Consider the following 56,514-nt stretch of genomic DNA (forward strand, 5'->3'; position numbering starts at 1 on the left):
CCGGTGGTAGAGGTCGGGCAGGTCCAGCACATGGCCGGTCTCGTGGGCGAGGACGTTGCGGTCCGGCGGGTGGTGTTCGAAGACGGTGACGACGCCCGGTTACGGGAAGGGGCGGGGTGGGGGAAAGTCCGCCCGTCAGAGCAACCCGGCCCTCCGCAAGGCATCCGCCATCGCACTGTCGGCAGCCGGCGCCGCCGGACGGCTGCCCGCTTCGCGGCGAGGCCGCGGGGTACCGCCCCGGCGCGGGGAGCGCTCGCGCGGCGCCCCCGCGTTGCCGCCCCGGGCCTCCCGGTCCGCGGCCGTCGCCTCGTCGTCCAGCCTGAGCGTCAGCGAAATCCGCTTGCGCGGAATGTCGACGTCCATCACCTTCACCCGCACGATGTCCCCCGGCTTCACCACGTCCCGCGGGTCCTTGACGAAGGTCTTCGACATCGCCGAGACATGGACCAGCCCGTCCTGGTGCACGCCGATGTCCACGAACGCGCCGAACGCGGCGACGTTGGTGACGACGCCCTCCAGGACCATGCCGGGCGCCAGGTCGCCGATCTTCTCGACACCGTCCTTGAACGTCGCCGTCTTGAACGCCGGCCGCGGGTCGCGGCCGGGCTTCTCCAACTCGCGCAGGATGTCGGTGACCGTCGGCAGGCCGAAGGAGTCGTTGACGAAGTCTTCCGGCCGCAGCGAGCGCAGCGTCGCCGTGTCGCCGATGAGGGAGCCCACCGCGCCGCCCGTGGCCTTCGCCATGGCGCGGACCAGCGGGTACGCCTCGGGGTGCACGCTGGAGGCGTCGAGCGGGTCGTCGCCGCCGCGGATGCGCAGGAAGCCGGCGCACTGCTCGTACGCCTTCGGGCCGAGCCGGGCCACGTCCTTGAGGGCCTTGCGGGAGCGGAAGGGGCCGTGGGTGTCGCGGTGGGCGACGATGTTCTCGGCGAGGCCGGAGCTGATGCCGGAGACGCGGGAGAGCAGGGGGGTGGAGGCGGTGTTGACGTCGACGCCCACGCCGTTGACGCAGTCCTCCACGACCGCGTCCAGCGAGCGGGACAGCTTCACCTCGGACAGGTCGTGCTGGTACTGGCCGACGCCGATCGACTTCGGGTCGATCTTGACGAGCTCGGCGAGCGGGTCCTGCAGGCGGCGGGCGATGGACACCGCGCCGCGCAGCGACACGTCGAGGCCCGGCAGCTCCTGCGAGGCGAAGGCGGAGGCGGAGTAGACCGAGGCGCCGGCCTCGGAGACCATCACCTTGGTGAGCTTCAGCTCGGGGTGACGGGAGATCAGGTCGCCGGCCAGCTTGTCCGTCTCGCGGGAGGCCGTGCCGTTGCCGATGGCGACGAGCTCCACGGCGTGCTCGCGGGCGAGCCGGGCCAGGGTGGCCAGGGAGGCGTCCCACTTGTTCTGCGGAACGTGCGGGTAGATGGTCTCCGTGGCGGCCACCTTGCCCGTGGCGTCCACGACGGCGACCTTCACGCCCGTACGGAAGCCGGGGTCGAGCCCCATCGTGGCGCGCGTGCCGGCCGGTGCGGCGAGCAGCAGATCGCGCAGGTTCGCGGCGAAGACCCGCACCGCCTCGTCCTCGGCGGCCTGGCGCAGCCGCAGCCGCAGGTCGATGCCGAGGTGGACCAGGACGCGGGTGCGCCAGGCCCAGCGGACGGTGTCGGCCAGCCACTTGTCGGCGGGGCGGCCCCGGTCGACGATGCCGAAGCGGCGCGCGATCGCCTGCTCGTACGCGCTCGGGCCCGCGGCAGTCTCATCTGGCTCGTCCGGCGCCTCCGGCTCCAGGGTGAGGTCGAGGACCTCCTCCTTCTCGCCGCGCAGCATCGCCAGCACCCGGTGCGAGGGCAGCTCGGTGAAGGGCTCGGCGAAGTCGAAGTAGTCGGCGAACTTCGCGCCCGCCTCCTCCTTGCCCTCGCGCACCTTCGCGGCCAGGCGCCCGCGCGTCCACATGCGCTCGCGCAGCTCGCCGATGAGGTCCGCGTCCTCGCCGATCCGCTCGGTGAGGATGGCCCGGGCCCCCTCCAGCGCGGCGGCCGCGTCCGCGACGCCCTTGTCCGCGTCGACGAAGGCGGCGGCGGCCACCGCCGGCTCGACGCCGGGGTCGGCGAGCAGCGCCTCGGCCAGCGGCTCGAGCCCGGCCTCACGGGCGATCTGCGCCTTGGTACGGCGCTTGGGCTTGAAGGGCAGGTAGATGTCCTCCAGCCGGGCCTTGGAGTCGGCGGCGCGGATCCGCGCCTCCAGCGCCTCGTCCAGCTTGCCCTGCGCGCGTACGGACTCCAGCACGGCCGTCCGCCGGTCCTCCAGCTCCCGCAGATACCGCAGCCGCTCCTCCAGGGTGCGCAGCTGCGCGTCGTCGAGCGCCCCGGTCGCCTCCTTGCGGTAGCGCGCGACGAACGGCACGGTCGAGCCGCCGTCGAGCAATTCGACGGCCGCCCGCACCTGCCGTTCCCGTACGCCGAGCTCCTCGGCGATCCTGCCTTCGATCGACGTCGACGTCGTCACGATCACGCTCTGCCTTCTTCCGGGATCTCTCCTCGAGCCGCGATCTGCATTGTGGCAGGTACCGCCGACAGGGACCGCGTCCTACCCCCGCAGGTCGGCCGGGAACCCGCCCGCCTCCACGATGGCCGTGGTGAACGCCGTCAGCAGCTCGGTCAGGCGCTCGACGCCCGCCGCGCCCAGGTGCTCGTAGGGCGCCGCGTCCAGGACGTCCGTCTCGTCCTCGAGGTTCTCGCGCAGCGTGATGCCGGCCTCCGTCAACCGGCCGTCCGCGCCGAGCAGTCCGCGCCGCGCCAGCCGCTCCCGGCCCGCGGTCAGCTCCTCCTCGCTCCAGCCGCGCGTGGTGAGCAGCCACTTCAGGGACATGCCGCGCCCGGTCACCGAGTGGCTGACCAGCGCCTCGACGGGGTCCAGCCCGGTCCGGGCGAGGGCGATCAGGTGCCCGTCACCGCGGTACTCGCGCAGCAGCGTCGTCGCGTGCCACAGGGCGAGGTGCGGGGCCTCCGGCACGGGCAGGTCGGCGTGGGCGGCGAAGAGCGGGCGCGTGTGCCGCTCGCAGGCCCGCGTCGCGCGCAGCGCCAGATCCGCGGCCTCGGTCATCTCCGCCGAGGCCAGCCTCTCCTCGCCCAGCAGGCGCCGCAGCGTGGCGTCGGCGGCCCGCAGCCGTGCGTCGAGGACCTGCTGCGGCGAGGCGAGGTCCCACACCCGCGGGACGTGCTGCGCCACCATCTCGTGCTTGAAGCTGTGGAACGTCGCGGTGACGGTGCCCGCGCCGACCCGGCCGAACGCGGCGGACCGCGCGGCGAGGTAGGCGGCGCTGCGCTCCTCGATGCCGAGCCCGGCCAGCTCGCGGGCGGAGTCGGGGGAGAAGTAGACGACCGAGTGGAAGGGGTTGGCGACGTTGTGGCAGCGGCGCCCGGCGCGCGCGGGAAGAGAGCTCATGTCCCGCACGTTACCGACTGGTTGGTATGGCGCGGAAGGGCGGGGTCGCCATGGCAGGAAAGGTGGGGAGCTCGTCATTGCGGCCACTCGCCCGGGCGCCGCAGCATGAGGGGCATGACCTCCCGCCGCACCGTGCTGATCATCCTCTACGAAGGGGTGCAGAGCCTCGACGTCACCGGCCCGCTCGAGGTGTTCCACGGCGCCGGCGTCCTGGCCGGCGACCCGGGCACCTACCGGGTGCGTACCGCCACCGTCGACGGAGCGCCCGTGCGCACCGGCAGCGGACTGCGCCTCGCCCCGGACACCGCGCTGGGCGAGTGCGGCGCCGCGGACATCGTGCTCGTCCCCGGCGGCGACTGCATGACCGGCGCCGACCCGCGGCTGCTGGACTGGCTGCGCCGCAACGGCCCACGCGCCGGACGGCTGGTCTCGGTCTGCACGGGCGCGTTCCTGCTCGCCGCCGCCGGGCTGCTCGACGGCCGCCGCGCCACCACGCACTGGGCGTTCTGCGAGGACTTCGCGCGGCGGTACCCCGCCGTACGGCTGGATCCCGAGCCCGTCTTCGTACGCGACGGCGCCGTCGCCACCTCGGCCGGCGTCACCGCCGGCATCGACCTCGCGCTCGCCCTCGTCGAGGAGGACCACGGCCGGCGGACCGCGCTCGCCATCGCCCGCCACCTCGTCGTCTTCCTGCGCCGCCCCGGCAACCAACGGCAGTTCAGCACCCAGCTCGCCGCCCAGACCGCCGACCGGCCGACGCTGCGCGACCTCCAGCACTGGATCGCCGAACACCCCGGCGCCGACCTGGGCGTCGAGGCCCTCGCCGCCCGCGCCGGCCTCTCGCCCCGGCACTTCGCCCGGGCCTTCCGGGCCGAGGTGGGCACGACGCCCGGCCGCTACGTCGAGGGCGTGCGGCTGGAGGCCGCCCGCCGGCTGCTGGAGGAGACCGGGCAGGGCGTCGAGGAGGTCTCCCGCGCCTGCGGCTACGGCACGCCCGAGGCCATGCGCCGCGCCTTCGTCCGCGCCTTGGGCACGGCACCCGCCGAATACCGGCGCCGGTTCAGGTCCCCGGCGCCCTCCCTGGCCACCACCTGAGACCCGTTCACCGCAAGAGAAAACCGCAAGAGAGAACCGCAAGAGAAGAGGAACACCGCATGCGGATCGCCATCCTGCTCTATCCCGGCTTCACCACCCTCGACGCCATCGGCCCGTACGAGACGCTGCGCCACCTGCCCGGTGCCGAGACGTCCTTCGTCGCCGAGCGGCCCGGCCCCGTGGCCAACGACAGCGGCAAGCCTGCCCTCGTGGCCGCCGCCTCACTCGCGGACGTTCCGCACCCGGACATCATCGTGGTGCCGGGCGGCCCGCAGGAGAACCTGCCCCTCGCGCACGGCCCCGTCCTGGACTGGCTGAAGGAGGCGGACCGGACGTCCACGTGGACGACGTCGGTGTGCACCGGCTCGCTGATCCTGGGCGCCGCCGGGCTGCTGACGGGCCGCCGGGCCACCTCCCACTGGCTGTACCTGAAGGACCTCGCCGCCTACGGCGTGGACCCGACGGGGGAGCGGGTCGTCACCGACGGCAAGTACGTCACGGCCGCCGGGGTCTCCTCGGGCATCGACATGGGGCTCACGCTCGTGGGCCGGATGGAGGGCGACCGTGCGGCCCAGTCCGTTCAGCTGATGATCGAGTACGACCCGCAGCCGCCGTACGACGCGGGCTCCCCCGACAAGGCGCCCGCCGACCTCGTGGCCGAGTGGCGGAAGATCCGGGACAGGGAGGAGGGTGTCACACCGTCCAGGTGAACCGCGGCCCCCTGCGCTCGAGGAAGGCGGCGACCCCCTCCGCGAGGTCGCCGCTGCCGCGCGCCTGCTCCGCCCAGTGCGCCAGGCGGTCCTCCCGCGCCGGCCCGGCCGCGAACTCCTTCGCCGCCACCTGGGTCAGCTGGGAGCGCGAGGCGAGGGTCGCGGCGAACTCCGCGACCCGCTTCTCCAGGGCCCCGGCCGGCCACACCTCGTCCACCAGACCCGTGCGCAGCGCCCGTTCGGCGTCGATCAGCTCGGCGGAGAACAGCAGGTACTTGGCCGTCGCCGGGCCGACCAGGTCCACCAGGCGCCGGGTGGAGGAGGCCGCGTAGACGATGCCCAGCCGGGCCGGGGTGATCCCGAAGGAGGCGTCCTGCGCGGCGAACCGCAGGTCGCAGGCGGCGGCGAGCTGGCAGCCGCCGCCCACGCAGTGGCCGCGCACGGCGGCGATCGTCGGCTTGGGGAAGGCCGCCAGCGCCTCCTCGGCCGCGACCGCGAGGGAGCGGGCCTCCTCGCCGCCGTCGGCGCCCAGACCGGAGATGTCCGCGCCCGCGCAGAAGGTCGCGCCCTCGCCGGTGAGCACCAGCACCCGTACGGCCGGATCGGCCGCGCACCGCTCCAGGAGTGCGGGCAGCGCCTGCCACATGGGGGTGGTCATGGCGTTGCGCTTGGCGGGGTTGGCGATGCGGACGGTGGCGGTGGCGTCGGTGACGTCCAGATGCAGTGCGGGCTCCATGCGCCGGATGCTAGCCGGGGCGACCCTGCTTATGATCACCACAGGGGGGCGCTGTGAGGAGGCGCTGATGTCCCCAGGCCGTCGACGGCAGGACCACCCGGGCCGCAGGCTCAAACGCGGCTTCGGGGTGCTGGCCCTGCTGGGCGGGGTGCTGGTGCTCGCCGGCCTGGTCGGGCTGGCCTACACCGCCTTCGCGACGCTGACCACGATGATCCTCTTCGGCTGGCTGCTGCTGATCGGCGGCGCGGTGGGCCTGCTGCACGCCGTCCAGTCGCGCGGCAGCAACTTCTTCTGGCTGGGCGTGGTGGTCGCCGCGCTGAACATCGCCGCGGGCGTGGTGGTGATCAAGCTGCCCGGGGCCGCGGCCGAGGCGCTGACGATGTTCGCGGCGCTGCTCTTCCTGACCGGCGGCCTCTTCCGGCTGGTGGGCAGCCTGGTGGTGCGCGGGCCGCAGTTCGGCTGGACGCTGGTGCAGGGCGCCTTCGGGCTGCTGCTGGGCATTCTGGTGCTCGGCGACTGGCCGCGCAGCAGCCTCTACGTCATCGGCACCTTCATCTCCCTCGCGCTGCTCTTCGACGGGCTCGGGCTGATCGCGTTCGGCGTCGGCGGGCGGCGTGTCGTGAATCTGGTCTCGGAAGATGACAGTCCGCACCGCTCATTGAAGGATGAACGGGGCAGCCAGGAATAGTCGCCGAAGCGGCCACGGCACACGTACGCGATCAAAACCCGTCGATAGAGGCCGACTTCTGTTCAGCCGACCGGTGCGGACCCCGGGATTCCCAACACTCGACCTGTGCGGACGGGCCACGGCGAGGGGTTGGTATCGGACATGGAGATCCTCGGGGGCGTACCGCCCGAGCCGGGCCAGGCGCCCCCGCCCCGGAAGCCGGCCGAGTACGACGGGACCTGGCGCTACACCACGCCCGCGCTCGACTGCTCGGTGCCCCGGGCCAGACACGCGGTCCGCGATCTGATCCGGCGCCGTGGGGTCCCGCTGCGCGAGGACCTGCTGCACGGGCTGCTGCTCATCGTCTCCGAGCTGGTCACCAACGCCGTCCGGCACGCGGCGCTGCTCTCCCCGGAGGTGGCCGTGGAGGTCTCCATCGGCCCCGAGTGGGTGCGCGTGGCCGTCGAGGACAACCACCCCTACCGCCCCAAGGCGCTGGAGACGTACGCCGAGGACGAGCCGCGCACCGGGGGCCGGGGCCTGCTGCTGGTCCAGGCGACCGTCGACGAGGTGGGCGGCCGGTGCGACGTCGAGCACACCGCGAGCGGCGGCAAGGTGGTCTGGGCCGCCCTGCCGCTGCACCCGCGCGCCGCCGCTACCAGCCCGCTGCGGCCCCGGTGACCTCCCGGATCGCCGGACGCGCGGCGTCCAGCACCGTCGAGAACCACGCGGAGAACGTGCCCTCGCGGCGCAGCTCGTCGAGCTCGGCCGGGGTGACGAACGCGGTCTGCGCGATCTCCCGCGGGTCCGGGTCGGGCTCCGCCCGTACGGTCCCGACGAAGAGGTGGTTGTACTCCTGCTCGACCAGGCCCGAGGCAGGGTCGGGATGGTTGTAGCGCACGGTCCCGGCCTCGCGCATCAGCGCGGGCGCCAGGCCCAGCTCCTCGCCGGTGCGGCGGGCGGCCGCCACGAAGGGCGGCTCGTCCGGGTAGGGGTGGCCGCAGCAGGTGTTCGACCAGACGCCGGGGGAGTGGTACTTCCCCAGGGCCCGGCGCTGCAACAGCAGCCGGCCCTCGTCGTCGAAGAGGAAGACCGAGAAGGCGCGATGCAGCCGGCCGGGCGCCACATGGGCGGAGACTTTCTCGGCGGTGCCGATGGTCCTGCCGTCCTCGTCGACCAGCTCCAGCATGATCGGTTCAGCGGCGTCGGCGGAAGCGGGAACCGCGGCGGAGTCGGCGGAGCGGTCCGTGGCTGATGTGATCGGCATTGACCATCCTCATTGTCTGTCTTCGACCCTCAAGTCTGCCGTACGAGATGCCCAGGGCGGCGACGGATGAGTCCTGGCCGGCCCGCCCCGGCCGGGGCGGGCCGACCGGGGCGGGTCAGTGGCAGAGCCTGGCCTCGTGCTCGGCGTGCCCGCTGGGCTCCAGCTGGAAGGTGCAGTGCTCGACGGCGAAGTGCTCACCCAGACAGCCCTGCAGGTCGTGGAGTATCTTCCCGTGCCCGGCGGAGTCCAGCGTCGCCGGGTCCACCACCACGTGCGCGGACAGCACCGGCATCCCCGATGTGATCGTCCACACATGCAGGTCGTGCAGGTCCTCCACGCCCGGCAGGGCCATGATGTGCGCCCGCACGTCGTCCATGTCGACGTCCTTCGGCGCCGCCTCCAGCAGCACGTCCAGCGCCTCCCGCAGGAGCTTCAGCGTGCGCGGCACGATCATCAGCCCGATGAGCAGGGAGGCGATGGGGTCGGCCTGCGTCCAGCCCGTCAGCATGATCACCAGGGCCGAGACGACCACGGCCAGCGAGCCCAGCGCGTCCGAGAGGACCTCCAGGAACGCCCCGCGCACATTGAGGCTCTCCTTCTGGCCGCGCATCAGCAGGGCCAGCGAGATCAGGTTGGCGACCACACCCACCAGACCGAACGCCACCGTCATCCCGCCCGGCACGTCGGTGGGGTTGCGCAGCCGCTCGACGGCCTCGAAGAGGATGAAGCCGCCGACCCCCAGCAGGAGCAGACAGTTCAGCAGCGCCGCCAGGATCTCGGCGCGGGCGTAGCCGAAGGTGCGCCGCCCGCCCGGCGGCCGGTTGGCGAAGTGGATCGCCACCAGCGCCATCGAGACCCCCACCGCGTCCGTGGCCATGTGCCCGGCGTCGGCGAGCAGTGCCAGCGAACCGGTCAGCGCACTGCCGACGATCTCGGCCACCAGCACCGTGAGGGTGATGCCCAGCGCGATGCGCAGCCGCCCCTTGTAGGCGGCGGCCGCGGTGCCGCTCGTGCCGGGCGGGGGTCCCCCGTGCGAGTGGCCGTGGTCGTGCCCCGCTCCCATGAATGCCGCCTCCGAAGATCTCCGGGAACGGCCGGCGGGCGCCGGCCGAGCCCCAGTGAACTACGGGTGGGGGGTATGGGGCAACGCGGCACTGAACACCGTTGTCATTGCCCTGACCTGCGGTGATGTCAAAACTGCCCGACCTGCGACGATCAGCCGCGGCGGGCCTCGGGGTGGTGCAGGCACCACCCTTCCCAGGCCGAAGTGACCATGCTCAGCAGGTCGTGCCGGGCGCTCCAGCCCAGCTCCTTGGCGATCAGCTCCCCGGACGCCACGACACGCGCCGGATCACCCGGACGGCGTGGCCCGGTCTCGGCCGTCAGTTCGGGCCTGCCGGTGACCTCGCGGATCAGATCGGCCATCTCCCGCACCGACACCCCGCGGCCGGTGCCCACGTTCAGCGTCAGATCGCCCGTGCCCGGCCGCTCGGCGAGGCGGCGGGCGGCGGCCAGGTGGGCCGTGGCCAGGTCCTCGATGTGGATGTAGTCCCGGACGCAGGTGCCGTCCGGGGTGGCGTAGTCGGTGCCGAAGATCCGGGGGCGCTCCCCGCGGGTGATGCGGTCGAACATCATCGGAATGATGTTGAAGATGCCGGTGTCGGCCAGCTCCGGCCGGGCCGCGCCCGCGACGTTGAAGTAGCGCAGACACGCCGTGGAGATGCCGTGCGCGGCGCCCGTGGCCCGTACGAGCCACTCGCCGGCGAGCTTCGTCTCGCCGTACGGGTTGATCGGAAGGCAGGGCGTGTCCTCGGTGACGAGGTCGACGTCGGGCATGCCGTAGACGGCCGCGGAGGAGGAGAAGACGAAGCTGCGGATCCCGGCGGCGACGACCGCCTCCAGCAGCACCGTCAGCCCGTGCACGTTCTCGCGGTAGTAGAGCAGCGGCTTCTCCACCGACTCCCCGACCTGCTTCTTCGCCGCCAGATGCACCACACCCGTCACGTCCAGCTCCGCGAACGCGCGGTCCAGCACCTCGCGGTCCAGCACCGAGCCCCGCACCAGCGGCACGTCCCCGGGCAGCCGGCCGGCCACGCCCGAGGACAGGTCGTCCAGCACGGCCACCCGTTCCCCGGCCTCCGTCATCGCCCGCGCCACGTGCGCCCCGATGTACCCCGCTCCGCCTGTGATCAGCCACGTCATGACGGCACCCTATTCCAGCCAGACGACGGGAAACGTTTCGTCCGTCCGCGGGAACCGTCCGGATTTCCCGGACGTCCTGTCAGTGACGGGACGTCCGGGTGCACGTGCGGTGAACGGGGCCTTCCGGTGATCCGATAGCCTCTGCCGACGTGCCGCACGCCGCCCCGCGGCCGGGGCCTGGCGCGCCACGCACGCCGCCCGGTCACTTCGCGGACCCCGAGGCGGCCACGCCAGCTTCCAAGGAGTGAGTTCGTCTGTCGACCGCCATCCTCACCGGCACGCCGCCCGCCGGCTCCTCCCTCGAGGACGACCTGCGGTCCCTGGGCTTCGACGTCCGCACGGCCCCTGACGCCGCCGGCGCCGCCACGGTGCTGGCCGCCGTCCCGGCCACCGAGCGGGTCGCCCTCGTCGACCACCGTTTCGTGGGCCACGTCCACGCCCTGCGGCTCGCCCTGACCGACCCCCGCTTCCCCGCCGCCGCCGTCACCGGCGCGCTCACCGCGCAGCCCGCGGCCCGCGCGGCGCTCGCGCGCGCGCTCGCCGAAGAGCCCGCGCCCACCGCCGGGCTGCCCGACGCCCTCGCCGCCCGGCTGACCGCCGGGGGCCTGGCCGTGCACCGCCCGGAGCTGGGGGTCCTGGTCGCGGCCGTACCGGCGGACGAGGACATCCGCGCCAAGGCCCGGGCGCAGACCGCCGCGGTCGACGACGAGGCCGTGCGGCTGCGCGGCGCCGTGAAGTCCCGCGACGGCTTCTTCACCACCTTCTGCATCAGCCCCTACTCCCGCTACCTCGCCCGCTGGTGCGCCCGCCGCGGCCTCACCCCCAATCAGGTGACCACCGCCTCGCTGCTGACCGCGCTGATCGCGGCCGGCTGCGCCGCCACCGGCACGCGGCCCGGGTACATCGCCGCGGGCGTCCTGCTGATCGCCTCGTTCGTGCTCGACTGCACCGACGGCCAGCTCGCCCGCTACTCCCTGCAGTACTCCACGCTCGGCGCCTGGCTCGACGCGACGTTCGACCGCGCCAAGGAATACGCCTACTACGCGGGCCTCGCGCTCGGCGCGGCCAGGGGCGGGGACGACGTCTGGGCCCTCGCGCTCGGCGCGATGATCCTGCAGACCTGCCGGCACGTGGTCGACTTCTCCTTCAACGAGGCCAACCACGACGCCACCGCCAACACCAGCCCCACCGCCGCCCTCTCCGACCGGCTCGACAGCGTCGGCTGGACGGTCTGGGTGCGGCGCATGATCGTGCTGCCCATCGGTGAGCGCTGGGCGCTGATCGCGGTCCTCACCGCGCTCACCACCCCCCGCGTCGTCTTCGTCGTGCTGCTGATCGGCTGCGCCTTCGCCGCCTGCTACACCACCGCCGGCCGGGTGCTGCGCTCGCTGACCCGGAAGGCGAAGAGGACCGACCGGGCGGCCCGGGCGCTGGCGGACCTCACCGACTCGCTGTGGCTCACCGTGGGACCGGCGCGCTCCAGGACCGGCACGGCGTACAGCGCGCCCCTGTGGGCGGCGGTCGCCGCCGCCCTGCTGCTCATCGGCCCGCTGCTCTTCGGCCAGGCCGGCACCTGGCCCGCCCTCGCGCAGGCCGTGGCCTACGCCGGCGTCGCGGCCGTCGCCGTCCACCACAGCCTCAAGGGGCCCCTCGACTGGCTGGTGCCGCCGGTCTTCCGCGCCGCCGAGTACGGCATGATCCTGGGCCTGGCGGCGCTCTCCGGCGCCCCCGGCGCCCTGCCCGCGGCTTTCGGCCTGGTGGCCGCGGTCGCCTACCATCACTACGACACGGTGTACCGCATCCGTGGCGGCACCGGTGCCCCGCCGCACTGGCTGGTGCGGGCGATCGGCGGGCACGAGGGGCGGGTCGTGGCGGTCACGGCCGCCGCCGCCCTCTGGCACGGCCGGGGCTTCACCATCGCGCTGACGGCCCTCGCGGCCGCCATCACGCTCCTGGTGCTCAGCGAGAGCATCCGGTTCTGGGTGTCCGCCGGGGCGCCCGCAGTACACGACGAAACAGGAGAACCCGCATGATCGGCCTCGTGCTGGCAGCCGGCGCCGGACGGCGTCTGCGTCCCTACACCGACACCCTGCCCAAGGCCCTCGTGCCGGTCGGCCCCCAGGGTGCGGAGGAGTCGCTCACCGTTCTCGACCTGACCCTCGGCAACTTCGCCGAGGTCGGCCTGACCGAGGTCGCCATCGTCGTCGGCTACCGCAAGGAGGCCGTGTACGAGCGCAAGGAGGCGCTGGAAGCCAAGTACGGCCTCAAGCTCACCCTGATCGACAACGACAAGGCCGAGGAGTGGAACAACGCCTACTCCCTGTGGTGCGCGCGTGAGGTCCTCGGCCGCGGCGTGATCCTCGCCAACGGCGACACCGTCCACCCCGTCTCCGTCGAGAAGACGCTGCTCGCCGCCCGCGGCGACGGCCAGAAGATCATCCTCGCCCTCGACACGGTGAAGAACCTCGCCGACGAGGAGATGAAGGTCGTCGTGGACGGCGACAAGGGCGTCCAGAAGATCACCAAGCTGATGGAGCCGTCCGACGCCACCGGCGAGTACATCGGCGTCACGCTCATCGAGGCCGACGCCGCCGCCGAGCTGGCCGACGCCCTGAAGACCACCTTCGAGCGCGACCCCGACCTGTACTACGAGGACGGCTACCAGGAGCTCGTGCACCGCGGCTTCAAGATCGACACGGCCCCCATCGGCGACGTGAAGTGGGTCGAGATCGACAACCACGACGACCTCGCCAAGGGCCGGGAGATCGCGTGCCAGTACTGACGAGGCTCATCCCCTCGCCGGTCGTCGTCGACATCCGCGCCGGTGCGCTGAACGATCTGGCCTGCGTCCTCGCCGACCAGCGGATCTCCAGCTCCGGCAAGCTCGCCATCGCCATCAGCGGCGGCTCCGGGGCGGCGCTGCGCGAGCGGCTCGCCCCGGCGCTGCCCGGCGCCTCCTGGTACGAGGTCGGCGGCGGCACCCTCGACGACGCCATCACCCTCGGCGACCGCATGAAGAAGGGGCACTACGACGCGGTCGTGGGCCTCGGCGGCGGCAAGATCATCGACTGTGCGAAGTACGCCGCCGCACGCATCGGCCTGCCCCTGGTCGCCGTGGCCACCAACCTCTCGCACGACGGTCTGTGCTCGCCGGTCGCCACGCTCGACAACGACGCGGGCCGCGGCTCGTACGGCGTGCCGAACCCCATCGCCGTCGTCATCGACCTCGACGTCATCCGCGAGGCCCCCGTCCGCTACGTCCGCTCCGGCATCGGCGACGCGGTCTCCAACATCTCCGCGGTCGCGGACTGGGAGCTCGCCCACCGCGAACGCGGCGAGAAGATCGACGGCCTCGCCGCCGCGATGGCCCGCCAGGCCGGCGAGGCCGTGCTGCGCCACCCCGGCGGCGTCGGCGACGACGGCTTCCTGCAGGTGCTGGCCGAGGGGCTGGTCCTCACCGGCATCTCGATGTCCGTCGCCGGTGACAGCCGCCCCGCCTCCGGCGCCTGCCACGAGATCAACCACGCTTTCGACATCCTCCACCCCAAGCGCGCCGCCAGCCATGGCGAGCAGTGCGGCCTCGGGGCCGCCTTCGCGATGCACCTGCGCGGTGCCCGCGAGGAGTCCGCGCTGATGGTCGAGGTGCTGCGGCGGCACGGCCTGCCCGTGCTGCCCGGCGAGATCGGCTTCACCGACGACGAGTTCGTGCGGGTGGTGGAGTACGCGCCGCAGACCCGCCCGGGGCGGTACACGATCCTGGAGCACCTCGACCTCTCCACCCACCAGATCAGGGACGCCTACGCCGACTATGCACAAACCGTCAGTCGCTGAACTCCGCCCGGTCGTCCACCCCGAGGGTGTCAAGGACCGGCGCAGCGGTGAGCACTGGGCCGGCCGCCTGTACATGCGAGAGATCTCGCTGCGCTGCGACCGGTACCTGGTGAACACCCGGATCACGCCCAACCAGCTCACCTACCTGATGACTGTCGCGGGCGTCCTCGCGGCCCCGGCCCTGCTGGTGCCGGGGATCACGGGCGCCGTGCTCGGCGTCGTCATGGTCCAGCTCTACCTGCTGCTGGACTGTGTCGACGGCGAGATCGCCCGCTGGAAGAAGCAGTACTCGATGTCCGGGGTGTACCTGGACCGGGTCGGCGCCTACCTGTGCGACGCCGCGGTCCTGGTCGGCCTCGGCCTGCGCGCCGCCGACCTGTGGGGCAGCGGCCGGATCGACTGGCTGTGGGCCTTCCTCGGCACCCTCGCCGCGCTCGGCGCCGTCCTGATCAAGGCCGAGACCGACCTCGTCGGCGTCGCCCGCCATCAGGCGGGCCTGCCGCCGGTCAAGGAGGCGGCGTCCGAGCCGCGCTCCTCCGGCATGGCGCTGGCCCGCAAGGCCGCCGCGGCGCTGAAGTTCCACCGGCTGATCCTCGGCATCGAGGCGTCCCTGCTGATCCTCGTCCTCGCGATCGTGGACGCGAGCAGGGGCGACCTGTTCTTCACCCGCCTGGGCACGGCCGTCCTGGCGGGCATCGCACTGCTGCAGACCCTGCTGCACCTGGTGTCCATCCTGGCGTCGAGCAGGCTCAAATGAGGAGCGAGAACACCATGAAGGTCGGCGCGGTCGTCCTGACCATGGGCAACCGTCCCGAGGAGCTGCGCGCCCTGCTGGAGTCGGTCGCCAAGCAGACCGGCGAGGCGATCGAGGTCGCCGTCGTCGGCAACGGCTCCCCGCTGCCCGAGCTGAGCGTCCCCGGGCTGACCGTGCGGACCGTCGAGCTGCCCGAGAACGTGGGCATCCCGGCGGGCCGCAACGTCGGCATCGAGGCGTTCGGCCCGGCCGGCCGGGACGTCGACATCCTGCTCTTCCTCGACGACGACGGCCTGCTGCCGAACCAGGACACGGCACAGCTGTGCCGCCAGGCCTTCGCCGCCGACCCCGAGCTGGGCATCATCAGCTTCCGCATCGCCGACCCCGACACCGGCGAGACCCAGCGCCGCCACGTGCCGCGGCTGCGGGCCGCCGACCCGATGCGCTCCTCGCGCGTGACCACCTTCCTCGGTGGCGCGAACGCGGTCCGCACCCGGGTCTTCGCCGACGTCGGCGGGCTGCCGGACGAGTTCTTCTACGCGCACGAGGAGACCGACCTCGCCTGGCGGGCCCTCGACGCGGGCTGGATGATCGACTACCGGTCGGACATGGTGCTGCACCACCCGACCACGGCCCCCAGCCGGCACGCCGTCTACCACCGCATGGTCGCCCGCAACCGGGTCTGGCTGGCGCGCCGGAACCTTCCGGCACCCCTGGTCCCCGTCTACGTCGGGGTGTGGTTGCTGCTGACCCTGGCCCGGCGCCCGTCGCTGCCCGCGCTGCGGGCGTGGTTCGGCGGATTCCGGGAGGGCTGGACGACGCCTTGCGGTCCACGGCGCCCCATGAAGTGGCGTACCGTGTGGCGCCTGACCCGACTGGGTCGCCCGCCCGTGATCTGACAAGCTCTTGTCTGAGAGCACCGGGCGCGAACCGGGGCCCGGCCCCGGCAGCGCACCTTGAGGACGAAAGTGTCAATTGTGAGCGAGACAACGCACGACAGTGCGGTCGCCATGAGTGCCCCGCCGTCACCCGACGACGGTCTGCCCGCCGCCGAGCTGGCCAGGAAGTACGGGCTCGCGGTGAGCGGCGCCCGGCCGAGCCTGCCGGAGTACGTCCGGCAGCTGTGGGACCGGCGGCACTTCATCATCGCCTTCTCCCGGGCGAAGATGACGGCCCAGTACAGCCAGGCCAAGCTGGGCCAGGTCTGGCAGGTGGCCACCCCCCTGCTGAACGCCTCGGTGTACTTCCTGATCTTCGGCCTGCTGATGCAGCAGGGCAAGGACATGGGGATCCGCACCTACATCCCCTTCCTGGTGACGGGGATCTTCGTCTTCACCTTCACGCAGAGCTCGGCGATGGCGGGTGTGCGCTCGATCGCGGGCAACCTGGGGCTGGTGCGCGCCCTGCACTTCCCGCGGGCGGCGCTGCCGATCTCCTTCGCGCTCCAGCAGCTCCAGCAGCTGCTGCTGTCGATGTGCGTGCTGTTCCTCTTCCTGCTCGGCTTCGGGCACATGCCCGCGCTGTCGTGGGTGCTGATCGTCCCCGTGCTGGTGCTGCAGTTCCTCTTCAACACCGGCCTGGCGATGATCCTGGCCAGGCTGGGCAGCAAGACCCCCGACCTGGCGCAGCTGCTGCCGTTCATCACCCGCACGTGGATGTACGCGTCCGGTGTGATGTACAGCCTGAGCGCCGCGCTGCACAAGACGAACGCGCCCGGCTGGGTCGTCGACGTCCTGGCCGCCAACCCCGCCGCCGTCTACATCGACCTGATGCGCTGGGCGCTGATCGACGACCGCAGCCACATCCACCTGCCGCCGCACGTCTGGGCGCTGGCGGTGGGCTGGGCGCTGATCGTGGGCGCGGGCGGCTTCGTGTACTTCTGGAAGGCTGAGGAGAAGTACGGCCGTGGCTGAGCAGAACACCGGTACCGAGACCTCCCGTCCCGTGCCCACCGTGATCGCGGACGACGTCCACATCGTCTACCGCGTCTACGGCGGCAGCACCGGCCGCGGCAGCGCGACCGCCGCCCTGAACCGGATCATCAAGCGCACGCCGGGCGCCGGCGTGCGCGAGGTGCACGCGGTGAAGGGGGTGAGCTTCACCGCCTACCGGGGCCAGGCCATCGGCCTGATCGGCTCCAACGGCTCCGGCAAGTCCACCCTGCTCAAGGCGGTGGCCGGACTGCTGCCCACCGAGCGCGGCAGGATCTACACCGACGGCCAGCCCTCGCTGCTGGGCGTCAACGCGGCCATGATGAACGACCTCACGGGCGAGAAGAACGTGATGCTCGGCGGTCTGGCCATGGGCATGTCGCGGGACCAGATCAGGGAGCGCTACCAGAGCATCGTCGACTTCTCCGGGATCAACGAGAAGGGCGACTTCATCACGCTGCCCATGCGGACCTACTCCTCCGGCATGGCGGCCCGGCTGCGCTTCTCCATCGCGGCGGCCAAGGACCACGACGTCCTGATGATCGACGAGGCCCTGGCCACCGGCGACCGCTCCTTCCAGAAGCGCTCCGAGGAGCGCATCCGCGAGCTGCGCAAGGAGGCCGGCACGGTCTTCCTGGTCAGCCACAACAACAGGTCCATCCGGGACACCTGTGACCGGGTGCTGTGGCTGGAGCGCGGCGAGCTGCTGATGGACGGCCCGACGGACGAGGTGGTCCGGGCGTACGAGAAGGAGACGGCCCGGTAACTTCAGCTCCGCGCCCGTGCTTCCCGGGGGCACCCGGGGGAGCACCGGTCGCACCAGGCCCCCGCCGACGTGTGCCGGCGGGGGCCTTGACCGTTCCGTGACGATCAACTCGCTTATTGTCAGGGCCGATTCGGGCGTCGCGTGGCATTGTATGGATCAAGCACGTACCCCGGCGGGCGTCGGACACTTGTACGGCGTACGCTGTAGCGTGCTCTTTTGCTGCTGTTTGTGGTGGGGCATGGCGATACCCGCGCACCCCACTGCCGAGGGTGCACAGGGGGAGGCTCGAAGGGGAGCCCAGGGGGACGGCCCTACCCTGCGGCGTGTCCGAAATAGGATGTTCTGGGTCGGCAGTGTAGAACGGGAGATGTGACGGCAATGGCTGCATTGGCCGTATTGGCCAGGGGCTCTCTCCAGATCAGAGACGCGTACGCCGTCCCCGGTCCGGGCAGCCCTCGATGACGGCGGGGACGGACGCGCACGCGCGCGCCGTGCTCGACAAGGCCGCGCACGAAAACTTTCCCGTGGCGCCCTTCTTCGTGCCCCGGGCCTGGCGTGCCGATCTCATGGCGATCTACGGCTACGCCCGTCTCGTCGACGACATCGGCGACGGCGACCTCGCCCCCGGCGGCCGCGACGCCGAGCTGCTGGGCCTGGACCGTGAGCAGAGCGATGACCGTCTCGCCATGCTCGACGCCTTCGAGGCCGACCTGCGGCGGGTCTTCGACGCCACCGGCACGGGCCCCCGTCACCCGCTGCTGATCCGGCTGCGTCCGACCGTCCGCCGGTGCGGTCTGACCCCCGAGCCCTTCCTCGCCCTGATCGAGGCGAACCGCCAGGACCAGCGGGTGAGCCGCTACGCCACCTACGACGAGCTGCTCGCCTACTGCGAGCTGTCCGCCAACCCCGTCGGCCGCCTCGTCCTCGGCATCACCGGAACGGCCAGCCCCGAGCGCATCCGCCGCTCGGACGCGGTGTGCACCGCACTGCAGATCATCGAACACCTACAGGACGTCGCCGAGGATCTTGGACGCGACCGCGTCTACCTCCCCGCCGAGGACATGAAACGCTTCCGTGTGACGGAGTCCGACCTCGCTCTTCCGACCGGTAGCGCATCGGTGCGCGCGCTGGTCGCGTACGAGGCGCAACGCGCCGGACACCTGCTGAATGAAGGCACCCCCCTGGTGGGTAGCGTCCACGGCAGGCTGAAGCTGTTGCTCGCGGGGTTCGTGGGCGGTGGGAGGGCCGCCCTCGGAGCGGTCGCCGCCGCCGGACACGACGTTCTCCCTGGACCGCCCAAGCCCACCAAGCTCAGCGTGCTGCGCGCGGTGGGGGCGACACTGCGAAGAGAGGGGTGAGCGGGACCGTGAACGGAACGCCACACGCGTCCGCACCGGTACTCGCCGCGTACAGCTACTGCGAGGCCGTCACCGGACAGCAGGCCGGCAACTTCAGCTATGGCATCAGGCTGCTGCCCGCGGCCAAGCGACGGGCCATGTCGGCCCTGTACGCCTTCTCGCGGCGCGTCGACGACATCGGTGACGGCCCCCTGGACGCCGAGTCCAAGCGGCTGAGGCTCGAGGAGGCCCGTACGACGCTGGACCGGATCCGGGACGGCGCCGTCGACGAGGACGACACCGACCCGGTGGCCGTCGCGCTCGCGCACGCCGTGCGCCGCTTTCCCATTCCCATCGGCGGCCTCGACGAACTGATCGACGGCGTTCAGATGGATGTGCGGGGCGAGACCTACGAGACGTGGGACGACCTCGCCGCGTACTGCCGCTGCGTGGCCGGTGCCATCGGACGGCTCTCCCTCGGCGTGTTCGGCACCGTGCCCGGCGCCCGGGACGCCGCGCGCGCTCCTGAGTACGCCGACACGCTCGGCCTCGCCCTGCAGCTCACCAACATCCTGCGGGACGTACGCGAGGACGCGGCCAACGGCCGCACCTACCTGCCCTCCGACGACCTCGCCAAGTTCGGCTGCTCCGCCGGCTTCCACTCCGTGCGGCCCCCCGCCGGCGCCGACTTCACCGGGCTGGTCCACTACGAGGTACGCCGCGCCCGCGCCCTCTTCGCCGAGGGCATGCGGCTGCTGCCCATGCTCGACCGGCGCAGCGGCGCCTGCGTCGCCGCCATGTCCGGCATCTACCGCCGGCTGCTGGACCGCATCGCCGAGGAACCGCAGGCCGTGCTCCGCGGCAGGGTCTCCCTGCCCGGGCGCGAGAAGGCCTTCGTCGCCGTCCGCGGACTGTCCGGGTACGACGCCCGCAGCGTCCACCGGCAGACCGCCAGGGGGCGCGCTTGATGACCCCCGCGCACGCAGGCACCGCCTGCCGCCACGGCGGCAAGCGGCGCGCAACCCTCCGCCCATCCATCGCGTCCCTGACAGCAGCCGAGGGGGTGGGCGCATGACATCACGGACGACAACCCGGCCCGACCGGCTCCCCGCACAGGCAGGCCGCTCCGACGGAGCGGCCGCGGTGGTGATCGGGGGCGGCCTCGCCGGCATCACGGCGGCGCTTCAGCTCGCCGCCGCCGGAGTGCGGGTCACCCTCGTCGAGGGCCGGCCCCGCCTGGGCGGGCTCGCCTTCTCCTTCCGCCGGGGCGAGCTGGCCATCGACAACGGCCAGCACGTCTACCTGCGCTGCTGCACCGCCTACCAGTGGTTCCTCGACCGGGTCGGGGCCCGGCACCTGGCCCCCCTGCAGGACCGGCTCGACGTGCCCGTCCTCGACGTCGGCCACCCCTCGGGGCGGCCCCGCCTCGGCCGGCTGCGCCGCACCGCGCTGCCCGTTCCGCTCCACCTCGCCGCGAGCCTGGCCACGTACCCGCACCTCTCGCTCGCCGAGCGCGCGAGCGTCGGGCGGGCCGCGCTGGCCCTGCGCGGCCTGGACCCGATGGACCCCGCGCTGGACGGCGTCGACTTCGCCACCTGGCTGCGCCGCCGGGGCCAGTCCGACCGTACGGTCGAAGCGCTGTGGGACCTGGTGGGCGTGGCCACCCTCAACGCCACCGCCGACCGGTCCTCGCTGGGCCTGGCCGCCATGGTCTTCAAGACCGGCCTGCTCTCCGAGCCCGGCGCCGCCGACATCGGCTGGGCGCACGTACCGCTGGGCGAGCTGCACGACACCCGGGCCCGCGCCGCCCTCGACGCCGCCGGGGTGCGGACCGCCCTGCGCACGCGCGCCACGGCGATCACCCGGGGTGCCGACGGCGGCTGGCACGTGGACACCGAGGCCGGCCCCGGCACCGCCGAGCGGCTCGACGCCGACACCGTGGTGCTCGCCGTGCCCCAGCGCGAGACCCACGCGCTGCTGCCCGACGGCGCCCTGGACGACCCGGACCGGCTGCTGGGCATCGACACCGCACCCATCCTCAACCTGCACGTCGTATACGACCGCAAAGTCATGCGGCAGCCGTTCTTCACGGCCCTGGGCAGCCCGGTGCAGTGGGTCTTCGACCGCACCGACTCCTCCGGGCTGGCCGCCCTCGACGGCGCGGGCCAGTACCTGGCCGTGTCCCAGTCGGCCGCGCAGGACGACATCGACCGGCCGGTCGCCGAGCTGCGCGAGCGCTACCTCCCCGAGCTGGAGCGGCTGCTGCCCGCCGCCCGGGGCGCGGCGGTGCGCGACTTCTTCGTCACCCGGGAGCGGACGGCGACGTTCGCCCCCACCCCCGGCGTGGGCCGGCTGCGGCCGCACGCCCCCACGAACGCGCCCGGCCTCTACCTGGCCGGTGCGTGGACCGCCACCGGCTGGCCCGCGACCATGGAGAGCGCGGTGCGCAGCGGACTGAATGCCGCCGGCGCGGCACTCTCCGAGCTCGGCCGACCGTATCGGGACCCCCTGCGGGAGGCGGCGGTATGACCCAGCGAGCCATCAAGGCGCGCGTTCCCGCAACAGGGGCGCGCGTGAGCACGACCACCAGAGGAGAGACCGTGACATCGGCGATCCCAGCTGTCGACACCGCAGGCGTCAGTGCCCTGCTGGAGCGCGGACGGACGCTTGCCACGCCGGTGCTGCGTGCCGCCGTCAACCGGCTCGCGGCACCCATGGACACCGTCGCCGCCTACCACTTCGGCTGGATCGACGCCGAAGGGCGGCCGGCGCACGGCGACGGGGGCAAGGCCGTACGGCCCGCCCTCGCCCTGCTCTCGGCCGAGGCCGCCGGCGCCGCGCCCGAGGTGGGCATCCCCGGCGCCGTCGCCGTCGAGCTCGTGCACAACTTCTCGCTGCTGCACGACGACCTGATGGACGGCGACGAGCAGCGCCGCCACCGCGACACCGTCTGGAAGGCGCACGGCCCCGCGCAGGCCATCCTCGTCGGCGACGCGCTCTTCGCACTCGCGAACGAGGTGCTGCTGGAGCTGGGCACCGTCGAGGCGGGCCGGGCGACCCGGCGGCTGACGACGGCCACCCGCAAGCTCATCGACGGCCAGGCACAGGACATCTCCTACGAGCACCGCGAGCGCGTCACCGTGGCCGAGTGCCTGGAGATGGAGGGCAACAAGACCGGCGCCCTGCTGGCCTGCGCGGTCTCCATCGGCGCGGTCCTCGGCGGCGCCGACGACCGTACGGCCGACACCCTGGAGGCCTACGGCTACCACCTCGGCCTCGCCTTCCAGGCCGTCGACGACCTGCTCGGCATCTGGGGCGACCCCGAGACCACCGGCAAGCAGACCTGGAGCGACCTGCGCCAGCGCAAGAAGTCCCTCCCGGTGGTCGCCGCCCTCGCCGCCGGCGGCCCCGCCTCCGAGCGGCTCGCCGGCCTGCTGGCCGCCGACGCCAAGCTCACCGACGCCCAGGCCGCCGACTTCGACGAGGAGGAGTTCGCGGCCCGCGCGGCGCTCATCGAGGAGGCGGGCGGCCGGGAGTGGACCTCCCAGGAGGCCCGCCGCCAGCACGCCACCGCCATCGAGGCCCTGAACGGGGTCGACATGCCCGCAGAGGTCCGGGCGCAGCTGATCGCGCTCGCGGACTTCGTCGTCGTACGGAAGAGTTGATCGCCATCGACCCGATCTAGCACCTCGCGGTCGCCGGCCGGTGTCAATTGTGCGGCACCGGCCGACGGAACCCCCCAAGTACGGCAGTCACAAGCAGTACGGCAGAGAAGAAACTCACTGCAATAGGGGAAGCCATGACAGCGACGACCGACGGCACCGGGGCCTTGCCGCCCCGCGCAGCCGAGGCCGGCCAGAGCACAACCGTTTTGCCTGCGAACGCGGCGGCCACCGGGTCGCCGAAGACGTACGAAGCCGCGCGGCGGGCCGCCACCCGCTCCGCGGAGCACCTGCTGTCCCGCCAGGACCCCCAGGGCTGGTGGAAGGGCGACCTGGAGACCAACGTCACCATGGACGCCGAGGACCTGCTGCTCCGCCGCTTCCTGGGCATCCAGGACGAGCGCACCACCGCGGCCGCCGCCCGCTGGATCCGCTCCCAGCAGCGCCCCGACGGCACCTGGGCCACCTTCCACGGTGGCCCCGCCGAACTCTCCGCCACCATCGAGGCCTATGTCGCCCTGCGGCTCGCCGGGGACGCCCCCGACGCCACCCACATGGCCGCCGCCTCCGCCTGGATCCGCGAGCAGGGCGGCATCGCCGCCGCCCGCGTCTTCACCCGCATCTGGCTGGCGCTCTTCGGCTGGTGGCGCTGGGAGGACCTGCCCGAACTCCCCCCGGAACTCATCTACCTGCCGAAGAGGTTCCCGCTCAACATCTACGCCTTCGGCTGCTGGGCCCGGCAGACCATCGTGCCGCTGACCATCGTCTCCGCGCTGCGCCCCGTACGCCCGGCGCCCTTCGCCCTCGACGAGCTGCACACCGACCCGCGCCGGCCCGCCCCGCCGCGCCCGCTCGCCCCGCTCACCGGCTGGGACGGCCTCTTCCAGCGCCTGGACAAGGCGCTGCACGCCTACCACCGCTTCCCGATCCGCCCCCTGCGCCGGGCCGCCCTGGCCTCCGCGGCGCGCTGGATCATCGAGCGGCAGGAGAACGACGGCTGCTGGGGAGGGATCCAGCCGCCCGCCGTCTACTCCGTCATCGCCCTCCACCTCCTCGGCTACGACCTGGAGCACCCGGTGCTGCGCGCCGGACTTCAGTCGCTGGACCGTTTCGCCGTGTGGCGCGAGGACGGCCCGGACGGTGCCCCGGTCCGGATGATCGAGGCATGCCAGTCCCCGGTGTGGGACACCTGCCTGGCCACCGTCGCGCTCGCCGACGCGGGCGTGAGCCCCGACCACCCGGCGCTCGTCAAGGCCGCCGACTGGATGCTGGACGAGCAGATCCTGCGCCCCGGCGACTGGACGGTACGACGTCCCGAACTGCCCCCGGGCGGGTGGGCGTTCGAGTTCCACAACGACAACTACCCCGACATCGACGACACCGCCGAGGTCGTCCTCGCGCTCAAGCGCGTCAGGCACCCCGACCCCCGGCGGGTCGAGGAGGCCGTCCGCCGGGCCGCGCGCTGGACCGCGGGGATGCAGTCGAGGAACGGCGCGTGGGGCGCCTTCGACGCCGACAACACCAGCCCGTTCCCCAACCGGCTGCCGTTCTGCGACTTCGGCGAGGTCATCGACCCGCCGTCCGCCGACGTCACCGCGCACGTCGTCGAGATGCTGGCGGCCCTCGGCAAGCAGCACCACCCGCGCACCCGGCGCGGCATCGAGTGGCTGCTGGCCGAACAGGAGGAGAACGGCGCCTGGTTCGGCCGCTGGGGGGTCAACTACGTCTACGGCACCGGTTCGGTGGTCCCGGCCCTGGTGGCCGCCGGACTGCCCCCCGCCCACCCGGCGATCCGCCGGGCCGTGGCCTGGCTGCGTGAGGTGCAGAACGGCGACGGCGGCTGGGGCGAGGACCTGCGCTCGTACCGGGACCCCGAGTGGATCGGGCGCGGCGCCTCCACCGCGTCACAGACCGCCTGGGCGCTGCTGGCCCTGCTGGCGGCGGGGGAGCGGGACAGCGAGGCCGTCGAGCGGGGCGTGCACTGGCTGGCGGAGACCCAGCGCGAGGACGGCTCCTGGGACGAGCCGCACTTCACCGGCACCGGCTTCCCCTGGGACTTCTCCATCAACTACCACCTCTACCGCCAGGTCTTCCCGCTCACCGCCCTCGGCCGGTACGTGCACGGCGCCCCCTTCGCCCCCGAACGGCTGGAGGTGTGATGACACGCGGCACGGGCACCGCCGCCCCCGCACCGCTGCTGGTCGCCTGCGCGCTCGGCATCGAGCGCCTGGCGCTGCGCGGCGGCCGGGGCGGCGCCGGGCCCGTGACCGTACTGCGCACCGGCATGGGGCCCCAGGCGGCGGAACGGGCGGTGGCCCGGGCCCTGGCCGACGGCACGGTCCGGGCCGACGCGGCCGTCGTCGCCACCGGCTTCTGCGCCGGCCTGGCCCCCGGAATGCACCCCGGCGACCTGGTCGTCGCCGACGAGACACGCGACGCGGCGGGGCGCACCGAGTGCACCGGCGTGGAACTGCTGGCCAAGGAGCTGGCGCACGTCGCGCCCCGGCGCGTCATCCACATCGGTCCGCTGGTGGGATCCGACCATCTCGTGCGCGGCGCGGAACGCGCGGCCCTGCACGCCGCCGGCGCACTGGCCGTGGACATGGAATCGGCGGCGACGCTCCGAAGCGCCGCACAGGCCGGCACACGCCCGGTTGCGGCCGTAAGAGTGGTCGTGGACGCTCCAGAACATGAACTCGTGAGAATCGGGACCTTGCGGGGTGGAATATCGGCGTTCCGCGTGCTCCGCACCGTCCTTCCGGCTTTTTTCGAATGGCACCGTTCTTTGCTGCTCCCCAGGAGGTGAGCTAGATGGCCATGCCGCTCCGTCAGACCATCCGGGTCGGGACCTACCTTTTTGAACAGAAGCTCCGGAAGCGGGAGAAGTTCCCGCTGATCGTCGAACTCGAACCGCTCTTCGCCTGCAACCTCAAGTGCGAGGGCTGCGGCAAGATCCAGCATCCGGCAGGCGTGCTCAAGCAGCGTATGCCCGTTGCCCAGGCGGTCGGCGCGGTGCTGGAGTCCGGTGCGCCGATGGTCTCGATCGCGGGCGGCGAGCCGCTCATGCACCCCCAGATCCATGAGATTGTACGCCAATTGGTGGCCCGGAAGAAGTATGTCTTCCTGTGCACCAATGCCCTGCTCATGCGAAAGAAGATGGAGAAGTTCACGCCTTCCCCGTATTTCGCGTTCGCGGTGCACATCGACGGGCTGCGGGAGCGGCACGACGAGTCCGTTGCGAAGGAAGGGGTATTCGACGAAGCGGTGGAGGCCATCAAGGAGGCCAAACGGCGCGGATTCCGCGTCACCACCAACTCGACGTTCTTCAACACCGACACCCCGCAGACCGTCATCGAGGTGCTCAATTTCCTCAATGACGACCTGCGGGTGGACGAGATGATGATCTCGCCCGCCTACGCCTACGAGAAGGCACCCGACCAGGAGCACTTCCTGGGCGTCGAGCAGACCCGGGAGCTGTTCAAGAAGGCGTTCTCCGGCGGCAACAGGCGCCGCTGGCGGCTCAACCACAGCCCGCTCTTCCTCGACTTCCTCGAGGGCAAGGCGGACTTCCCCTGCACCGCCTGGGCCATCCCCAACTACTCCCTCTTCGGCTGGCAGCGCCCCTGCTACCTGATGAGCGACGGCTACGTCCCCACGTACCGGGAGCTCATCGAGGAGACCGACTGGGAGAAGTACGGGCGCGGCAAGGACCCGCGGTGCGCCAACTGCATGGCCCACTGCGGCTACGAACCCACGGCCGTCCTGGCCACCATGGGCTCCCTGAAGGAGTCGCTGCGCGCGGCCCGCGAGACCGTCTCCGGCAACCGGGGCTGACGGTCGTGGCCGCCACGGAGCCGGTGTCCCTCGGGCTCCCCGCCGTACCCGCCCGGGCCCTGGCGGTGCGTCGCCCCGCGCGGCGCATCCAGGTCGGGTCGGTGCCGGTCGGCGGGGACGCGCCGGTGTCGGTGCAGTCGATGACGACGACGGTCACGGCCGACGTCGGCGCGACGCTGCAGCAGATCGCTGAGCTGACGGCGGCCGGCTGCCAGATCGTCCGGGTGGCGTGCCCGTCGCAGGACGACGCGGCCGCGCTGCCGGTCATCGCCAGGAAGTCCCAGATCCCGGTCGTCGCGGACATCCACTTCCAGCCGAAGTACGTCTTCGCCGCCATCGACGCCGGCTGTGCCGCCGTCCGGGTCAACCCGGGCAACATCCGGCAGTTCGACGACAAGGTCAAGGAGATCGCCAAGGCGGCCTCCGACGCCGGCACCCCGATCCGTATCGGCGTCAACGCCGGCTCGCTGGACCGGCGGCTGCTGGAGAAGTACGGCAAGGCCACCCCCGAGGCGCTCGTGGAGTCCGCCCTGTGGGAGTGCTCGCTCTTCGAGGAGCACGGCTTCCGCGACATCAAGATCTCGGTCAAGCACAACGACCCGGTCGTCATGGTCAACGCCTACCGGCAGCTCGCCGCCCAGTGCGACTATCCGCTGCACCTGGGTGTCACCGAGGCGGGTCCGGCTTTCCAGGGCACCATCAAGTCGGCCGTGGCCTTCGGCGCCCTGCTGTCGGAGGGCATCGGCGACACCATCCGCGTCTCGCTGTCCGCCCCGCCGGTCGAGGAGATCAAGGTCGGCATCCAGATCCTGGAGTCGCTGGGCCTGCGGCAGCGCCGCCTGGAGATCGTCTCCTGCCCTTCCTGCGGCCGGGCGCAAGTGGACGTCTACAAGCTCGCCGACCAGGTGACCGCGGGCCTGGAAGGCATGGAGGTGCCCCTGCGCGTGGCGGTGATGGGCTGTGTCGTCAACGGCCCCGGTGAGGCCCGCGAGGCCGACCTGGGCGTGGCGTCCGGCAACGGCAAGGGCCAGATCTTCGTCAAGGGCGAGGTCATCAGGACCGTCCCCGAGTCCAAGATCGTGGAGACGCTCATCGACGAAGCGATAAAGCTCGCCGAGCAGATGGAGGCGGACGGCGCCCTCTCCGGGCCGCCCGCCGTCACCGTGCTCTGACCGGCGGGGTCCGACAACGGGGCCTGTACGGGCAGGCCGACAAAGGAGGAGGGGGCCGGCGTGTCGTTGCTGGAGAACATCCGCAGTCCGCGCGACCTGAAGGCACTGGACGGCGAGGACCTGACCGACCTCGCCGAGGAGATCCGCCACTTCCTGGTCCACGCCGTGGCCAGGACCGGCGGGCACCTGGGGCCGAACCTCGGCGTGGTGGAGCTGACCATCGCCCTGCACCGCGCCTTCGACTCACCCGCGGACCGCATCCTGTGGGACACCGGCCACCAGTCGTACGTCCACAAAATGCTCACCGGGCGCCAGGACTTCTCCAAGCTGCGCGGCAAGGGCGGCCTGTCCGGCTACCCCTCGCGCGAGGAGTCCGAGCACGACGTCATCGAGAACAGCCACGCCTCCACGGTGCTGGGCTGGGCCGACGGCCTCGCCAAGGCCAACCAGGTGCTCGGGCGCTGGAACCGCCACGTCGTCGCCGTCATCGGCGACGGCGCCCTGACCGGCGGCATGGCCTGGGAGGCGCTGAACAACATCGCCGCCGCCAAGGACCGGCAGCTGATCATCGTCGTCAACGACAACGAGCGCAGCTACGCCCCCACCATCGGCGGCCTCGCCAACCACCTCGCGACCCTGCGCACGACCGACGGCTACGAACGCGCCCTGTCCTGGGGCAAGGACGTCGTCCAGCGCGTGCCGCTCCTCGGCAAGCCGCTGTACGAGTCGCTGCACGGCGCGAAGAAGGGCTTCAAGGACGCCTTCGCCCCGCAGGGCATGTTCGAGGACCTGGGACTGAAGTACCTCGGGCCGATAGACGGCCACGACATCGCCGCCGTCGAATCGGCGCTGCGCCGGGCCAAACGCTTCCACGGGCCCGTCGTCGTGCACTGCCGGACCGAGAAGGGCCGCGGCTACCAGCCTGCCCTGGAGGACGAGGCGGACCGCTTCCACACCGTCGGCGTGATGAACCCGCTGACCTGCGAGCCGCTGTCCACGGCCGGCGGGACGTCGTGGACCTCGGTCTTCGGCGACGAGATGGTCAGGATCGGCGCCGAGCGGCCGGACGTGGTCGCGATCACCGCGGCGATGCTGGACCCCGTGGGCCTGACGAAGTTCGCCGCCGCCTACCCCGAACGCGTCTGGGACGTCGGCATCGCCGAGCAGCACGCCGCCACCTCGGCGGCGGGCCTGGCCACGGGCGGGCTGCACCCGGTCTTCGCGGTGTACGCCACGTTCCTCAACCGCGCCTTCGACCAGGTCCTCATGGACGTGGCCCTGCACAAGTGCGGCGTCACCTTCGTCCTGGACCGGGCCGGTGTCACCGGAACGGACGGCGCCTCGCACAACGGCATGTGGGACATGTCGATCCTCCAGGTCGTCCCCGGCCTGCGCATCGCCGCCCCGCGCGACGCCGACCAGCTCCGCGCCCAGCTGCGCGAGGCCGTCGACGTCGCCGACGCCCCGACCGTCGTGCGCTTCCCGAAGGAGAACGTGGGTGAGGCGGTCCCCGCCCTCGGCCGCGTCGGCGGCATGGACGTCCTCGCCCGCCCGGACGAGGAGGCCGCGGTCACGGACGTCCTGCTCGTCGCGGTCGGGGCCATGGCACCGGTGGCGCTGAACGCCGCCGAGCTGCTCGAGGCGCGCGGCACCACCTGCACCGTGGTGGACCCCCGCTGGGTCAAGCCCGTCGACGAGGCGCTGCCCCCGCTCGCCGCACGGCACCGCCTGGTGGCCGTCATCGAGGACAACAGCCGCACCGGCGGCGTCGGCTGGGCCGTGGCCCAGGCGCTGCGCGACGCCGGCGTGGACCTGCCGGTGCGTACCTTCGGCATCCCCGAGCAGTTCCTCGCGCACGCCAAACGCGCCGAGGTGCTGGCGGACCTGGGGCTCACCCCCGCCGAGATCGCCGGGCGGATCAGCGCGGCGCTGGCCCGCAAGGAGGCCGCCCGGGCCTGTGGGGAAGCCGGACCCGGCCGCAAGGAGGCCGCCCTGGTGGGTAAGGAGAGCGACAACGCATGACGGCCGACGGCACCAAAGGATTCGACCTGGCCTCCCTGCTGGCCGAGCGCGGTGGCGAACGCTACGACCTGCACGCCCGCCACCTCAACCACCAGCTGCCGCGCATGCTGCGCACCATCGGCTTCGACAAGGTCTACGAGCGGGCCGAGGGCGCCTACTTCTGGGACTCCGACGGGCAGGACTACCTCGACATGCTCGCGGGCTTCGGGGTGATGGGGGTGGGCCGCCACCATCCGGTCGTCCGCAAGGCGCTCCACGACGTCCTCGACGCCTCCCTCGCCGACCTGACCCGCTTCGACTGCCCGCCGCTGCCCGGCCTGCTCGCCGAGAAGCTGCTGTCCTACGCACCCCACCTGGACCGGGTCTTCTTCGGCAACAGCGGCACCGAGGCCGTCGAGACGGCGCTGAAGTTCGCCCGGTACGCCACCGGGAAGCCGCGCGTGCTGTACTGCTCCCACGCCTTCCACGGGCTCACGGCCGGCTCGCTGTCCGTCAACGGCGAGGACGGCTTCCGGGACGGCTTCGCCCCGCTGCTGCCGGACACCGCGGTCCCCCTGGGCGACCTGGAGCGGCTGGAGCGGGAGCTGGGCCGCGGCGACGTGGCCGCCCTGGTGATCGAACCGATCCAGGGCAAGGGCGTCCAGCCGGCACCGCCGGGCTATCTGCGGGCGGCACAGGAGCTGTTGCACCGGCACAAGGCGCTGCTCATCGCCGACGAGGTGCAGACCGGCATCGGGCGCACGGGTGACTTCTTCGCCTACCAGCACGAGCACGGGGTCGAGCCCGACCTGGTGTGCGTGGCCAAGGCGCTCTCCGGCGGCTACGTCCCGGTCGGGGCGACGCTCGGCAAGGACTGGATCTTCAAGAAGGTCTACTCCTCCATGGACCGGGTGCTGGTCCACTCCGCCAGCTTCGGCTCCAACGCCCAGGCCATGGCGGCCGGTCTCGCGGTGCTCGCCGTCATGGAGGACGAGCGCATCGTGGCCAACGCCCGTGACACCGGGGAGCTGCTGCGCTCCCGGCTGGCGGCGCTCGTCGGCAAGTACGAGCTGCTGCACGAGGTGCGCGGCCGCGGCCTGATGATCGGCATTGAGTTCGGCAAGCCGAAGTCGCTGGGCCTGCGCAGCCGCTGGGCGATGCTGCAGGCGGCGCGCAAGGGGCTCTTCGCGCAGATGGTGGTGGCGCCGCTGCTGCAGCGGCACCGCATCCTCACCCAGGTCTCCGGGGACCATCTGGAGGTCATCAAGCTCATCCCGCCACTGATCATCGGCGAGCGTGAGGTGGACCGCTTCGTGACGGCCTTCGAGGCGGTCATGGACGACGCCCACGACGGCGGCGCCCTGTTGTGGGACTTCGGCCGAACCTTGGTCAGGCAGGCGGTGGGCGGGCGCTGACGGGGCCTGTGGGGGCTGGGTGGGGTGCCTCGGGCGGCCCCCCCACCCGCGCGGTTCAGTCGGTGAGCAGCAGCTCCCGCAGCCGCTCGCGCGTGCGCGGGTCCACTCCCAGCCCCTCGGCGAGATACCGCTCCGTGGTCCCCCAGGTCTCGGTGATCGCGGCGAACGCGGCGGCCAGATACTCCGCCCGCGCCTCGAACAGCGGCGAGAGCAGCTCGCTCACCTCGGGCGAGCGGTCCGCGTCCGTACCGTCGCCGCGGCGCACCCGGTAGCGGCGGTGCGGTGCGTTCGACTCGAGGTAGTCGGCCTCGACGGCCTCGTGCGGCACCCCGAGCGCCAGCAGCGTCACCGCGATCGACAGCCCCGCCCGGTCCTTGCCGGCGGCGCAGTGCATCAGCGCGGGCACGCTGTCGTCGGCGAGGGTGTGCAGCACCCGGCTGTGCTCGGCGGTGCGGGTGATGATCATCGTGCGGTACGACTCGGACATCCGGTCCGCGGCCCGGCCCTGGCCCAGGACCGAGCGCAGGGTGTCCAGGCCGCCGTCACGGACCATCCGCCAGAACTCGCTGCCGTCGGCGGGGTCGGACAGCGGGATGTTGACGTTCCGTACCCCGGTGAGCTCGACGTCGGGGCCCTCCAGCGCGATGTCGGCGGCGTTGCGGAAGTCGAAGACGGTGTGCAGGCCGAGCGAGCCGAGGAAGGCCGCGTCCGTCTCCGTCGCGTGCGCGAGGTGGCCGCTGCGGAACAGGACGCCGGGCCGTACGTGCCGTCCGTCGGCGGCCGGCAGGCCGCCCAGGTCGCGGAAGTTGCGGATGCCGGCCAGCTCGGGCTCGGTCGACGGGACGTGCGGCGTCTGTGTCACGTGCGCTCCTCGGGTCTCGGCTGCCGTCGCCGATCGTATTCCGGCTGACGCGATTTTGTCGGGGTGGGATACATCACGGCACGTCAACCCCTGGTTACGGTGGCGTAGGTCACTCCGAACGGTGAAAGATGTACTGACGTGGCAGACGATTCGAATTCATTCAGCAAGAGCGCGATCGGGTCGTACGCAGCCGTCGGGGACAGCTTCACCGAGGGCGTCGGCGATCCAGGACCCGACGGCACCTTCATCGGGTGGGCCGACCGACTGGCCGTACTCCTCTCCGACCAGCAGGCGGAGCACTCCTTCACGTACGCCAACCTCGCGGTCCGGGGGCGCCTCCTGGACCAGATCGTCGAGGAGCAGGTGCCGCGGGCCGTGGAGCTCGGCCCGGATCTCGTCACCTTCTGCGCGGGTGGCAATGACATCCTGCGGCCGGGCAGCGACCCGGACGACGTGGCGGAGCGCTACGAGGCGGCCGTGGTCCGGCTCAAGGACTCCGTCGGCACGGTGCTGCTGTGCACCGGATTCGACACCCGCGGCGTACCGGTCCTGCGCCACCTGCGGGGAAAGATCGCGACCTACACCGCCCATGTGCGCTCCATCGCCGACCGTCATGACTGCCCGGTGCTCGACCTGTGGTCGCTGCGCTCGGTGCAGGACCGGCGGGCCTGGAGCGAGGACCGGCTCCACCTCTCGCCTGACGGGCACACCCGCGTGGCGCTGCGCGCCGCCCAGGTCCTGGGCCTTCAGGTGCCGGCCGACCCCGACCAGGAATGGCCGGACGAGGGCCAGCGGTCGCCCGCCGAGGTGCGCCGCGACAACATCAACTGGGCGCGCGAGTACCTGGTGCCGTGGATCGGGCGCCGGCTGCGCGGCGAGTCCTCGGGCGACAACGTCGAGCCCAAGCGGCCGGATCTGTTGCCGCTCTAGGCGCCGCTCCAGGCGCCCGCGGCCGCCATGGCGCGCCGCACACGGGGGTCAGTGGGGGAGCCGCCCGTGCGGCAGGTCGGCCCAGACGACTCGGCCTCTGCCGGTGTCGTCGGGCCGGACCCCCCACGCCTGGGACAGCGCGCCCACCAGCAGCAGTCCGCGCCCGCTCTCCTCGTCCGCACCGCTGCACCGCGCCCTGGGCTCCGTCGGGGTGTGCCCCTGGTCCGCGACCTCTATGCGCAGGGCCACCGCGCTCACCCGCAGCTGACAGCGGACCTTGTCGCTGTCCGTGTGGCGCACGGCATTGGTGAACAGCTCCGACACCACCAACTGGGCGTCGTCGCAGGCCACTTCGTCCATGCCCCACTCCCGCAGCCGCGCGAGAACTCGTTTTCGCGCCTCCGCCACCGAGGCGTTGAGGGCGGGGAAGTGAAAGGCGTCCTGCAGGCGGCCGGCGAGGTAGCTGCCGCAGAACCCGAGCGAGGGTGCGTCATGGGAGGGGAGCACTCCGCAACTATGTGCGATAGAGCTCATCTGTGGCAAGGTTCAACCTGCAAATTACAGAATCGCAAGGACAGTCTGTCCGCTCGACAGACTGCGTGGCACACTGCTGGCATATGACGGCAGTTGGAGGGGGTGGACAGTGGCGGACTCGCGGCCTACGGGCGCCCCGACGGTCCTCAGAGTCGTGCTCGGCAGACGGCTGCAGGACCTGAGGGAGAAGGCCGGGCTCTCCTTCGAGGAGGCGGGCCGCGCCCTGGACGTCACGCACGCCACGATCCGCAGGATGGAGAAGGCCGAGGTCGGGCTGAAGGTCCCGTATGTGGAGAAGCTCCTCCACGTCTACGGCGTTCTCGACCCCGAGGAGATAGCAGGCTTCCTCACCCTCACCCGCGAGGCCAACCGCCCCGGCTGGTGGCACCGGTTCCGCGACGTGCTCCCCGAGTGGTTCAGCGCGTTCGTGAGCCTGGAGGGCGAGGCCAACCTCATCCGCGCCTACGAACCGCACTACATCCCCGGCCTGTTGCAGACCGAGGACTACACCCGCGCCGTACTGCGCGCCGGCATGCCGCACGCCCGCGACGCCGACATCGAGCGCGCCGTCACCGTCCGCCGCCAGCGCCAGGCCCTGCTCACCCGGGACCGGGCGCCCCTGCTGTGGGTGGTGATGGACGAGACGGTCCTGCGCCGGCCCATCGGCGGGCCGGAGGTGATGCGCGCCCAGATCGACCGGCTCATCGAGGCCACGGACCTGCCCAACGTGCGGCTGCAGCTCATGCCGTTCGCCGCCGGGCCGCACCCGGCGATGTACGGCCCCTTCCACATCTTCCGGTTCCCCATCCAGGAGCTGCCGGACATCGCGTACGCCGAAAACCTCGTCGGAGCCTCGTACTTCGACCAGCGCGACGACGTCTCGTCCTTCCTGGAAGCCCTGGACCGGATGTGCGCGCAGGCCGCGCCGGCACACACCACCAAGGCGATCCTGGGTGGCATTCGTAAGGAGATCTGAACCATGGATCTGGACCACATATACAACGGCATGCCCGCGAGCGACCTCGGCACCGAGGGCTGGAGCAAGCCGTGGAGCGGCGGCAACGGCGGCAGCTGCGTCGAGGTCATGCGGCTGGGGGACGGCCGCATCGCCCTGCGCCAGTCCACCGACCCCGGCGGCCCCGCCCTGATCTACACGCACCACGAGATGGAGACCTTCATCCGGGGCGCGAAGGCCGGCGAGGCCGACTTCCTGCTGGCGGGACCGAGCGTGAGCGCCGAATAAGGCCGAGCAGGCGCGAGGGACCGGCCGCAACCGACCGAGCGGCGACATCTGCACGCGTACCGAAGGGGAACACGGCGTGATCGAGCACAGCATGCCCGGCATAGGCGAGGGCGGACAGGGTTTCCCCGTCGAGGAGATCGACACCAGCAGGCCGCACCCGGCCCGCATGTACGACTACTACCTCGACGGCTGGGACAACTACGAGGTCGACCGCGCGGCGGCCGAGCGCGTCATCGAGGTCCACCCCCAGGTGCGGCTGTCCGCCCGCGCCAACCGCGCCTTCCTGCGCCGGGCCGTGCAGGACGCGGTGCGCGGCGGCATCCGCCAGATCCTCGACATCGGCACCGGCATCCCCACCTCGCCCAACACTCATGAGGTGGCACGGGAGATCGCCCCGGACGTCCGTGTCGCCTACGTCGACAACGACCCCATCGTCGCCACCCACGCGGGGGCGAAGCTGACGAACGCGGGCGGCGCCGGGTTCGCCCTCGCCGACGTGCGCCGGCCCGAGACGATCCTCCAGGACCCGGCCGTCCGCGAACTGATCGACTTCGCCGAACCGGTGGCCCTGCTCCTCGTCGCCGTCCTGCACTTCGTCAAGGACGAGGAGGACCCGGCGGGCATCGTCGCCACCCTCGGCGACGCCCTGCCCGCCGGCAGCCGGCTCATCCTCTCCCACGCCACCGGGGAGCCGTACGAGGGCTACGCGGCCGGCCGCACCGACACGGTGGCCAGGGACGGCGTGCTGGACGTCTACAAGAACGCCACCGCCGCCCTCAACCTGCGCGACCGGGCCGCCATCGAGCCGCTCTTCGGCGACTTCGAGCTCCTCGACCCCGGCCTGGTCCGGGTGCCGCTGTGGCGGCCCGACGGACCGGTGCCCGGCCCCGAGGAGCTCAGCAACACCATTTTCTACGGCGGGGTGGGCCGCAAGGGCTGAGCGGACGCCGCGCACCCTCAGGCGCCGGCCCGCTCCGGGATCTCGCAGCGGTCCTTGAAGCCCTGACTGCTCAGCCCCAGCGCCGAGTTCATGCGCGAGCGGAGGTTCTCCACCGCCACCATCGCCGTCAGCTCCACCAGAGCGGCCTCGCCGAGGCATCGGCGCAGCCGCTCCACCAGCTCGTCCTCGACGGCCGGCGGAGTGGCGGTCATCGCCTCCGAGTACTCCAGCACGTCCCGCTCCAGCGGCGTGTAGACCTCGCTGTCCCGCCAGCGCGGCACATCGCGCAGCTTCTCGTGCGACAGGCCGCGGCGCCGGCTCTCCCAGTAGCCGAAGTCCATGCACCACGAGCAGCCGATCGCCGCGGCCGACGCCATGACGGCGAGGTCCTTCAGCCCGGGGTCGAGCTTGTTCCAGCGGGCCACCGACCACTCCAGGCGCGTGTCGGCGATCAGCACCTTGCGGTGGTGCGCCAGCGCCAGCAGCGGGTCGAGGACCTTGCCGTAGGCGCGCCGGCAGTACCACGCGGCGAGGCGCGTCAGGGGGTGAGGGACGGGTCGAGCGTGATGCGGGCCATGGCCGGTGCCTCCGTCGGGAGAGGTGCGGTTGCTTTCGACCGTACGACGGACCGGCCCCGCGAGAATGTGACACCGCTCCGGAAAATCTTTTGAAACCGCAGGTCAGGGCGGGTGTCAGTGGGCTGTCCTAGGGTGGCGGCATGGATGGTGAGCTCTTCCCCCGGCCCCCGGTGGAGATCGCCCCCGGCGCGGTGCACCTGCCCGGCTGGCTGGACGAGGCCGCGCAGCGCCGACTGCTCGAGGACTGCCGCCGGTGGGCCAGGCCCCCCGCCGGCCTGCACACCGTGCGGATGCCGAGCGGCGGGCAGATGTCGGTCCGCTCGGTGGGACTGGGCTGGCATTGGTTCCCCTACGGCTACGCCCGTACCGTCGTCGACGGCGACGGATCGCCGGTCAAGCCGTTCCCGCCCTGGCTCGACGCCCTGGCCCGGGACGCGGTGGCGGCGGCGTACGGGCGGGAGGCCGGCCCGGAGGCGTACGACATCGCCCTGGTCAACTTCTACGACGACGCCGCGAAGATGGGCCTGCACCGCGACAGCGACGAGAAGTCCGACGCGCCGGTCGTCTCGCTCAGCCTCGGCGACAGCTGCGTCTTCCGGTTCGGCAACGTCCACGGCCGGGGCCGTCCCTGGACGGACGTCGAGCTGCGCAGCGGCGACCTCTTCGTCTTCGGCGGCCCCTCGCGGATGGCCTACCACGGCGTCACCCGGACGCTGCCGGGCACCGCCCCCGCGGCCCTGGGGCTGAAGGGACGGTTGAACATCACGTTGCGGGTGAGTGGGCTGTGACCGCCGTGGCCGGATAATGAGGAAGAACCGCTTCCCCCACAGCCGACGGCATGGGGGTGCCCCCGCTGCCCTGGAGGCGCCGTGACCGGCTTCCGCCCGACGTACTCACCGCTCGACTCGCTGCGCCCGGCCGCGTTCGGCGCGGATCCGGCGGGGGAGCGGATGGCGCGTATCCGGCGTTCGCCGAACTTCGCCGACGGCGTGTTCGTCAATCCCGAGGGCGCGCGGCACACGCCCTCCCCGTCCATGCTGGCGTTCCTGCCCACGTACTTCCGCAAGGAGGAGCGCCTGCGCAGGGCCCCCGCCCACGCCGTGCCCGTCCACCCCACCACCGTCGCGGACCTGGCCGTGCCCGCCGCCTCGGGGCTGCGGCTGACCTGGATGGGCCACTCCAGCGTGCTGGCCGAGATCGACGGAGCGCGGGTGCTGTTCGACCCGGTGTGGTCGGAGCGCTGTTCACCGTTCTCCTTCGCGGGCCCCAGGCGGCTGCACCCCGTGCCCGTACCGCTGGCGGAGACCGGGAGCCTGGACGCCGTGGTCATCTCCCACGACCACTACGACCACCTGGACATGGCGACGGTCCGGGCCCTGGCCCGCACCGGCACGGCCTTCGTCGTCCCGCTCGGCGTCGGCGCCCACCTGGAGCACTGGGGCGTGCCGGCGGACCGCGTCACCGAGCTCGACTGGCACGAATCGACCCAGGTCGCCGGCGTCACCCTGACCGCCACCCCGGCCCGGCACTTCTGCGGCCGGGCGCTGCGCAACACCCAGCACACGCTGTGGGCCTCGTGGGTGGTCGCCGGCGAGCGGCACCGGATCTTCCACAGCGGCGACACCGGCTACTTCCCCGGCTTCGCGGACATCGGCGAGCGGTACGGGCCGTTCGACGCCACGATGGTGCAGATCGGTGCGTACAGCGAGTTCTGGCCGGATATCCATATGACGCCCGACGAGGGCATGCGCGCCCACGTCGACCTCCAGGGCGGCGACGCGGCGGCGGGCGTCATGCTGCCGATCCACTGGGGCACGTTCGTCCTCGCCCCGCACCCCTGGGACGAGCCCGCCGAGGGGACGGTCACCGCGGGCCGGCGCGCCGGGGCGCGGGTCGTCGTGCCACGGCCCGGCCAGCCCTTCGAGCCGGGTGCCGGGTTGCCGCTCGAGCTGTGGTGGCGGGCGGTCGCGGCGCGCCCGGCGGGCCGAGGGCCCGTGGTGCCGGCCGACGGTGCCGCGGTGGGCACGGCGGCTGCCGCCGGTGCTCCGGCCGCCGGTGGGGCGGCCGGCGGCGCGAGCGAGGCGGAGCCCATTCTGCGCGCGTAGCCGTGGGGTTGGCGTGGGGGCTGACGTGGGCTGACTGCACATCAGGTCGCATCAGGTCGCACGCATCGAACGTTTGGCGTTTTTACGCACATGCGTGCGTTCCCCTCTTGTCATGCCGACGGAACGGCCGCTTCAATGCCTGACGACGGTTAGGAAAGCTTCCTAACGCATTGCCGGACGATCGGGAACGGAGTTCTGCATGCCCACGCTCACCTCGACGCAGAAGAAGGCGCACATGACGAGGAGGACCACCCGTGTCGTCCTCACCGGGATGGCGGTGGCCCTGCCGCTCTCGCTGGTCCTCGGGGGAGTCGGCCAGGCGGCGGCTCCGTCGAAGCGTGTGGACGCGGGCCTCGCGGTCATGGCCGCCACCGGCCTGGACGACCCGCACAAGAAGGACATCGCCATGCGGGTGGTCTCCAGCGCGGAGAACTCCTCGCTCGACTGGCGCGGGCAGTTCAAGTACATCGAGGACATAGGCGACGGCCGCGGCTACACCGGCGGCATCATCGGCTTCTGCTCGGGCACCGGCGACATGCTCGACCTCGTCGAGCTCTACACCCGGCAGAAGCCCGGCAACCCGCTCGCCAAGTACCTCCCCGCCCTGCGCAAGGTCAACGGCAGCGACTCGCACGCCGGCCTGGGCAAGCCGTTCGAGGACGCCTGGCGCAAGGCAGCCCAGGACAAGACCTTCCAGAACGCCCAGGAATCCGAGCGCGACCGGGTTTACTTCAACCCCTCCGTCAAACAGGCGAAGGAGGACGGCCTGCGCGCGCTCGGCCAGTTCATCTACTACGACGCGATCGTCATGCACGGCCCCGGCAACAGCAAGTACAGCTTCGGCGGCATCCGCAAGACCGCCCTGTCGAAGGCGAAGCCCCCGGCGCAGGGCGGCGACGAGAAGACGTACCTCAACGCCTTCCTCGACGCCCGCAAGAAGGCCATGCAGAGCGAGAAGGCCCACGAGGACACCAGCCGCGTCGACACCGCGCAGCGCGTGTTCCTCAAGGAGGGCAACTTCGACTTCGTGCCCCCGCTGAAGTGGAAGGTCTACGGCGAGTCCTTCCAGATCAACGAGTAGACCCTCGCGATCGACGAGCGGAGCCCCGCACGAGCAGCCCTTCGAGCGCCGGGCGTGCCCGGCCCGGCGAGCGGACCTCCCGCCCGCCGGCCTCCTCCGCGGAAGCCGGCGGGCGCGACCGTGCCCCTCGTCGCGTCAGTGCCCCATGTCGCAGCAGGAGTCGCGGCGCAGCTGCCGCCCGACGGCCGGCCAGTCCTCGTGCTCACGCCCATGGCGCACCGCCGGCTTCCCCGCGCGCCGGTAGGAGCCGACGAGATCGCTCTGCCGGTGCGGCACGCCGCCGCGCAGCACCGATGTCGTCCGTACGAGCGTGTCGAAGTCGGTGAAGGGGTCGCCGTCGATGATCGTGGCGTCGGCGAGTTTGCCCACCTCCAGCGTGCCCAGGTCCCGCTCCGCGCCGAACACCCGCGCGGGCAGCACGGTCGCGGTGCGCAGTGCCTGCGCGGCCGACAGCCCGTACCAGTGCAGGGCCCGCAGCCCCAGGTGCAGGGAGAGGCCGACCGGCACCAGCGGGGCGTCCGTGCCGAGGGCGACGAGTCCGCCGCCCGCCAGCACCCGCCGGTAGACCTCCAGCTCGCGCCGGAGCGTGGCCAGCTGGGCGGCGGTGGGCGCCTTGGCGGCCGTCTGCTGGACGAGCGTGACGTCCCACGGCGGCATCAGTTCGGTCACGCGGGGGTCCTTGGCGAGGGACGGGTCGTAGCCCGCCAGCGGCACCGAGGTGAAGGGCGTGGCGATCAGATGGAAGTCGGTCGCCGTGTAGATCTCGGTCAGATCCTGGTACGACCGTCCCGTCGCCGTCGTGGCGTGCCCGAACTCCAGCCGCTGCGTGGCCTGGAGATGCGTTGTCAGGTCCTGTCCCAGCTGAACGCCCGGCGAGCACAGATGACTTCCCGAGCGCACCCCGAGCCGCTCGTGCGCGAAGCGGGCCGCCTCCTCCATCACCCAGCCCGGCGCGCGCACGTAGGTCTTCACGAAGTCCCAGTCCAGGGCCTCGGCACGGCTCAGCGACCGGCGCAACCCCTCCCGCGTGCGGTGCGCGCGCCCCATGCTGTAGGCCACGCGCGACCCGTCGAGCAGTTCCCCGGTGCTCAGCAGCCGCGGCCCCGCCAGCGCGCCGGCCGCCACGGCCTCGCGGACGCGGGCCTGCTCGTAGGCGCCCCCGCCGAAGGAGACCGCCGTCGTGATGCCGTACGCCAGTTGCAGCGCCGTCTGCCGGCCGCCGTAGGTGCCCTGCCACGGATGCGTGTGGGCGTCCCACAGGCCCGGGATCACCGTCTGCTGCGAGGCGTCGACCATGTGCCGGGCCGCCCGGCGCGCACGGTGCCGCTCGACGGCGGCGACGCGGCCGTCCCGCACCACGATGTCGACGTCCTCGCGCACGGCCGTGCCCGTGCCGTCCCAGAACCGGCCGGCGCGCACGACGGTGTCGGCGGGGGCCGGACGCCGGTAGTCGAGCGCGACCGGGACCGTGCGGGCGCTGCCGCTCGCCGTGTCCAGCAGCCGCAGCCGCCCTGCGGACAGATAGAGGATCGTGCGCCCGTCTGCGGAGAAGGACGGGCTGTCGGCGGCCTCGTCCGTCAGCCGGCGCGGCTCGCCGTCGGGCGTCCCGTCGGCCCGTACGGGCACCAGCCACAGCGCGGACTCGCTGATCACGGCCATGGAGCGGCCGTCCGGTGACCAGACCGGGCCCGCGTCGAAGCGGTCGGAGATGGAGGCGTGCGGCGCGATGGCGTGCAGGCGCGGGGTGCCGCCCCGCGTGGTGTCGACCACGCGGATGAGGTTGTAGCCCTCACGGAATCGCTGGTTGAGGCGGTTGCGGTCACAGAAGGCGACGAAGCGCCCGTCCGGCGACCAGCTGGGTCTTCCCGGCAGCCCGCCACCGCCCAGCGGTGCCGCCAGCACCCGGTCCTCGCCGGCCACCAGGTCGCGTACGAGGAGGTTCCCGGACAGGTCCAGGCACGCCAGCCGCGTGCCGTCCGGCGACAGCGCGGGCTGCACGCGGCCCCCGTTCGCCAGCACGCTCTCCTCGCCGGAGGCCAGCTCGTGGCGGCGGACCGCGAACAGCCCGTCGCGGTCGTCGGCGTAGAGCAGCGCCTTGCCGTCCGGCGACCAGGAGGGCGAGAGGAGGAACCGGGTGGGGTCGGCCCGCACCACCTGCCGGGGCGCCCGGCCGCCGGAGACGTTCGCGACCCAGAGGGAGTTGAGCGCGGCGAAGGCCACCTGGCGGGCGTCCGGGGAGAGCGCGGGCAGATGCACGGCACGCACGCGCCGCGCGCCGCCGCCCGCGGCGAAGTCGTACCGCTTGACCTCATAGCGCGGCCGGTCCACCGGCAGCTTCGCCGTGAAGGGGATCGTGGCCGAGGGCACGGTGCGGGCACCGGCGGGCGGGGTGGGCGCGGGTGCCGCCGAGGGGTGCGGCAGGGAGTCGGCGGTCGGGGCCTCCGGGACCTTCGCCGCCTCCGGCCGGATGATCCGGAACTGGCCGCTCACCGTCAGCAGCAGTTCCTCGCGGGAGACCCACCGCGGGGGCACGGGCGCCACGTCCCCGTCGACGGCGACCACGCCGCCGTCCACGACGAGGGTGCAGGTGGCGTCGGGCGCGGCCGTCGTCCGCAGATAGGCCAGCCGCCCGCCCGGCGAGACGGCGGGCGTCATGACCTGCGCCGCCGCGCTCTCGGTGTGCTCGCTCCGCACCGGCCCCCGCCCGTCGGCCGGCACGGAGGCGACCGTGCGGGCCTCCAGCGCCGTCCCCACCACACGCCCCCGCACGAACCACAGCCGGTCACCGTCCGGTGACCAGACGGGGTCGAAGTCCTCCCAGGCCCCGTCCTGCCCCGGCCCCTCCTGCCCGGAGACCCCGGTGACCTGCGTCAGCCCACCCGTCCGCACGTCCACCACCCACACCCGGTACGGACTGCCCTTCACCGGATCGCCCCCGCGCTCGGAGGCGAAGGCGATCCGCGTCCCGTCCGGCGACCACGCGGGCCCCCGGTCGTCCCACGGCCCGTCCGTCACCTGCCGCAGCCCCGACCCATCAGTCCGCAATATCCAGATATGAAACCCCCCACCCCGGTACGCACACACCGCGAGCCACTTGCCGTCGGGCGAGTGCACGGGCCGCGTGGGCTCCAGATCCGCCGGCGTGATCGCCACGGCGTCCCCGCCCTCGCGCGGGACGGACCACAGAACGTTCTGTACCTCGGCGATCAACCGGTCACCGGCCGGAGAGAGGGAGGCGGCACCGTCGGTGGCCCCGGTGAAGGAAAGGACGGTACGCCCCGACGCCGCCGCCGGGTCCGCCGTCGCGTCCACGGGCAGAGCCACGGCGGCCCCGGCCGCGCCGGCCGTACCGGCCACGGCGGCGGTCCCGGCCGCCGCCGTCTGCAGAAATCTGCGCCGGGAGATGCTGGTGTTCAACTGTCCTCCTGGGTCAAGGGAGTTACGCGAGGCGGCAGCTAAAATCCAAAAGGCGATCGTTGCACGTCACACACGGGATAGGTCAACACCCCACCAACCACCAAAAACAGGTGGATGTCGGAACGGAGGCACCGGCGCGAGGGGGCGGCCAGGGGTGCGCGCGTCATCCGAACGGGGCATGGGGTACGGGACCTGGCGCCGACGCGACGTCGGGGTGTGGTCACTGTGCGTGAGGGGCCGCGGTGCCCCGTTCCCTGGCTCCGCACGGCGGAAAGCCGTGCGCGACCACCTCGGGAAGTGCGGTATTGTTCTCATGCGCGGTCGGCGAGGGCGAAAGCCCGGGCCGGACAAGCACCGGGACGTGGCGCAGTTTGGTAGCGCACTTGACTGGGGGTCAAGGGGTCGTGGGTTCAAATCCCGCCGTCCCGACTCGGAGAGTCGCAGATCAAGGGGCCGTTTCAGATCACATCTGAAACGGCCCCTTGATCATTCACCCAGCGGGTTCACGCCGTCTCCGCGCGTGCGACGCGGATCTTCGACTGCCGGTGCGGCAGTGCCTCCCAGTCCTGCATCAGCCGTGCCGTCAGGCCATGGCGACGGGCGAGGTCGATCAGGGTCTGCGGGCGGTAGTAGAAGTCCTCCCGCAGGACGTGGTGTTCCGCCCCGTCGGTGCGGTCGAAGGTGAAGTCGAAGAATCCGCCGGGGTGCAGGATGCGGGACACGTGCCGTAGGCATTCGTCGACGACGGGCAGGGGCGAATGGGAGAAGACGCTGTGCGCGTGGACGACGGTGAAGTGTTCGTCGGGCAGGAAATCGAAGGTGAGGTTGTCCACGACGGCCAGGTGGGGGAGTTTGTCCCGCAGCTCGAACTCGGTGACCGTGCGCTGGGCGGCGAGGAGGATGCCGGGTGAGATGTCGATGCCGTAATAGTGGCCCGTCTGCAGGTACTGGATGAACCTCCACCCCGCCCGCAGGTTGCCGCAGCCGATCTCCAGCATCCGGTCCTCGGGGGTCAGGCCGTGTTCGCGCAGGTAGTCGAATTGCAGGCGGCCCAGTTCCAGCCACCGCTCGCGGCTCTTGCTGCCGACGGCCGCGTCCGCGCTGCGCGCGAGGTCCGACCGCATCACCTTGCGGTAGTACGCCACGTGATCCGCCGACGTCGCTCTCAGCCAGGCGTCGCGGGCCCACCGCCGCGCGTAGGGCATCACCCGCTCGGGGTGACGCAAGGCGTACCTCAGCCGGTAACCCGGCCTCGAGCGGTCGTCGGCCATCCCACTGCCCTCCTCGGCCCCCTTCCGCGTGTGCCCGGGCGCGGTGGCGCCGCGGGCTGTCACGATCACTTCCACGGCGAGGCGCCGGCCTAACCGGGCCGGGCGGCTGCCCTGCACGCGGCTCGAACGCATGGGAGCGGACATGGCACAGCATCCAGTGATCGGTTATCTCGTCTGGGCCGTACTGTTCGGCGCCGTCTTCGCCTGGGAGGGCGTCAGCCTGATCCGGGTCGGGGACGGCTTTCCCACCCTCAGTGACGCGGTCAGAGCCGTGATGAGTCACCCGGCGGGGCGCTGGTCCCTTTTCGCGCTGTGGCTGTGGTTCGGCTGGCACACCTTCGTACGCGGCTGGCACTTCCTGCTGCGGGATCCCTCCTGAGACCGCCGCCGACGCTCAACGGGTCCGGCCGTGCTGCCCACGCCTTTGAACATCGCCCTCATGGCCACCGGCTACGTCCTGGTCATGGGCTACCTCGCCCTCGGCCTGCTCCTCCTCCGACGCCGTCCCCCCGTGCGCTGGGAACCCGCGCGCCGGTTCGCCGGGGCATCGCCCCGGCGCGGCTGGGCCGCATGGGCGAGGCAGCTCGTGGGCACCGCGCTCGGAGGCTATGTGACGCTCATGGTCGTCGTCGTCGCTTACTACCAAGGCGTGGCCCACGTGGGGGGCCGCTTTCTGATGAGCGCGTTCACCGGTACGGCTCTGCTGGCCGGCGTAGCGCTGCCGTTGTTCTTTCTGGCCACGTGGTGCTCCGTGCGACGACGGTGAGGGCCTCTCACCGGGTCTCGATGGTGCGCCCGGTCACCGCACCGGGCCGGATGCGGACCCACAGGTCACGCTTACCGCCGGCCCAGGGCTGTGCGCCGGGCTGGGTGGACAGGGACGCCACCGTGCCCGGGTCGGTGATGTGCTCGGCCGTTCCGGTGATGAGGACGCTCCAGCCGCGGCTGAGGCGCTCGTCGATGTGGTCGGCCTCGAACGCGAGCTGATCCCCCTCCGCCGGGGCCGCCGCGCCGCCGGCCTCGGTCCGGTAGACGACGGTGCGGCCGTCGACCAGGAAGTTCACGGGCAGGACGACGGGGGTGGGCACGGCGGACAAGCCGATCCTGCCGACGCCGTGGGTGCCCAGGCGTCGCCAGCACTCGCCCTCGGGGAGTTGCGCCAGCAGGGGGTGGGGCGCGGCCGGCTGCCCGCCGGGCGCCGGCTCCCGCGGGCCCTCGACGAGCTCGTCGTACGGCATCTCCAGCGCGGCGGCCAGGCGCATGAGCGCGGCAGGGTCGAAATCGCCGCTGAAGCTCTCCACCTGACCCAGATAGGCGACGGACATGCCCGCGCGACCCGCCAGCTCCTCGCGCGTCAGCCCGAGCTGCTCGCGTCGCACGGCACAGCGCGTGGCCACCGTGTCCTCGCGCGGCCCCCCGGAGGCCGCCCCCGGCCCGTCGGTGTGCATCTGCGGCACCTCCGCGTCGATGCCTGATAGGCATGGGGCTTGTGAGCCGGCCCCGCCTCCCAGGGGACCAGAGGCCGGGCACACGTGCCAGCGCTGCGCCGCCGATCGGTACGGGCCGCCAGCGGCAGCCGGTCGGTGCGCACCTGGTGTCCCCGTGGGATGTGTATCCGTCGGGTATCAGGGAGCGCTTGGTTGTCCATCCATCGGTGCGCCGCAGAGCGTCGCAGCACTGTCGCCCATCCGGTCGGCCGGGCCGCTGTCACCCCACCTGACCTGGGGATTCGCCGAGGGAAGCGGTCGCCGGGAGGAGCGCGTGTCCCGCTGTGCGGCCTCGTCGCCGCGTCCGGTGTCTGCCGTATCGTTCCTTCCGAGGTCGCCGACTGCGCGTACGCCTGCCGGGACCGCTGTCCGCTGTCTCACCTCACCCTGACCGTCCGAACAGGAGCTGGCTAGCCGTGTCCTCGCCCACCCGCCCCGTTCGCGTGTTGCTGGTGGAGGACGACGAGCTGATGCGCCGGTCCTTCACCGTCGCCCTGGAGCGCTACGGCTACGAGATGAAGGCCGCGGCCGACGGGCTCGAAGGGCTCGAGCTCTTCCGGGACGAGGACGACTTCGACCTGCTGATCCTGGATGTGATGCTGCCCGGTCTGGACGGGATCGGCCTGTGCCGCAGGGTCCGGGAGACCAGCCTGGTGCCCGTTCTGATGATGTCCGCCCGCGGCGACGGGCTCGATGTCGTCGCCGGTCTGGAGGCCGGAGCGGACGACTACGTGGTCAAGCCCGTGGATACCTACGTGCTCGTGGCACGCATCCGCTCGCTCCTGCGGCGGGCGACCTACGCCCCCGTCCCCGGGCCCGGGCAGGCCCCGGGCGAGAAGCCGCCGGCCGAGGGGGAGGTGCTGGTGTTCGGGGACCTGCGCGTCGACACCGGCGGCATGGAGGTGTCCGTCTCCGGAAGCCCGGTGGCGCTGACCCCGACCGAGCTGAAGCTGCTCCTCGAGTTCGCCGCCCACCCGGGCATCGTCCTCGAGCGGCACACCCTGCTGCGCAACGTCTGGGAGTACGGCTGGGACGGCGACAGCCGGGTCGTGGACCTGTGCGTGCAACGGCTGCGCAGGAAGCTGGGCCGGGACCGGATCGAGACGGTCCGCGGCTTCGGCTACAAGCTCAGGCGCTGAGGCCGGTGCGTCCCTTCCACCGGCCGCGGCCGGCCCGCGCCTCCCTGCGCTGGAAGATCGCCGCGCTGGCCGCGGCCACCGCCTGCCTGGTGGCGACGGCGGTAGGTGTGCTGGTCCACGTGTGGACCGCGCACGACATCCGCAGCCGGGCCGAAGCCCAGGCATTCAACAGCGTGTACTCGGCCATGGACGTCTACCGGCGCACCGGAACGCTGACGGACGGCGCCGAGCTCGACCCGGCCGAACTGCCCGCCGCGCTGCGTCACCCGGCCGACGCCGACCGGCACACCGCCTACGACGGGCGCGTCGAGGGAAACCTGGGGCCGAGCGTGTGGGCCGCCCAGCGGACCGGCGGCCCGGGCAGCCCGGTCCTCGCCGTCCGGGTCAACATGAGCCCGGAGCTCTACGGGCTGCGCCGGCTCGATATGAGCATGACCGTGGCCTCGCTGGTCGCGCTCGCCGCGGCCGCGCCCGTGGCCGCCTACGGGGCCGGGCTGCTCGGCCGTCGGCTGCGCCGGGTCTCCGAGACCGCGGGGCGGATCTCCGCCGGGGACCTCGATGCCCGGACCGGGCCCACCAAGGGGCGCGACGAGGTGGCCGACATCGCCGCCACCGTCGACCTCATGGCCGACAGCCTCGGCCAACGGCTGCGCAGCGAGCGCCGGTTCACCGCGGACGTGGCCCACGAGCTGCGCACCCCCGTCGGCGGCCTGCTGGCCGCCGCCGACCTGCTGCCGCCCGGTGAGACGGAGGACCTGGTCCGGGCCCGGGTGCGCGATCTGCGCGGCCTGGTCGAGGACCTGCTGGAGATCTCCAGGCTGGACGCGGGCGCCGAACAGCCCGTCCGTGCCCATGTGCCGCTCGGGGCGGTCGTCTCCGAGGCCGTGTCGCGTACCGGCTTCGACGCCGAGGTCACCATCGCCGGAACCCGGGACGCGGAGGACGCGGAGGACACGCAGGACGCGGAGGGTGCCACGACCGTGGAGACCGACCCGCGTCGCCTGGAGCGGATCGTCAGCAACCTCGTCGTCAACGCCCACCGGCACGGAGCGACCCCGGTGCGGGTCACCGTCGAGGGCCGTACGGTCGTCGTGCGCGACCACGGCCCCGGCTTCCCCGCGGACCTGCTGCTCCACGGCCCGCGCCGCTTCCACACGGGCGCGGCGGAGCGCGGCTCGGGCCACGGCCTGGGCCTGACCATCGCCCTGGGACAGGCCCGGCTCCTCGGCGCCGAACTGCGCCTGGCCAACGCCCCGGACGGCGGCGCCGTCGCCACCCTGCGCCTGCCGGACTGACGCCCGGCCGCCGCGGAACTGCTACAAAGCGGCGCGGACGCCGATACACGGCGGTCCAGGGCCCGATACGTTCCCCGGACACCCTTCGGAGTGCACCCTTCCGCACCCGAAGAGGAGTCCCCGTGACCGCCAACGCCCTCGCCCCGCACACGCCGCTCACGACGCCCGGGATCGCGGCTGCCACCACCGACCTGTCGAAGGTCTACGGCAGCGGCGAGACCCAGGTCGTAGCCCTGGACAGGGTCAGCATCGGCTTCCGGGAGGGCGAGTTCACCGCGATCATGGGCCCCTCCGGCTGCGGCAAGTCCACCCTGATGCACTGCGCCGCCGGGCTCGACACGGTCACGTCCGGCTCCGTGCGCATCGGCACCACCGAACTGAGCACGCTCGACGACCGGCAGCTCACCGAGCTGCGCCGCGACCGGATCGGCTTCATCTTCCAGGCGTTCAACCTCCTGCCCACGATGACCGCGCTGGAGAACATCACGCTGCCGCTCGCCATCGCCGGACGCCGGCCCGACCCGCAGTGGCTGGACCGCGTGGTCTCCATGGTCGGTCTCTCCCAGCGCCTCGGCCACCGGCCCGCACAGCTGTCCGGTGGGCAGCAGCAGCGCGTCGCGGTCGCCCGCGCCCTGGTCTCCCGCCCCGCGATCATCTTCGGCGACGAGCCCACCGGCAACCTCGACTCCCGCGCCGGCGCCGAGGTGCTCGGCTTCCTGCGCGACTCGGTACGCGAGATGGGCCGGACGGTGGTCATGGTCACCCACGACCCCGTCGCCGCCGGCTACGCCGACCGCGTGGTCTTCCTCTCCGACGGCCGCCTGGTCGACGAGATGACCCACCCCACCCCGGACCGGGTCCTGGACCGGATGCGGCGCCTTTCCGGGGGGAACCCCGAGACCCCCGCGCCCGACGCCCGCTCACGCCCCAACTGACCCGCGCCAGCTGACCCGTACCCGCTGAAACCCGCATCCGCGACGTACGTCCCCCTCCCTCCCACGTTCCCGAAAGCCCCTCATGCTGAGAACAGCCCTGCGCAACGTCCTCGCGCACAAGGCCCGTCTGGTCATGACCGTCCTCGCGGTCTGCCTGGGCGTCGCGTTCGTCTGCGGCACCCTCGTCTTCGCGGACTCCTCCGCCGCGGCCTATCGCGCCGCAGCGTCGAAGAACTTCGCGGACATCGCGGTCACCGTGAGCCCGAAGGACCCCCCGCCGGGGACCGCCGCGAACCAGAGCGCCGGCGTGCTCGACGACGCGCTCGCGCGGAAACTGGCCGACGTACCCGGTGTCGCCGCCGTGCGGCCGTCGGTCGACGGCTCGGCCGTCCTGAACGCCGCCGACGGCACTCCGCTGCGGGCCGACAAGGCGTGGGCGCACCTGGCCGCCGCCTACGTACCGGGCAAGGACGGCAAGGACAGCCGCTATCCGCTGGTCAAGGGCCACGCCCCGAGGAACGGCGACGAACTCGCCGTGGACAGCGGCACCGCCGCCGCCGGCCACTTCCGCCTCGGCGACATGGTCACGCTGGCCACCGACGGCCCGGTCATGAAGAAGCGGCTCGTCGGCATCGTCACCACCAAGGAGACCCGGGTGACCGCGGGCGGCACCCTCGCCCTGTTCGACAAGGCGACCGCCCAGCACCTGTTCGCCACCCCGGGCCACTACACCGGCATCGACCTGTCCGCCACGCCCGGCACCCACCAGGTCGAGCTCGCCAACCGGGTCACCGCCGTACTCCCGGCCGACCGTGCCGAGGCCACCAGCGGCAGCGCCCAGGCGGCCCAGCAGGGCATCCTCGTCGATACCCTGACCCGGGGTCAGGCGAAGCTGCCGATGGTCTTCGCCGGGGTCTCGCTGTTCATCGGCTCGTTCCTCATCGTCAACACCTTCACCATGCTCGTCACCCGGCGCACCCGGGAGATCGCGCTGCTGCGGGCGATCGGCGCCACGCGCCGTCAGGTGGTCCGCTCCGTCCTCCTGGAAGCCCTCCTGGTCGGCCTGGCCGCGTCGGCGGCCGGTTTCCTGCTCGGTCTCGGCATCGCCTCCGTGCTGCCCGACGTCCTGAGCACCGGTACGGACACCCTGCCCCACGGCCCCCTGGTGATCGGCCCGCGCTCCGTCGTGGCGGCCCTCGGCGTGGGTGTGGGCGTCACCGTGCTCGCCGCGTGGCTGCCGTCCCGCAGGGCGGCGCGGGTCGCGCCCATCGAGGCGATGCGCACGGCCGAGCAGCCGCCCTCCACCACCCGCTCCCGCGTGCGCGCCGTCGTGGGGCTGGGCCTCCTCGCCCTCGGGGCCGGCCTGCTGATCTCCCTCACGGGCGCGAAGGACGCCTCGGAGGAGAACCTGCGGAGCGCGATGCTCGGCTGCGCCGTCCTCGTCGTCGCCATGATCGTGCTGGCGCCGCTGCTCGCCGCGCCCGTGATCCGGCTGACCGGACGCCTGACCGGTCGCTTCGGGATCACCGGCCGTCTCGCCCAGCGGAACGCGCTGCGCGACCCGCGGCGCACCGCGGCCACCGCCTCCGCCCTGATGATCAGCACGGCGCTGGTCGCCGGGCTCGCCGTCATCGGCGACTCCACCGCACAGGCCCTCGACCGTCAGGCCGCGGCCGGCCTCGGCGCCGACTACGTGATCAGCACCCGCACCACCACGACCGGCATCGACCCGGCAGCCGTACAGCGGGTGGCCGACACCCCCGGAGTGCGGACGGCGAGCGCCGTCACGGATGCCACCCTGTTCATCGGCGGCGGCGTCCGGACCATTTCCGGCGTCGACCCCGCCACTGTCAAGGACGTCATGAAGCTCGACCTCACCAGCGGCTCCCTCGCGGACCTCGGGCCGGGCCGGATCGCCGTCTCCACCACCACCGCCCGCGAACAGGGCTTGCGCACGGGCAGCCAGGCCAACGCCCATATCGGCCTGAAGCAGGACTTCAAGAAGTACACCGTCGTGGCCGTCTACAAGGACAACCCCATCGCCCACGACGTCCTCGGCGCCCGCGGCGAAGTACAGCGGAACAGCTTCCTGCCCCACTCCGTCCAGCGGATCCTCGTCCGCACCGACGGCGGCGCGGTCTCCAAGACCACCGAGGACCGGCTGCGCGCCGCCGTGGGCAACAACCCGCTGCTGAAGGTCCAGGACCGCAAGCAACTCGTCCGCGAGGCCGCGGGCACCATGGCCGACCTGCTGACCCTGATGTACGGGCTGCTCGCCATCGGCGTCGTGATCTCCTCGCTCGGCATTGTGAACACCCTGGCCATGTCGGTCGCCGAACGCACCCGGGAGATCGGCGTACTGCGCGCCATCGGCATGGACCGCGCCGGCATCCGGCGGATGATCCGCCTGGAATCGGTGGCCATCGCCGCGTTCGGCACCCTGCTGGGCCTGGCGGGCGGGCTGTTCAGCGCCTGGGCGGTCGGCGCGCTGGCCAACGGCGCGATGGAGCAGTACTCCCTGGCGCTGCCCTGGGGCACGCTGCTCCTGGTATGCCTGGCCTCCCTCGCGATCGGCACGGTCGCGGCCGCCGTCCCGGCCCGCCGGGCAGCCGCCCTGAGCCCCCTGGAAGCCGTCGCGGAGGCGTGACGCAGGGGGCCGGCGGGAGACGCCGGCCCCCATGGCCCGCCGGCCTGAATCACCGTCAGGACGCCGGTCAGCACCCGGCCGCCGCGGTGAGCATGATCTCCCTGACCCGGTCGAGGTACTTCGGCACACCGGTCGCGGCCTCAGGGGTGTCCGGCATGCTGACCACCAGGTCGGCCCGGTCGGGGAACCAGTTGAACCACAGCGACACGCCGCTGGCGCTGTCGGGGCCGGTCAGGAGCGTCGCGTCCGCGCTCAGGTAGTCGCCGGAGCCCGGCGCGGTCCGGCCGTCCAGGTAGGAGGCCATCGGGGGGATGGTGGGGACCTCGCCGTCCTTGAGGAGTAGTTCGAGCGCGCGGTGCAGCGGCACGTCGTATCCCGCGCGGGCCTGCTGGAAGCCTTGTTGTGCGGCGGCGATCGTGCCGGCGAGAGTCGGCGAGGCCGGCAACCGGAACAGCAGGGGCACGAGGTTGACCAGCCAGCCGTGCACGGGGAGGAGGCGGGGGTAGGCCCTGGTCGACACGGCGGTGAGCACCCGGTAGACGTCGTTGCCGGTGAACTCCCATTGGGCGAGAGCCAGCGCGGCGAAGGCCCCCGCGCCGAACCCGCCGCAGTGCCGGCCGCAATAGGCGCGGAACGCGCGGGCCTGGTCACCCGTGAGGACCGGGTAGTGCAGTCGCGTGCCGGGCAGGAGCGCGTCGGCGTCGTTGCCCAGCTCGACAGGGAAGCCGGGGAAGCCGCCGTCCCCCACGGCCAGGAACTCCGACCACGCGGCGAGGTCCGGGGCGGCCGCCGTCAGCGACGCGGAGCGTTCCCGCTCGCGGCGGTTGTGGTCCAGGTAGCCCGGCACCGATGCCAGGTCGACGGGGGAGCCGCCGAGGGCCGCGTGGTACCGGGTACGGATCTCGTCGAAGAGCAGTGCCAGCGAGTGTCCGTCGGTATAGGCGTGGTCGATCGCGAAGAACACGGTGGACGTCTTCTCCCGCCGGATCACTCCGGCCAGCAGCCCCAGCCGGCTCGCCGCGGTCCGCTCGTCGATCCGCCGGTGCAGGTAGGCGCGCAGGTCGTCCGTGCTCGTCAGGTCGCCCACGCGCGCCGGGCGCACCGTGAGGGAATCAGGCGGCAGGCGGAACCCGGTCAGGTCGTCGGTCCCCGGCTCGTACCAGGTGTGGAACGCCTCGTGGCGGCGCACCAGCCCTTGCCACGCCGCGGTGAGCGCGTCGAGATCGGCCCGGCCCTCGAGGTCGAACACCATGGCCACCCAGGGCGACTGTTGTCGTCCGGCGGCGCGGCCCTCGGCCGCCGCCTGCACGTGCCACCGCTGGAAGTACGACGCGGGCACGTCGTGCGGCACGGGCGCCCGGTCGGTGGTCAGCTCGAACTCGACCACTTCACCCGGTTCGGGGCGCCAGTCGAGGATCTGGGTCATACGCACGTAGGGTCTCCTCCTCCATCGTTCGGCCGGCTAGGCGGGCGTGGGCACGGCCTCGGCCCGGTGGCTCTGGGCGACGCGGGCGGCGGCGTGCGCGGCGGCCACGACGAAGCGGCCGACGTTCGCGCGTGCCACGGCCGTGTCGGGGAAGCGTGTCGACAGGTGCACGCCGCGGTCGCCCCTGGTCAGCCACACGTACACCTCGGCCGGGCTGTGGATGCGGCTGCGCAGCATCATGTCCTCCGGCCGGGGCGGGGAGGTGCCCGCGACGCGGCGTACGTCGAGGTAGGACACGACGAACCGCGGGCGGATCTCCCTGCGCAGCATCCGGCTGAGGTGGGGCAGCGAACTGCCCGGCCCGGGTCTGCCCCGGCGCAGTTCGGCGGCGGCCAGGGCGACGGTGTCCGCGAAAGCGGACCCGGCGGTCACCGGGATCCGGACCGGGTGCAGGCCGACGAACCAGCCCGGCGCCGCCCGCCACTGGCCGGGACGGGTGTTGGCCAGGCTCACCACGGACAGCTGCCGCTCGCCCGCGACCTCCGCCGCGGCGAGCGCGAGGCAGGCGAGCAGCCCCGCGGCGGTGGTGCCGCCGCCGGCGCGTGCGGCGGCGGCGAACCTGGTGGCCGCCGGCCCGTCCAGAAGCCGGCGGTAGGAGCTGCACTGCGTGAGCGGCACCTCGAAGGCGCCGAGCGGCAGGGGAAAAGCGGGTGTGTTGCCGTGGGCGTCGCAGAACGTCCGCCAGCGGTCCACGTGTTCGGGGCCCCTCGGCAGCCGGTCGACCAGGCCGCGTTCCTCGGCCCCGAAGTCCAGGAAGGTCGGCCTGGGTATGTCCTCGGCGCGGTCCGCCAGGAGGCCACGGATCTGCCCGGGGATCAGGGCGAGCGTGTAGCCGTCCACGATGCCGTGATCGGCCCCCGCGAACACCGTCGTCCCGCCCACGCCCTCGACCGTCGCGAAGACCACCTGCGGCCAGCCCAGCGGTCCGGCGCCACGGTCGAAGAACGCCTCGATCTGTCGCCGGACCGAGGCACCGTCGGCGAAGTCGCCGACCTCCTCCCGGCGCAGGGTGAGCGCGCCCGCGGGGAGCGTGCGGCGCGCGCAGTGCTCACCGGTCGGCACCAGAGTGCTCCGCAGGTGCTCATGTCCGCGCAGCCAGGCCGAGAGCGCGGCACCGACCTGGTGCCGGCCGACCCGGCCCACCCCGAACGAGACCCCGACCCACGCCGGATCCACATGCCGTGGCCCCCGCGCCGCCGCGGCACGCACATGGTGCTCGTGGACGAGCGCGGGCGCTCGCGGGTCGTCCGCCCAGGCCGAGTCCGGGGCGACGGGTGTCCAGAACACCAGCCGGCCGGCGGGCACCGTGCTGTCGCCCAATTCTGTGAACTTCAATTCTCACCGACCCGACACAGTGCGACGCCGGCCTCGAATCACCAACACGATGCTCTCCTTATGCGTTTCGGTGCAGCTTGCCGAAGCTATCCGGGCGCAATGAAGCAAAGATGAAACAGAGATGTGTTCGCTGGTCACGCGGGCCGGGGCGGCGGCCCGGGAAACAACACCTCTTGTTGCTCTTCGGGTGCGCTGCTAGCGTCGGCCCCCGTCATTCATTCCGTACTGCGCCGATTCGTCGACCGCGCCGCTGGAGGGACAATTCATGAACGCACGAGCGGACACCGAAACCTCCCGGGTCATGGGCGGTGCGAAGCCGTCCATGGACTATGCCGCACTGCGCCGCGATCGGGAATACGCCAGGTTGAACCGCGTGCTGCTCGACCTGGTCCCGGTCGGCTCCGGCCCCGCCGTCCTCGACGTGGGGTGCGGGGACGGAGCCGTCAGCGAGCAACTGCTGCTGCGCGACCCGGCCATGTCCCTGACCGGCGTCGATCCCGAGCCGGCCCTGCTCGACGCCGCACAGGTCCGCCTGGGCGACCGGGCCCGCTTCGTCCTGGGCGACGCGGCCTCCGTCTCCCGGCTGTTCCCACCGGACGCCTTCGACACCGTCGTGCTGGCCAACTGCGTCCACCTCGTGCCGGACCTCGACGAGGCGCTCGGCGCGATCGGGCAGGTGCTCGCCACTGGCGGACGCCTGGTGTTCAACTCGGCCTTCTACTCGGGCGCGGAGACCGCGGCCGACCTGCCGCTGTACGCCGAGCTGGTCGGCACGGCCCGCCGCGTCGCCCGGACGCGCGGACTTCCCCTGGCCCGGTCGGCCGGCGGCCGGCCCTCGGGGCTGCGCAGGAGCGTCGGGGACTACCAGGCCGCCCTCGCCGCGGGTGGATTCACCGACGTGATGACCACCGAGCGGGAGTTCACCCTCGGCCCGCGCTTTCTCGCCGCTTTGTGCTCGACCCCCATGTTCGCCACCGCCGCGCTGCCCGGGATCGACCGGCATACCGCTGCGGAACTGCTCGCCGAGACCATGGAACAGCAATACAAGCGAGCCCCGTTCACGATCACACGGCGCTGCGTGTACTTCTCCGCGATATGGCCATGAAACACATCACGAAAGGAATTCTTCATGTCCGAGGTGCTGAACGTCGTTGCCAAGGCCATTATCGGTATCCGGCCGGACCTGGGCGAATCCGGCACGGAAATCACCCGTGACGCGGCCCTGTTCTACGCCGCCGACCCCGACCAGCCGGTATTGGGCCTCGATTCCATGGAGGCCCTCGAGCTGATCACCGTACTGGAGCGGGAATTCGGGGTCGAGCTCGCCGAGACCGACATCAGGATCACCGACCTCCGCACGGTCGGAGACGTGGTCGACGCGATGTCCGGGGCGGCGCTGTGATGTCCGAGGTGCCGCGCAACCGTGTGCTGGTGACCGGCATCGGCGTCGAGTCGTGCGCGGGCGGCACACCGGACGCGTTATGGGACGCCCTGGCCACGGGGCGGCCCGCCATCTCGCCGCTGGAACTCGAGCAACCGCTGCCGTGCCAGGTCGGCGGGGTGGTCAAGGATTTCGACCCCACCGAGCACATGTCCGCCCCGCAGGTCCGCCGCACCTCACGCTTTCAGCAATTGCTGTTCGCCGCGGCGATGAAGGCCCGGGCCGACGCGGAGCTGCGCACGGCACCGGGGGCGCTGTACGTCGGCACCGGCGGCGGTGGGCTCGACGAAGCCGCGCGACTGGTGACCACCTTGCGCCGGAGCGGGTGGTCGCAGATGAACCGGCTCGGCCTGCTCCGTCTGCTGCCCAACCAGGCCGCCGGGCTCGTCGCCCAGGAACTGGACATCACCGGCCCGGTGCTCACCCTCTCGACCGCCTGCGCGTCCTCGACGGACGCCATCGGAGCCGGGCTGCGCGCGGTACGCGACGGCACCGCCGACGTGGTCCTCGTCGGCGGCGTGGAGAGCTGGCTGGACCTGCCGTGCCTGGCGTCGTTCTGCTTGCTGGACGCGCTCTCCCAGCGCCCAGCGGCCCAGGCGACGGCCGCGTCCCGGCCGTTCGACCGCGATCGCGACGGCATGGTGCCGGCCGAAGGCGCCGCCGTGCTGGTGCTGGAGTCCGAGCGATCCGTGCTGCGCCGCGGCGCGAGCGTGTACGGCGAGGTGCTCGGCGCCGCCTCCAGCTGCGACGCCCACCACGCCCTGGCGCCCCGGTCGGACGGCGCGGTAGCGGCCAGGACGATCGAGCTGGCCTGCGCCGACGCCGGCCTCGACACCGCTGCCGTGGACCTGGTCAGCGCGCACGGCACATCGACACCGCTCAACGACCGGGCCGAGACCGCGGCCATCAAGCGCGCGTTCGGCTCCCACGCGCGCCACGTGGCGATCACGGCGCCCAAATCGGTCATCGGCCA

51 protein-coding genes and 1 tRNA gene (1 of these 52 only partly in view) are annotated in these 56,514 nt (G+C 72.5%); 38 read left to right on the plus strand and 14 right to left on the minus strand.

Translation table 11 applies throughout. From position 1 onward, the window contains the following. Positions 1-135: 135 nt before the first annotated feature. Together ABZ956_RS28600 and ABZ956_RS28605 are read right to left on the minus strand one after the other, a co-directional pair. Positions 136-2,502 (minus strand): Tex family protein, encoded by a 2,367-nt coding sequence (locus ABZ956_RS28600; protein WP_361899721.1) that lies wholly within the window; start codon positions 2,500-2,502, stop codon positions 136-138. 75 nt (positions 2,503-2,577) lie between these two features. After that, positions 2,578-3,435, minus strand: a complete 858-nt coding sequence (locus tag ABZ956_RS28605) for a hypothetical protein (protein ID WP_361899723.1) — start codon at positions 3,433-3,435, stop codon at positions 2,578-2,580. 105 nt (positions 3,436-3,540) lie between these two features. On the opposite strand from ABZ956_RS28605, the gene ABZ956_RS28610 reads away from it, so the two are divergent. After that, positions 3,541-4,530 (plus strand): GlxA family transcriptional regulator, encoded by a 990-nt coding sequence (locus ABZ956_RS28610; RefSeq protein ID WP_361899726.1) that lies wholly within the window; start codon positions 3,541-3,543, stop codon positions 4,528-4,530. A gap of 59 nt (positions 4,531-4,589) precedes the next feature. After that, on the plus strand, positions 4,590-5,240 hold the full coding sequence (locus ABZ956_RS28615) for a DJ-1/PfpI family protein (RefSeq protein ID WP_361899729.1): 651 nt from the start codon (positions 4,590-4,592) through the stop codon (positions 5,238-5,240). On the opposite strand, the gene ABZ956_RS28620 is transcribed toward ABZ956_RS28615, so the two are convergent. After that, positions 5,224-5,976 carry an enoyl-CoA hydratase-related protein gene (locus tag ABZ956_RS28620; RefSeq protein WP_361899732.1) on the minus strand — a complete coding sequence of 251 codons (753 nt, stop codon included), beginning with the start codon at positions 5,974-5,976 and terminating at the stop codon, positions 5,224-5,226. The two genes, ABZ956_RS28615 and ABZ956_RS28620, sit on opposite strands and share 17 nt — an antisense overlap. A gap of 67 nt (positions 5,977-6,043) precedes the next feature. On the opposite strand from ABZ956_RS28620, the gene ABZ956_RS28625 reads away from it, so the two are divergent. Both ABZ956_RS28625 and ABZ956_RS28630 read left to right on the plus strand, forming a co-directional pair. Beyond that, positions 6,044-6,664, plus strand: a complete 621-nt coding sequence (locus tag ABZ956_RS28625) for a DUF308 domain-containing protein (protein ID WP_361899735.1) — start codon at positions 6,044-6,046, stop codon at positions 6,662-6,664. A 141-nt stretch (positions 6,665-6,805) separates the two neighbouring features. Then, positions 6,806-7,324, plus strand: a complete 519-nt coding sequence (locus tag ABZ956_RS28630) for an ATP-binding protein (protein ID WP_361899738.1) — start codon at positions 6,806-6,808, stop codon at positions 7,322-7,324. Here the strand turns inward: ABZ956_RS28630 and idi are convergent. From idi to galE, 3 genes are all read right to left on the minus strand, one after another. Next, positions 7,299-7,910 carry an isopentenyl-diphosphate Delta-isomerase gene (gene idi, locus ABZ956_RS28635; RefSeq protein WP_361899741.1) on the minus strand — a complete coding sequence of 204 codons (612 nt, stop codon included), beginning with the start codon at positions 7,908-7,910 and terminating at the stop codon, positions 7,299-7,301. The genes ABZ956_RS28630 and idi overlap by 26 nt on opposite strands. A gap of 115 nt (positions 7,911-8,025) precedes the next feature. After that, complete coding sequence (locus tag ABZ956_RS28640; RefSeq protein WP_361899744.1) at positions 8,026-8,973, minus strand: cation diffusion facilitator family transporter; 948 nt, start codon at positions 8,971-8,973, stop codon at positions 8,026-8,028. Between the two features lie 152 nt (positions 8,974-9,125). Then, positions 9,126-10,112, minus strand: a complete 987-nt coding sequence (gene galE / locus ABZ956_RS28645; RefSeq protein WP_361899747.1) for a UDP-glucose 4-epimerase GalE — start codon at positions 10,110-10,112, stop codon at positions 9,126-9,128. Between the two features lie 254 nt (positions 10,113-10,366). On the opposite strand from galE, the gene ABZ956_RS28650 reads away from it, so the two are divergent. The 17 genes from ABZ956_RS28650 (at position 10,367) to ABZ956_RS28730 (ending at position 30,815) form a co-directional block, all read left to right on the plus strand. After that, positions 10,367-12,145, plus strand: coding sequence for a DUF5941 domain-containing protein (locus ABZ956_RS28650; protein WP_361899871.1), 1,779 nt, complete (start codon positions 10,367-10,369; stop codon positions 12,143-12,145). Continuing rightward, positions 12,142-12,894, plus strand: coding sequence for a phosphocholine cytidylyltransferase family protein (locus tag ABZ956_RS28655; protein WP_361899750.1), 753 nt, complete (start codon positions 12,142-12,144; stop codon positions 12,892-12,894). Before ABZ956_RS28650 ends, ABZ956_RS28655 begins: the two co-directional genes overlap by 4 nt. Then, positions 12,882-13,943, plus strand: a complete 1,062-nt coding sequence (locus ABZ956_RS28660; RefSeq protein ID WP_361899752.1) for an iron-containing alcohol dehydrogenase family protein — start codon at positions 12,882-12,884, stop codon at positions 13,941-13,943. Before ABZ956_RS28655 ends, ABZ956_RS28660 begins: the two co-directional genes overlap by 13 nt. After that, entirely contained in the window at positions 13,921-14,700 is a 780-nt protein-coding gene (locus tag ABZ956_RS28665; protein ID WP_361899754.1) for a CDP-alcohol phosphatidyltransferase family protein, read from the plus strand. Before ABZ956_RS28660 ends, ABZ956_RS28665 begins: the two co-directional genes overlap by 23 nt. Then, a complete protein-coding gene (locus ABZ956_RS28670) occupies positions 14,697-15,596 on the plus strand; it encodes a glycosyltransferase (RefSeq protein ID WP_361899757.1) in 900 nt (299 codons plus the stop codon). The genes ABZ956_RS28665 and ABZ956_RS28670 overlap by 4 nt, the downstream gene beginning before the upstream one ends. Before the next feature lie 78 nt (positions 15,597-15,674). Continuing rightward, a complete protein-coding gene (locus ABZ956_RS28675; RefSeq protein WP_361899760.1) occupies positions 15,675-16,610 on the plus strand; it encodes an ABC transporter permease in 936 nt (311 codons plus the stop codon). Beyond that, complete coding sequence (locus ABZ956_RS28680) at positions 16,603-17,394, plus strand: ABC transporter ATP-binding protein (protein WP_361899763.1); 792 nt, start codon at positions 16,603-16,605, stop codon at positions 17,392-17,394. The genes ABZ956_RS28675 and ABZ956_RS28680 overlap by 8 nt, the downstream gene beginning before the upstream one ends. A gap of 458 nt (positions 17,395-17,852) precedes the next feature. Next, on the plus strand, positions 17,853-18,752 hold the full coding sequence (gene hpnC / locus ABZ956_RS28685; protein ID WP_361899765.1) for a squalene synthase HpnC: 900 nt from the start codon (positions 17,853-17,855) through the stop codon (positions 18,750-18,752). After that, on the plus strand, positions 18,749-19,699 hold the full coding sequence (hpnD, locus tag ABZ956_RS28690) for a presqualene diphosphate synthase HpnD (RefSeq protein ID WP_361899768.1): 951 nt from the start codon (positions 18,749-18,751) through the stop codon (positions 19,697-19,699). Before hpnC ends, hpnD begins: the two co-directional genes overlap by 4 nt. 103 nt (positions 19,700-19,802) lie before the next feature. Further along, positions 19,803-21,260 (plus strand): hydroxysqualene dehydroxylase HpnE, encoded by a 1,458-nt coding sequence (hpnE, locus tag ABZ956_RS28695; protein WP_361899771.1) that lies wholly within the window; start codon positions 19,803-19,805, stop codon positions 21,258-21,260. 71 nt (positions 21,261-21,331) lie between these two features. Then, positions 21,332-22,396: a polyprenyl synthetase family protein gene (locus tag ABZ956_RS28700; RefSeq protein ID WP_361899774.1), complete on the plus strand. Its 1,065-nt coding sequence runs from the start codon at positions 21,332-21,334 to the stop codon at positions 22,394-22,396. 134 nt (positions 22,397-22,530) lie between these two features. Beyond that, complete coding sequence (gene shc / locus ABZ956_RS28705) at positions 22,531-24,552, plus strand: squalene--hopene cyclase (protein ID WP_361899777.1); 2,022 nt, start codon at positions 22,531-22,533, stop codon at positions 24,550-24,552. Next, complete coding sequence (locus tag ABZ956_RS28710; RefSeq protein WP_361899779.1) at positions 24,552-25,199, plus strand: 1-hydroxy-2-methyl-2-butenyl 4-diphosphate reductase; 648 nt, start codon at positions 24,552-24,554, stop codon at positions 25,197-25,199. Before shc ends, ABZ956_RS28710 begins: the two co-directional genes overlap by 1 nt. 5 nt (positions 25,200-25,204) lie before the next feature. After that, positions 25,205-26,227: an adenosyl-hopene transferase HpnH gene (gene hpnH / locus ABZ956_RS28715; protein ID WP_361899782.1), complete on the plus strand. Its 1,023-nt coding sequence runs from the start codon at positions 25,205-25,207 to the stop codon at positions 26,225-26,227. Positions 26,228-26,232: 5 nt separating this feature from the next. Further along, a complete protein-coding gene (gene ispG, locus ABZ956_RS28720) occupies positions 26,233-27,399 on the plus strand; it encodes a flavodoxin-dependent (E)-4-hydroxy-3-methylbut-2-enyl-diphosphate synthase (RefSeq protein ID WP_361899785.1) in 1,167 nt (388 codons plus the stop codon). A 60-nt stretch (positions 27,400-27,459) separates the two neighbouring features. Continuing rightward, positions 27,460-29,421: a 1-deoxy-D-xylulose-5-phosphate synthase gene (dxs, locus tag ABZ956_RS28725; protein WP_361899787.1), complete on the plus strand. Its 1,962-nt coding sequence runs from the start codon at positions 27,460-27,462 to the stop codon at positions 29,419-29,421. Next, positions 29,418-30,815 carry an aspartate aminotransferase family protein gene (locus tag ABZ956_RS28730; RefSeq protein ID WP_361899789.1) on the plus strand — a complete coding sequence of 466 codons (1,398 nt, stop codon included), beginning with the start codon at positions 29,418-29,420 and terminating at the stop codon, positions 30,813-30,815. Before dxs ends, ABZ956_RS28730 begins: the two co-directional genes overlap by 4 nt. 55 nt (positions 30,816-30,870) lie before the next feature. Here the strand turns inward: ABZ956_RS28730 and ABZ956_RS28735 are convergent, their stop codons facing one another. After that, positions 30,871-31,677, minus strand: a complete 807-nt coding sequence (locus tag ABZ956_RS28735) for a tyrosine-protein phosphatase (protein ID WP_361899791.1) — start codon at positions 31,675-31,677, stop codon at positions 30,871-30,873. Between the two features lie 138 nt (positions 31,678-31,815). Here ABZ956_RS28735 and ABZ956_RS28740 point away from each other — a divergent pair, with 138 nt between their 5' ends. Beyond that, positions 31,816-32,607 carry an SGNH/GDSL hydrolase family protein gene (locus tag ABZ956_RS28740; protein ID WP_361899794.1) on the plus strand — a complete coding sequence of 264 codons (792 nt, stop codon included), beginning with the start codon at positions 31,816-31,818 and terminating at the stop codon, positions 32,605-32,607. A 48-nt stretch (positions 32,608-32,655) separates the two neighbouring features. Here ABZ956_RS28740 and ABZ956_RS28745 read toward each other — a convergent pair whose 3' ends face one another. Next, positions 32,656-33,114, minus strand: a complete 459-nt coding sequence (locus tag ABZ956_RS28745) for an ATP-binding protein (protein ID WP_361899797.1) — start codon at positions 33,112-33,114, stop codon at positions 32,656-32,658. 136 nt (positions 33,115-33,250) lie between these two features. Here ABZ956_RS28745 and ABZ956_RS28750 point away from each other — a divergent pair, with 136 nt between their 5' ends. From ABZ956_RS28750 to ABZ956_RS28760, 3 genes are all read left to right on the plus strand, one after another. Next, the gene (locus ABZ956_RS28750; protein ID WP_361899799.1) at positions 33,251-34,117 is read left to right on the plus strand and encodes a helix-turn-helix transcriptional regulator; all 867 of its coding nucleotides are present in this window, start codon (positions 33,251-33,253) and stop codon (positions 34,115-34,117) included. 3 nt (positions 34,118-34,120) lie between these two features. Next, complete coding sequence (locus tag ABZ956_RS28755) at positions 34,121-34,384, plus strand: DUF397 domain-containing protein (RefSeq protein ID WP_361899802.1); 264 nt, start codon at positions 34,121-34,123, stop codon at positions 34,382-34,384. 91 nt (positions 34,385-34,475) lie between these two features. Continuing rightward, entirely contained in the window at positions 34,476-35,324 is an 849-nt protein-coding gene (locus ABZ956_RS28760; protein ID WP_361899874.1) for an SAM-dependent methyltransferase, read from the plus strand. A gap of 17 nt (positions 35,325-35,341) precedes the next feature. On the opposite strand, the gene ABZ956_RS28765 is transcribed toward ABZ956_RS28760, so the two are convergent. Continuing rightward, on the minus strand, positions 35,342-35,782 hold the full coding sequence (locus tag ABZ956_RS28765) for a carboxymuconolactone decarboxylase family protein (RefSeq protein ID WP_361899804.1): 441 nt from the start codon (positions 35,780-35,782) through the stop codon (positions 35,342-35,344). Positions 35,783-36,042: 260 nt separating this feature from the next. Between ABZ956_RS28765 and ABZ956_RS28770 the strand changes: the two genes are divergently transcribed. The 3 genes from ABZ956_RS28770 to ABZ956_RS28780 all read left to right on the plus strand — a co-directional run bounded on the left by ABZ956_RS28770 (position 36,043) and on the right by ABZ956_RS28780 (position 39,088). Next, positions 36,043-36,690, plus strand: coding sequence for an alpha-ketoglutarate-dependent dioxygenase AlkB (locus ABZ956_RS28770; RefSeq protein WP_361899807.1), 648 nt, complete (start codon positions 36,043-36,045; stop codon positions 36,688-36,690). Between the two features lie 81 nt (positions 36,691-36,771). After that, positions 36,772-38,007 (plus strand): MBL fold metallo-hydrolase, encoded by a 1,236-nt coding sequence (locus tag ABZ956_RS28775; protein WP_361899810.1) that lies wholly within the window; start codon positions 36,772-36,774, stop codon positions 38,005-38,007. Positions 38,008-38,206: 199 nt separating this feature from the next. After that, positions 38,207-39,088 (plus strand): chitosanase, encoded by an 882-nt coding sequence (locus tag ABZ956_RS28780; protein ID WP_361899813.1) that lies wholly within the window; start codon positions 38,207-38,209, stop codon positions 39,086-39,088. A gap of 135 nt (positions 39,089-39,223) precedes the next feature. Here the strand turns inward: ABZ956_RS28780 and ABZ956_RS28785 are convergent, their stop codons facing one another. Continuing rightward, on the minus strand, positions 39,224-42,505 hold the full coding sequence (locus ABZ956_RS28785; protein WP_361899816.1) for an amidohydrolase family protein: 3,282 nt from the start codon (positions 42,503-42,505) through the stop codon (positions 39,224-39,226). A gap of 355 nt (positions 42,506-42,860) precedes the next feature. Between ABZ956_RS28785 and ABZ956_RS28790 the strand changes: the two genes are divergently transcribed. Next, positions 42,861-42,934: transfer RNA gene (locus ABZ956_RS28790), tRNA-Pro, on the plus strand. Positions 42,935-43,008: 74 nt separating this feature from the next. Here the strand turns inward: ABZ956_RS28790 and ABZ956_RS28795 are convergent. Further along, a complete protein-coding gene (locus ABZ956_RS28795) occupies positions 43,009-43,776 on the minus strand; it encodes a class I SAM-dependent methyltransferase (RefSeq protein WP_361899819.1) in 768 nt (255 codons plus the stop codon). Between the two features lie 142 nt (positions 43,777-43,918). On the opposite strand from ABZ956_RS28795, the gene ABZ956_RS28800 reads away from it, so the two are divergent. Further along, positions 43,919-44,155: a DUF6186 family protein gene (locus tag ABZ956_RS28800; RefSeq protein WP_361899822.1), complete on the plus strand. Its 237-nt coding sequence runs from the start codon at positions 43,919-43,921 to the stop codon at positions 44,153-44,155. Between the two features lie 30 nt (positions 44,156-44,185). Continuing rightward, positions 44,186-44,542, plus strand: a complete 357-nt coding sequence (locus tag ABZ956_RS28805; RefSeq protein WP_361899825.1) for a DUF6256 family protein — start codon at positions 44,186-44,188, stop codon at positions 44,540-44,542. Between the two features lie 7 nt (positions 44,543-44,549). Here the strand turns inward: ABZ956_RS28805 and ABZ956_RS28810 are convergent, their stop codons facing one another. Beyond that, positions 44,550-45,224 carry a pyridoxamine 5'-phosphate oxidase family protein gene (locus ABZ956_RS28810; RefSeq protein WP_361899827.1) on the minus strand — a complete coding sequence of 225 codons (675 nt, stop codon included), beginning with the start codon at positions 45,222-45,224 and terminating at the stop codon, positions 44,550-44,552. 455 nt (positions 45,225-45,679) lie between these two features. On the opposite strand from ABZ956_RS28810, the gene cseB reads away from it, so the two are divergent. The 4 genes from cseB (at position 45,680) to ABZ956_RS28830 (ending at position 51,279) form a co-directional block, all read left to right on the plus strand. Continuing rightward, on the plus strand, positions 45,680-46,402 hold the full coding sequence (gene cseB / locus ABZ956_RS28815; RefSeq protein WP_361899830.1) for a two-component system response regulator CseB: 723 nt from the start codon (positions 45,680-45,682) through the stop codon (positions 46,400-46,402). A gap of 5 nt (positions 46,403-46,407) precedes the next feature. After that, positions 46,408-47,697, plus strand: a complete 1,290-nt coding sequence (locus ABZ956_RS28820) for a HAMP domain-containing sensor histidine kinase (RefSeq protein WP_361899833.1) — start codon at positions 46,408-46,410, stop codon at positions 47,695-47,697. A 170-nt stretch (positions 47,698-47,867) separates the two neighbouring features. After that, on the plus strand, positions 47,868-48,632 hold the full coding sequence (locus ABZ956_RS28825; protein WP_361899877.1) for an ABC transporter ATP-binding protein: 765 nt from the start codon (positions 47,868-47,870) through the stop codon (positions 48,630-48,632). Between the two features lie 82 nt (positions 48,633-48,714). Continuing rightward, the gene (locus ABZ956_RS28830) at positions 48,715-51,279 is read left to right on the plus strand and encodes an FtsX-like permease family protein (protein WP_361899836.1); all 2,565 of its coding nucleotides are present in this window, start codon (positions 48,715-48,717) and stop codon (positions 51,277-51,279) included. A 67-nt stretch (positions 51,280-51,346) separates the two neighbouring features. Here the strand turns inward: ABZ956_RS28830 and ABZ956_RS28835 are convergent, their stop codons facing one another. Next, a complete protein-coding gene (locus ABZ956_RS28835; protein ID WP_361899880.1) occupies positions 51,347-52,705 on the minus strand; it encodes a condensation domain-containing protein in 1,359 nt (452 codons plus the stop codon). A gap of 36 nt (positions 52,706-52,741) precedes the next feature. After that, a complete protein-coding gene (locus ABZ956_RS28840) occupies positions 52,742-54,085 on the minus strand; it encodes a hypothetical protein (protein ID WP_361899838.1) in 1,344 nt (447 codons plus the stop codon). 280 nt (positions 54,086-54,365) lie between these two features. Here ABZ956_RS28840 and ABZ956_RS28845 point away from each other — a divergent pair, with 280 nt between their 5' ends. The 3 genes in view from ABZ956_RS28845 to ABZ956_RS28855 are tightly spaced (at most 24 nt apart) and all read left to right on the plus strand, a layout consistent with a single transcriptional unit that may run on beyond the window. Further along, positions 54,366-55,205 (plus strand): methyltransferase domain-containing protein, encoded by an 840-nt coding sequence (locus ABZ956_RS28845; protein WP_361899840.1) that lies wholly within the window; start codon positions 54,366-54,368, stop codon positions 55,203-55,205. Positions 55,206-55,229: 24 nt separating this feature from the next. Then, a complete protein-coding gene (locus ABZ956_RS28850; protein WP_361899843.1) occupies positions 55,230-55,502 on the plus strand; it encodes a phosphopantetheine-binding protein in 273 nt (90 codons plus the stop codon). 8 nt (positions 55,503-55,510) lie between these two features. Then, positions 55,511-56,514 carry the 5' portion of a beta-ketoacyl-[acyl-carrier-protein] synthase family protein gene (locus ABZ956_RS28855; protein ID WP_361899845.1) on the plus strand. It continues 217 nt past the right edge of the window, so only the first 1,004 of its 1,221 coding nucleotides appear in the window; its start codon is at positions 55,511-55,513; its stop codon lies off the right edge, out of view.

The sequence above is a fragment of the Streptomyces sp. NPDC046261 genome (assembly GCF_040646235.1).
GTDB lineage: Bacteria > Actinomycetota > Actinomycetes > Streptomycetales > Streptomycetaceae > Streptomyces.

Excerpts from the sequence above, each read along its gene's own strand:
- ABZ956_RS28605 (WP_361899723.1), bottom strand. The coding sequence starts at position 3,435 with ATGAGCTCTCTTCCCGCGCGCGCCGGGCGCCGCTGCCACAACGTCGCC.
- ABZ956_RS28610 (WP_361899726.1), top strand. The coding sequence starts at position 3,541 with ATGAGGGGCATGACCTCCCGCCGCACCGTGCTGATCATCCTCTACGAA.
- ABZ956_RS28615 (WP_361899729.1), top strand. The coding sequence starts at position 4,590 with ATGCGGATCGCCATCCTGCTCTATCCCGGCTTCACCACCCTCGACGCC.
- ABZ956_RS28620 (WP_361899732.1), bottom strand. The coding sequence starts at position 5,976 with ATGGAGCCCGCACTGCATCTGGACGTCACCGACGCCACCGCCACCGTC.
- ABZ956_RS28625 (WP_361899735.1), top strand. The coding sequence starts at position 6,044 with ATGTCCCCAGGCCGTCGACGGCAGGACCACCCGGGCCGCAGGCTCAAA.
- ABZ956_RS28630 (WP_361899738.1), top strand. The coding sequence starts at position 6,806 with ATGGAGATCCTCGGGGGCGTACCGCCCGAGCCGGGCCAGGCGCCCCCG.
- idi (WP_361899741.1), bottom strand. The coding sequence starts at position 7,910 with ATGCCGATCACATCAGCCACGGACCGCTCCGCCGACTCCGCCGCGGTT.
- ABZ956_RS28640 (WP_361899744.1), bottom strand. The coding sequence starts at position 8,973 with ATGGGAGCGGGGCACGACCACGGCCACTCGCACGGGGGACCCCCGCCC.
- galE (WP_361899747.1), bottom strand. The coding sequence starts at position 10,112 with ATGACGTGGCTGATCACAGGCGGAGCGGGGTACATCGGGGCGCACGTG.
- ABZ956_RS28655 (WP_361899750.1), top strand. The coding sequence starts at position 12,142 with ATGATCGGCCTCGTGCTGGCAGCCGGCGCCGGACGGCGTCTGCGTCCC.
- ABZ956_RS28665 (WP_361899754.1), top strand. The coding sequence starts at position 13,921 with ATGCACAAACCGTCAGTCGCTGAACTCCGCCCGGTCGTCCACCCCGAG.
- ABZ956_RS28670 (WP_361899757.1), top strand. The coding sequence starts at position 14,697 with ATGAGGAGCGAGAACACCATGAAGGTCGGCGCGGTCGTCCTGACCATG.
- hpnC (WP_361899765.1), top strand. The coding sequence starts at position 17,853 with ATGACGGCGGGGACGGACGCGCACGCGCGCGCCGTGCTCGACAAGGCC.
- hpnE (WP_361899771.1), top strand. The coding sequence starts at position 19,803 with ATGACATCACGGACGACAACCCGGCCCGACCGGCTCCCCGCACAGGCA.
- shc (WP_361899777.1), top strand. The coding sequence starts at position 22,531 with ATGACAGCGACGACCGACGGCACCGGGGCCTTGCCGCCCCGCGCAGCC.
- ABZ956_RS28710 (WP_361899779.1), top strand. The coding sequence starts at position 24,552 with ATGACACGCGGCACGGGCACCGCCGCCCCCGCACCGCTGCTGGTCGCC.
- hpnH (WP_361899782.1), top strand. The coding sequence starts at position 25,205 with ATGGCCATGCCGCTCCGTCAGACCATCCGGGTCGGGACCTACCTTTTT.
- ABZ956_RS28730 (WP_361899789.1), top strand. The coding sequence starts at position 29,418 with ATGACGGCCGACGGCACCAAAGGATTCGACCTGGCCTCCCTGCTGGCC.
- ABZ956_RS28755 (WP_361899802.1), top strand. The coding sequence starts at position 34,121 with ATGGATCTGGACCACATATACAACGGCATGCCCGCGAGCGACCTCGGC.
- ABZ956_RS28760 (WP_361899874.1), top strand. The coding sequence starts at position 34,476 with ATGCCCGGCATAGGCGAGGGCGGACAGGGTTTCCCCGTCGAGGAGATC.
- ABZ956_RS28770 (WP_361899807.1), top strand. The coding sequence starts at position 36,043 with ATGGATGGTGAGCTCTTCCCCCGGCCCCCGGTGGAGATCGCCCCCGGC.
- ABZ956_RS28780 (WP_361899813.1), top strand. The coding sequence starts at position 38,207 with ATGCCCACGCTCACCTCGACGCAGAAGAAGGCGCACATGACGAGGAGG.
- ABZ956_RS28795 (WP_361899819.1), bottom strand. The coding sequence starts at position 43,776 with ATGGCCGACGACCGCTCGAGGCCGGGTTACCGGCTGAGGTACGCCTTG.
- ABZ956_RS28800 (WP_361899822.1), top strand. The coding sequence starts at position 43,919 with ATGGCACAGCATCCAGTGATCGGTTATCTCGTCTGGGCCGTACTGTTC.
- ABZ956_RS28810 (WP_361899827.1), bottom strand. The coding sequence starts at position 45,224 with ATGCACACCGACGGGCCGGGGGCGGCCTCCGGGGGGCCGCGCGAGGAC.
- ABZ956_RS28830 (WP_361899836.1), top strand. The coding sequence starts at position 48,715 with ATGCTGAGAACAGCCCTGCGCAACGTCCTCGCGCACAAGGCCCGTCTG.
- ABZ956_RS28835 (WP_361899880.1), bottom strand. The coding sequence starts at position 52,705 with ATGACCCAGATCCTCGACTGGCGCCCCGAACCGGGTGAAGTGGTCGAG.
- ABZ956_RS28845 (WP_361899840.1), top strand. The coding sequence starts at position 54,366 with ATGAACGCACGAGCGGACACCGAAACCTCCCGGGTCATGGGCGGTGCG.
- ABZ956_RS28850 (WP_361899843.1), top strand. The coding sequence starts at position 55,230 with ATGTCCGAGGTGCTGAACGTCGTTGCCAAGGCCATTATCGGTATCCGG.